Annotated in this window: 58 protein-coding genes and 1 pseudogene (2 of these 59 only partly in view); 34 read left to right on the forward strand and 25 right to left on the reverse strand. The window is 71.5% G+C overall.

The features are described 5' to 3' along the window. Both ACZ4M3_RS06075 and ACZ4M3_RS06080 read left to right on the forward strand, forming a co-directional pair. On the forward strand, positions 1-608 hold the final stretch of the coding sequence (locus ACZ4M3_RS06075; RefSeq protein ID WP_467730425.1) for a thioredoxin domain-containing protein. It extends 1,447 nt beyond the left edge of the window; 608 of the gene's 2,055 nt are visible here — the last part of the coding sequence; its start codon lies beyond the left edge, outside the window; its stop codon occupies positions 606-608. 11 nt (positions 609-619) lie between these two features. Beyond that, positions 620-1,180: pseudogene (locus ACZ4M3_RS06080) on the forward strand (GtrA family protein); the annotation flags it as partial. On the opposite strand, the gene trhA reads toward ACZ4M3_RS06080, so the two are convergent. Beyond that, positions 1,079-1,762: a PAQR family membrane homeostasis protein TrhA gene (gene trhA, locus ACZ4M3_RS06085; RefSeq protein WP_467730426.1), complete on the reverse strand. Its 684-nt coding sequence runs from the start codon at positions 1,760-1,762 to the stop codon at positions 1,079-1,081. The pseudogene ACZ4M3_RS06080 and the gene trhA overlap by 102 nt on opposite strands. 220 nt (positions 1,763-1,982) lie before the next feature. Between trhA and ACZ4M3_RS06090 the strand changes: the two genes are divergently transcribed. Further along, positions 1,983-3,821 (forward strand): phosphoenolpyruvate carboxykinase (GTP), encoded by a 1,839-nt coding sequence (locus ACZ4M3_RS06090; protein ID WP_467730427.1) that lies wholly within the window; start codon positions 1,983-1,985, stop codon positions 3,819-3,821. 19 nt (positions 3,822-3,840) lie between these two features. On the opposite strand, the gene ACZ4M3_RS06095 is transcribed toward ACZ4M3_RS06090, so the two are convergent. Genes ACZ4M3_RS06095 through ACZ4M3_RS06110 form a run of 4 tightly spaced genes read right to left on the reverse strand, consistent with a single transcriptional unit; the run spans position 3,841 to position 8,347 of the window. Next, complete coding sequence (locus tag ACZ4M3_RS06095) at positions 3,841-4,455, reverse strand: hypothetical protein (RefSeq protein ID WP_467730428.1); 615 nt, start codon at positions 4,453-4,455, stop codon at positions 3,841-3,843. Next, positions 4,442-6,055, reverse strand: coding sequence for a substrate-binding domain-containing protein (locus tag ACZ4M3_RS06100; protein ID WP_467730429.1), 1,614 nt, complete (start codon positions 6,053-6,055; stop codon positions 4,442-4,444). The genes ACZ4M3_RS06095 and ACZ4M3_RS06100 overlap by 14 nt, the downstream gene beginning before the upstream one ends. After that, positions 6,052-7,251, reverse strand: coding sequence for a toxic anion resistance protein (locus ACZ4M3_RS06105; RefSeq protein WP_467730430.1), 1,200 nt, complete (start codon positions 7,249-7,251; stop codon positions 6,052-6,054). The genes ACZ4M3_RS06100 and ACZ4M3_RS06105 overlap by 4 nt, the downstream gene beginning before the upstream one ends. A gap of 10 nt (positions 7,252-7,261) precedes the next feature. After that, positions 7,262-8,347, reverse strand: coding sequence for a hypothetical protein (locus ACZ4M3_RS06110; RefSeq protein ID WP_467730431.1), 1,086 nt, complete (start codon positions 8,345-8,347; stop codon positions 7,262-7,264). Between the two features lie 143 nt (positions 8,348-8,490). On the opposite strand from ACZ4M3_RS06110, the gene ACZ4M3_RS06115 reads away from it, so the two are divergent. Then, positions 8,491-8,916 carry a hypothetical protein gene (locus tag ACZ4M3_RS06115; protein WP_467730432.1) on the forward strand — a complete coding sequence of 142 codons (426 nt, stop codon included), beginning with the start codon at positions 8,491-8,493 and terminating at the stop codon, positions 8,914-8,916. A 48-nt stretch (positions 8,917-8,964) separates the two neighbouring features. Here ACZ4M3_RS06115 and ACZ4M3_RS06120 read toward each other — a convergent pair whose 3' ends face one another. The 8 genes from ACZ4M3_RS06120 to ACZ4M3_RS06155 all read right to left on the reverse strand — a co-directional run bounded on the left by ACZ4M3_RS06120 (position 8,965) and on the right by ACZ4M3_RS06155 (position 16,088). Then, positions 8,965-9,372, reverse strand: a complete 408-nt coding sequence (locus ACZ4M3_RS06120) for an SCO4983 family protein (protein ID WP_467730433.1) — start codon at positions 9,370-9,372, stop codon at positions 8,965-8,967. 114 nt (positions 9,373-9,486) lie between these two features. Further along, positions 9,487-10,698, reverse strand: a complete 1,212-nt coding sequence (locus ACZ4M3_RS06125; protein WP_467730434.1) for a pyridoxal phosphate-dependent aminotransferase — start codon at positions 10,696-10,698, stop codon at positions 9,487-9,489. A gap of 207 nt (positions 10,699-10,905) precedes the next feature. After that, positions 10,906-11,280: a DUF6083 domain-containing protein gene (locus tag ACZ4M3_RS06130; RefSeq protein WP_467730435.1), complete on the reverse strand. Its 375-nt coding sequence runs from the start codon at positions 11,278-11,280 to the stop codon at positions 10,906-10,908. Positions 11,281-11,353: 73 nt separating this feature from the next. After that, on the reverse strand, positions 11,354-11,815 hold the full coding sequence (locus ACZ4M3_RS06135) for a nitroreductase/quinone reductase family protein (protein WP_467730436.1): 462 nt from the start codon (positions 11,813-11,815) through the stop codon (positions 11,354-11,356). An 83-nt stretch (positions 11,816-11,898) separates the two neighbouring features. Next, positions 11,899-12,093, reverse strand: coding sequence for a hypothetical protein (locus ACZ4M3_RS06140; protein ID WP_467730437.1), 195 nt, complete (start codon positions 12,091-12,093; stop codon positions 11,899-11,901). A gap of 91 nt (positions 12,094-12,184) precedes the next feature. Beyond that, complete coding sequence (locus ACZ4M3_RS06145) at positions 12,185-13,195, reverse strand: YdcF family protein (protein ID WP_467730438.1); 1,011 nt, start codon at positions 13,193-13,195, stop codon at positions 12,185-12,187. A gap of 45 nt (positions 13,196-13,240) precedes the next feature. Next, positions 13,241-14,800, reverse strand: coding sequence for an N-acyl-D-amino-acid deacylase family protein (locus ACZ4M3_RS06150; RefSeq protein ID WP_467730439.1), 1,560 nt, complete (start codon positions 14,798-14,800; stop codon positions 13,241-13,243). Positions 14,801-14,807: 7 nt separating this feature from the next. Next, on the reverse strand, positions 14,808-16,088 hold the full coding sequence (locus ACZ4M3_RS06155; protein WP_467730440.1) for an amino acid deaminase: 1,281 nt from the start codon (positions 16,086-16,088) through the stop codon (positions 14,808-14,810). 138 nt (positions 16,089-16,226) lie between these two features. Between ACZ4M3_RS06155 and ACZ4M3_RS06160 the strand changes: the two genes are divergently transcribed. Beyond that, complete coding sequence (locus tag ACZ4M3_RS06160) at positions 16,227-16,991, forward strand: IclR family transcriptional regulator (protein ID WP_467730441.1); 765 nt, start codon at positions 16,227-16,229, stop codon at positions 16,989-16,991. Positions 16,992-17,005: 14 nt separating this feature from the next. Further along, on the forward strand, positions 17,006-17,416 hold the full coding sequence (locus tag ACZ4M3_RS06165) for a RidA family protein (protein WP_467730442.1): 411 nt from the start codon (positions 17,006-17,008) through the stop codon (positions 17,414-17,416). 61 nt (positions 17,417-17,477) lie between these two features. Here ACZ4M3_RS06165 and ACZ4M3_RS06170 read toward each other — a convergent pair whose 3' ends face one another. Next, positions 17,478-18,815, reverse strand: a complete 1,338-nt coding sequence (locus tag ACZ4M3_RS06170; protein WP_467730443.1) for a M14 family metallopeptidase — start codon at positions 18,813-18,815, stop codon at positions 17,478-17,480. A 140-nt stretch (positions 18,816-18,955) separates the two neighbouring features. Then, positions 18,956-20,650, reverse strand: coding sequence for a chitinase (locus ACZ4M3_RS06175; protein WP_467730444.1), 1,695 nt, complete (start codon positions 20,648-20,650; stop codon positions 18,956-18,958). A gap of 360 nt (positions 20,651-21,010) precedes the next feature. Between ACZ4M3_RS06175 and ACZ4M3_RS06180 the strand changes: the two genes are divergently transcribed. The 19 genes from ACZ4M3_RS06180 (at position 21,011) to ACZ4M3_RS06270 (ending at position 36,966) form a co-directional block, all read left to right on the forward strand. Next, positions 21,011-21,922 carry a hypothetical protein gene (locus ACZ4M3_RS06180; RefSeq protein ID WP_467730445.1) on the forward strand — a complete coding sequence of 304 codons (912 nt, stop codon included), beginning with the start codon at positions 21,011-21,013 and terminating at the stop codon, positions 21,920-21,922. 40 nt (positions 21,923-21,962) lie between these two features. Further along, positions 21,963-22,664: a Flp pilus assembly protein CpaB gene (gene cpaB, locus ACZ4M3_RS06185; RefSeq protein ID WP_467730446.1), complete on the forward strand. Its 702-nt coding sequence runs from the start codon at positions 21,963-21,965 to the stop codon at positions 22,662-22,664. 7 nt (positions 22,665-22,671) lie between these two features. Next, the gene (locus tag ACZ4M3_RS06190) at positions 22,672-23,934 is read left to right on the forward strand and encodes an AAA family ATPase (RefSeq protein WP_467730447.1); all 1,263 of its coding nucleotides are present in this window, start codon (positions 22,672-22,674) and stop codon (positions 23,932-23,934) included. Positions 23,935-23,938: 4 nt separating this feature from the next. Continuing rightward, a complete protein-coding gene (locus ACZ4M3_RS06195) occupies positions 23,939-24,322 on the forward strand; it encodes a TadE/TadG family type IV pilus assembly protein (RefSeq protein ID WP_467730448.1) in 384 nt (127 codons plus the stop codon). A 1-nt stretch (position 24,323) separates the two neighbouring features. Continuing rightward, complete coding sequence (locus ACZ4M3_RS06200) at positions 24,324-24,692, forward strand: TadE/TadG family type IV pilus assembly protein (RefSeq protein ID WP_467730814.1); 369 nt, start codon at positions 24,324-24,326, stop codon at positions 24,690-24,692. 2 nt (positions 24,693-24,694) lie between these two features. Further along, positions 24,695-26,122: a CpaF family protein gene (locus ACZ4M3_RS06205; RefSeq protein WP_467730449.1), complete on the forward strand. Its 1,428-nt coding sequence runs from the start codon at positions 24,695-24,697 to the stop codon at positions 26,120-26,122. Beyond that, the gene (locus ACZ4M3_RS06210; RefSeq protein WP_467730450.1) at positions 26,119-27,057 is read left to right on the forward strand and encodes a type II secretion system F family protein; all 939 of its coding nucleotides are present in this window, start codon (positions 26,119-26,121) and stop codon (positions 27,055-27,057) included. The genes ACZ4M3_RS06205 and ACZ4M3_RS06210 overlap by 4 nt, the downstream gene beginning before the upstream one ends. 13 nt (positions 27,058-27,070) lie before the next feature. Continuing rightward, a complete protein-coding gene (locus tag ACZ4M3_RS06215) occupies positions 27,071-27,961 on the forward strand; it encodes a DUF5936 domain-containing protein (RefSeq protein WP_467730815.1) in 891 nt (296 codons plus the stop codon). A 3-nt stretch (positions 27,962-27,964) separates the two neighbouring features. After that, entirely contained in the window at positions 27,965-29,176 is a 1,212-nt protein-coding gene (locus ACZ4M3_RS06220; RefSeq protein WP_467730451.1) for a sensor histidine kinase, read from the forward strand. Then, complete coding sequence (locus ACZ4M3_RS06225; RefSeq protein ID WP_467730452.1) at positions 29,176-29,862, forward strand: response regulator; 687 nt, start codon at positions 29,176-29,178, stop codon at positions 29,860-29,862. Before ACZ4M3_RS06220 ends, ACZ4M3_RS06225 begins: the two co-directional genes overlap by 1 nt. 110 nt (positions 29,863-29,972) lie before the next feature. Next, positions 29,973-30,173, forward strand: coding sequence for a hypothetical protein (locus ACZ4M3_RS06230; protein ID WP_467730453.1), 201 nt, complete (start codon positions 29,973-29,975; stop codon positions 30,171-30,173). Continuing rightward, a complete protein-coding gene (locus ACZ4M3_RS06235) occupies positions 30,170-30,796 on the forward strand; it encodes a pilus assembly protein TadG-related protein (protein WP_467730454.1) in 627 nt (208 codons plus the stop codon). Before ACZ4M3_RS06230 ends, ACZ4M3_RS06235 begins: the two co-directional genes overlap by 4 nt. Positions 30,797-30,868: 72 nt before the next feature. Continuing rightward, on the forward strand, positions 30,869-31,405 hold the full coding sequence (locus ACZ4M3_RS06240) for a hypothetical protein (RefSeq protein ID WP_467730816.1): 537 nt from the start codon (positions 30,869-30,871) through the stop codon (positions 31,403-31,405). A 4-nt stretch (positions 31,406-31,409) separates the two neighbouring features. Continuing rightward, complete coding sequence (locus tag ACZ4M3_RS06245; RefSeq protein WP_467730455.1) at positions 31,410-32,048, forward strand: OmpA family protein; 639 nt, start codon at positions 31,410-31,412, stop codon at positions 32,046-32,048. A gap of 651 nt (positions 32,049-32,699) precedes the next feature. Beyond that, entirely contained in the window at positions 32,700-32,999 is a 300-nt protein-coding gene (locus tag ACZ4M3_RS06250) for a hypothetical protein (protein ID WP_467730456.1), read from the forward strand. Positions 33,000-33,009: 10 nt separating this feature from the next. Continuing rightward, complete coding sequence (locus tag ACZ4M3_RS06255) at positions 33,010-34,842, forward strand: alpha/beta hydrolase (protein WP_467730457.1); 1,833 nt, start codon at positions 33,010-33,012, stop codon at positions 34,840-34,842. Between the two features lie 95 nt (positions 34,843-34,937). Beyond that, the gene (locus tag ACZ4M3_RS06260) at positions 34,938-35,747 is read left to right on the forward strand and encodes a hypothetical protein (RefSeq protein WP_467730458.1); all 810 of its coding nucleotides are present in this window, start codon (positions 34,938-34,940) and stop codon (positions 35,745-35,747) included. Between the two features lie 36 nt (positions 35,748-35,783). Beyond that, positions 35,784-35,993, forward strand: a complete 210-nt coding sequence (locus tag ACZ4M3_RS06265; protein ID WP_467730459.1) for a DUF1348 family protein — start codon at positions 35,784-35,786, stop codon at positions 35,991-35,993. Between the two features lie 145 nt (positions 35,994-36,138). Beyond that, positions 36,139-36,966: an alpha/beta fold hydrolase gene (locus ACZ4M3_RS06270; RefSeq protein ID WP_467730460.1), complete on the forward strand. Its 828-nt coding sequence runs from the start codon at positions 36,139-36,141 to the stop codon at positions 36,964-36,966. On the opposite strand, the gene ACZ4M3_RS06275 is transcribed toward ACZ4M3_RS06270, so the two are convergent. After that, the gene (locus ACZ4M3_RS06275; RefSeq protein WP_467730461.1) at positions 36,938-37,519 is read right to left on the reverse strand and encodes a TetR/AcrR family transcriptional regulator; all 582 of its coding nucleotides are present in this window, start codon (positions 37,517-37,519) and stop codon (positions 36,938-36,940) included. The genes ACZ4M3_RS06270 and ACZ4M3_RS06275 overlap by 29 nt on opposite strands. 131 nt (positions 37,520-37,650) lie before the next feature. Here ACZ4M3_RS06275 and ACZ4M3_RS06280 point away from each other — a divergent pair, with 131 nt between their 5' ends. Continuing rightward, positions 37,651-39,225, forward strand: coding sequence for an MDR family MFS transporter (locus ACZ4M3_RS06280; RefSeq protein ID WP_467730462.1), 1,575 nt, complete (start codon positions 37,651-37,653; stop codon positions 39,223-39,225). Between the two features lie 142 nt (positions 39,226-39,367). On the opposite strand, the gene ACZ4M3_RS06285 is transcribed toward ACZ4M3_RS06280, so the two are convergent. Further along, a complete protein-coding gene (locus tag ACZ4M3_RS06285) occupies positions 39,368-40,504 on the reverse strand; it encodes a serine hydrolase domain-containing protein (protein WP_467730463.1) in 1,137 nt (378 codons plus the stop codon). Positions 40,505-40,674: 170 nt separating this feature from the next. Between ACZ4M3_RS06285 and ACZ4M3_RS06290 the strand changes: the two genes are divergently transcribed. Next, the gene (locus tag ACZ4M3_RS06290) at positions 40,675-41,301 is read left to right on the forward strand and encodes a hypothetical protein (protein ID WP_467730464.1); all 627 of its coding nucleotides are present in this window, start codon (positions 40,675-40,677) and stop codon (positions 41,299-41,301) included. A gap of 266 nt (positions 41,302-41,567) precedes the next feature. Here ACZ4M3_RS06290 and ACZ4M3_RS06295 read toward each other — a convergent pair whose 3' ends face one another. The 3 genes from ACZ4M3_RS06295 to ACZ4M3_RS06305 all read right to left on the reverse strand — a co-directional run bounded on the left by ACZ4M3_RS06295 (position 41,568) and on the right by ACZ4M3_RS06305 (position 44,231). Further along, complete coding sequence (locus ACZ4M3_RS06295) at positions 41,568-42,839, reverse strand: extracellular solute-binding protein (protein WP_467730817.1); 1,272 nt, start codon at positions 42,837-42,839, stop codon at positions 41,568-41,570. A 292-nt stretch (positions 42,840-43,131) separates the two neighbouring features. Next, on the reverse strand, positions 43,132-43,749 hold the full coding sequence (locus ACZ4M3_RS06300) for an SMI1/KNR4 family protein (RefSeq protein ID WP_467730465.1): 618 nt from the start codon (positions 43,747-43,749) through the stop codon (positions 43,132-43,134). A gap of 59 nt (positions 43,750-43,808) precedes the next feature. Further along, entirely contained in the window at positions 43,809-44,231 is a 423-nt protein-coding gene (locus ACZ4M3_RS06305; protein ID WP_467730466.1) for a DUF192 domain-containing protein, read from the reverse strand. A 72-nt stretch (positions 44,232-44,303) separates the two neighbouring features. Between ACZ4M3_RS06305 and ACZ4M3_RS06310 the strand changes: the two genes are divergently transcribed. Further along, entirely contained in the window at positions 44,304-45,056 is a 753-nt protein-coding gene (locus ACZ4M3_RS06310; protein ID WP_467730467.1) for a prepilin peptidase, read from the forward strand. Between the two features lie 165 nt (positions 45,057-45,221). Here the strand turns inward: ACZ4M3_RS06310 and mgrA are convergent, their stop codons facing one another. Then, on the reverse strand, positions 45,222-46,259 hold the full coding sequence (gene mgrA, locus ACZ4M3_RS06315; protein WP_467730468.1) for an L-glyceraldehyde 3-phosphate reductase: 1,038 nt from the start codon (positions 46,257-46,259) through the stop codon (positions 45,222-45,224). A 128-nt stretch (positions 46,260-46,387) separates the two neighbouring features. Here mgrA and ACZ4M3_RS06320 point away from each other — a divergent pair, with 128 nt between their 5' ends. The 4 genes from ACZ4M3_RS06320 (at position 46,388) to ACZ4M3_RS06335 (ending at position 51,437) form a co-directional block, all read left to right on the forward strand. Further along, entirely contained in the window at positions 46,388-47,149 is a 762-nt protein-coding gene (locus ACZ4M3_RS06320) for an isoprenyl transferase (RefSeq protein WP_361129235.1), read from the forward strand. A 329-nt stretch (positions 47,150-47,478) separates the two neighbouring features. Continuing rightward, positions 47,479-48,795, forward strand: coding sequence for a PhoH family protein (locus ACZ4M3_RS06325; RefSeq protein ID WP_136216150.1), 1,317 nt, complete (start codon positions 47,479-47,481; stop codon positions 48,793-48,795). Positions 48,796-49,252: 457 nt separating this feature from the next. Next, complete coding sequence (locus ACZ4M3_RS06330) at positions 49,253-49,966, forward strand: aggregation-promoting factor C-terminal-like domain-containing protein (RefSeq protein WP_467730469.1); 714 nt, start codon at positions 49,253-49,255, stop codon at positions 49,964-49,966. Positions 49,967-50,096: 130 nt separating this feature from the next. Then, the gene (locus ACZ4M3_RS06335; protein WP_467730470.1) at positions 50,097-51,437 is read left to right on the forward strand and encodes an AI-2E family transporter; all 1,341 of its coding nucleotides are present in this window, start codon (positions 50,097-50,099) and stop codon (positions 51,435-51,437) included. Between the two features lie 59 nt (positions 51,438-51,496). Here the strand turns inward: ACZ4M3_RS06335 and ACZ4M3_RS06340 are convergent, their stop codons facing one another. Beyond that, positions 51,497-52,033: an alkyl hydroperoxide reductase gene (locus ACZ4M3_RS06340; RefSeq protein ID WP_467730471.1), complete on the reverse strand. Its 537-nt coding sequence runs from the start codon at positions 52,031-52,033 to the stop codon at positions 51,497-51,499. 3 nt (positions 52,034-52,036) lie between these two features. Continuing rightward, the gene (locus ACZ4M3_RS06345; RefSeq protein ID WP_467730472.1) at positions 52,037-52,591 is read right to left on the reverse strand and encodes a peroxiredoxin; all 555 of its coding nucleotides are present in this window, start codon (positions 52,589-52,591) and stop codon (positions 52,037-52,039) included. A gap of 136 nt (positions 52,592-52,727) precedes the next feature. On the opposite strand from ACZ4M3_RS06345, the gene ACZ4M3_RS06350 reads away from it, so the two are divergent. After that, the gene (locus ACZ4M3_RS06350) at positions 52,728-53,702 is read left to right on the forward strand and encodes a hydrogen peroxide-inducible genes activator (RefSeq protein WP_467730473.1); all 975 of its coding nucleotides are present in this window, start codon (positions 52,728-52,730) and stop codon (positions 53,700-53,702) included. Between the two features lie 46 nt (positions 53,703-53,748). Here the strand turns inward: ACZ4M3_RS06350 and ACZ4M3_RS06355 are convergent, their stop codons facing one another. Together ACZ4M3_RS06355 and ACZ4M3_RS06360 are read right to left on the reverse strand one after the other, a co-directional pair. Then, positions 53,749-54,027: a type II toxin-antitoxin system antitoxin gene (locus tag ACZ4M3_RS06355; protein ID WP_467730474.1), complete on the reverse strand. Its 279-nt coding sequence runs from the start codon at positions 54,025-54,027 to the stop codon at positions 53,749-53,751. Further along, a complete protein-coding gene (locus ACZ4M3_RS06360) occupies positions 54,024-54,956 on the reverse strand; it encodes an SPFH domain-containing protein (protein ID WP_467730475.1) in 933 nt (310 codons plus the stop codon). Before ACZ4M3_RS06360 ends, ACZ4M3_RS06355 begins: the two co-directional genes overlap by 4 nt. Positions 54,957-55,199: 243 nt before the next feature. On the opposite strand from ACZ4M3_RS06360, the gene ACZ4M3_RS06365 reads away from it, so the two are divergent. After that, a protein-coding gene (locus tag ACZ4M3_RS06365; protein ID WP_467730476.1) for a transglycosylase domain-containing protein crosses the window boundary here: on the forward strand, positions 55,200-55,359 show its start. It continues 2,120 nt past the right edge of the window; only the first 160 of its 2,280 coding nucleotides appear in the window; its start codon is at positions 55,200-55,202; the stop codon falls past the right edge of the window.

Below are 55,359 nucleotides of genomic sequence, written 5' to 3' on the forward strand. Positions count from 1 at the left end.
CGCTGGGCGCCGTCACCGGCGAGGGGGTCTGGCTGGAGTTCGCCGGGTTCCTCCTCGACCTGGTGCTGGACCGGTTCACCGCCGAGGACGGCTCCCTGTACGACACCGCGCACGACGCCGAGCAGCTGATCCGGCGGCCCCAGGACCCCACGGACACCGCGGCCCCCTCCGGCTGGACCGCCGCCGCCGGGGCGCTGCTGTCGTACGCCGCGCACACCGGGTCCGAGGCGCACCGCACGGCGGCCGAGCGGGCGCTGGGGGTGGTGCACGCCCTCGGGCCGCGCGTGCCGCGGTTCATCGGACACGGGCTCGCGGTCGCCGAGGCGCTGCTGGACGGGCCGCGCGAGGTGGCCGTCGTCGGGCACGCGCAGGACCCGGCGACGGCCGCGCTGCACCGCACGGCGCTGCTGGGCACCGCTCCGGGGGCGGTGGTGGCGGTGGGGCTGCCGCGCGGGGCGGACGGCAGTGGCGCCGAGTTCCCGCTCCTGGCCGACCGGGCGCTGGTCGAGGACCGGCCGACCGCGTACGTCTGCCGGCACTTCGTCTGCTCCCGGCCCACGACGGAACCGGCCGAGCTCGCGGAGCAGTTGGGCTCGGTCACCTCCTGAGCGGGCCGCCGACCGCCCGCGCGGTGCCGCGGCTGCGCGCGCGGCTGGCCGCGCTGCGCACCGCGGGCCCGCTCGTCCGCCTGACCGGCTTCGGGCTGGTCGGGCTGTCCGGCTTCGCCCCGAACCTCGCCGCGCTGTGGCTGCTCACCCGGGCCGGGGCGGACTACGTCGTGGCCGTGGTGCTCGCCAACCAGGCCGGGGTGGCGTGGAACTTCGTCCTCGTGGAGCTGCTGATCTTCCGCGACCGGCGTCGGCACCGCCACTGGGCGGACCGGCTCGGCCGCTTCGCCGTCCTCGCCAACGCCGACCTGCTGCTGCGGATCCCGCTGGTCGCGCTGTTCGTCGCCCGGCTCGGGCTGTCGGTGCTGCCCGCCACCGCCCTGGCGCTCGGCGCCACCTTCGTCCTGCGTTTCGTGGCGACGGAGACCCTCGTCTACCTGCCCCGCAGGCGGGCCGGGGGGCGGACCGGCTCAGTGCCGGTACGCGGCGAGGGAGATGCCGACGTAGTGGGCGACGAACGCCGCGAGGGTCAGCGAGTGGAAGACCTCGTGGAACCCGAAGAAGCGGGGTGAGGGGTTGGGGCGCTTCATCCCGTAGATGACGCCCCCGGCGCTGTAGAGCAGGCCGCCGGCGATCACGAGGACCAGGACCGTGATGCCGCCGGTCCGCAGGAAGTCGGGCAGGAAGAAGACGGCCGCCCAACCCATCGCTATGTAGCAGGGCGTGTACAGCCAGCGCGGTGCGCCGACCCAGAAGACGCGGAAGGCGATCCCGGCCGCGGCGGCGATCCAGACCGCCCACAGGAGCGTCCGTCCGGTGGAGTCGGGGAGGAGCAGCACCGTCAACGGGGTATAGGTGCCTGCGATGATCAGGAAAATGTTGGCGTGATCGAGCCGTCGCAGCACGGCCTCCCCCCGCGGCCCCCAGGTGCCGCGGTGGTAGACGGCGCTCACGCCGAAGAGCAGGCAGGCCGTCAGCACATAGACGCCGCAGGCGACTCGTGCCCTGGTGGAGTCGGTGAAGGCCATCAGCACGAGGCCGGCGACCACCACGGCGGGGAACATTCCGGTGTGCAGCCAGCCGCGCATGAGCGGTTTGAGCTCTGCGGGGACCTCGGGGACCGTTTCGGCCACGGCGGTGGCGTCAGAAGTCATACCGCACATGCTACCTACGGGTCCGTAGGTTTCCGTTGATGCGCTTTACGGAAGATTGACGCGAGTGGCGATGCTCACGTGAGAACCCCTCTGGACATATGCGCATACGCACCGGATGATCAGATGAGTGCGGTCGGCACCGGATGAGCGGAGCGCGAAGCGTCCGGGTCGCAGCCCCCACGGGGCATACACCAAACAAACCCCTCAACAAGGAGCAATCGTGGCGCGCGACAACGCGGCTCCCACCACTTCCGTCCCGACGAACCACACGGAGCTCATCACCTGGGTCGACGAGATCGCGGCCCTCACCGAGCCGGACCAGGTCGTCTGGTGCGACGGTTCCGAGGCCGAGTACGAGCGCCTGTGCGAGGAGCTCGTCGCCAAGGGCACGTTCAGGAAGCTCGACCCGGCCAAGCGCCCGAACTCGTACTACGCCGCCTCCGACCCCTCCGACGTCGCGCGCGTCGAGGACCGGACCTTCATCTGCTCCGAGAAGGAGGAGGACGCGGGCCCGACCAACCACTGGAAGGCCCCTTCCGAGATGAAGGAGCTGTTCGCGGGGGAGAAGGGGATCTTCCGCGGTTCCATGAAGGGCCGCACGATGTACGTCGTGCCCTTCTGCATGGGCCCCCTCGGCTCCGACCTCTCCGCGATCGGCGTCGAGATCACCGACTCCGCCTACGTCGCGGTCGCCATGCGCACCATGACCCGCATGGGCAAGGCCGTCCTGGACGAACTCGGCACCGACGGCTTCTTCGTCAAGGCCGTCCACACCCTCGGCGCTCCGCTCGCCGAGGGCGAGGCCGACGTCCCGTGGCCGTGCAACACCACCAAGTACATCTCGCACTTCCCGGAGACCCGCGAGATCTGGTCCTTCGGCTCCGGCTACGGCGGCAACGCCCTGCTCGGCAAGAAGTGCTACGCGCTGCGCATCGCCTCCGTCATGGCCCGCGACGAGGGCTGGCTCGCCGAGCACATGCTGATCCTCAAGCTCACCCCGCCGCAGGGTGAGGCCGAGGGCCCCAAGTACATCGCCGCCGCGTTCCCGAGCGCCTGCGGCAAGACGAACCTGGCCATGCTGGAGCCCACGATCCCCGGCTGGACGGTCGAGACCATCGGCGACGACATCGCCTGGATGCGGTTCGGTGAGGACGGCCGCCTCTACGCGATCAACCCCGAGGCCGGCTTCTTCGGCGTCGCGCCCGGCACCGGCGAGCACACCAACGCCAACGCCATGAAGACGATGTACGCGAACACCGTCTTCACCAACGTCGCGCTCACCCCGGACGGCTCCGACGTCTGGTGGGAGGGCATGACCGAAGAGGCGCCCGCGCACCTCATCGACTGGAAGGGCAACGACTGGACCCCCGAGTCGGGGACCCCGGCGGCCCACCCCAACGCCCGCTTCGCCGTTCCGGCCTCGCAGTGCCCGACGATCGCCCCCGAGTGGGAGGACCCCAAGGGCGTCCCGATCTCCGCGATCCTCTTCGGCGGCCGCCGCGCCTCCGCCGTCCCGCTGGTGACCGAGTCCTTCGACTGGAACCACGGCGTCTTCATCGGCTCGAACATCGCCTCCGAGAAGACCGCCGCCGCCGAGGGCAAGGTCGGCGAGCTGCGCCGCGACCCCTTCGCCATGCTGCCGTTCTGCGGGTACAACATGGGCGACTACATGGGCCACTGGATCGACGTCGCCAAGGACAAGGACCAGTCCAAGCTCCCGAAGATCTACTACGTGAACTGGTTCCGCAAGAACGACGCGGGCAAGTTCGTGTGGCCCGGGTTCGGCGAGAACAGCCGCGTCCTCAAGTGGGTCGTCGAGCGGCTCGAAGGCCGGGCCGAGGGCGTCGAGACCCCGATCGGCATCCTGCCGACCGCGGACTCCCTCGACACCGAGGGCCTCGACCTCCCGGCCGAGGACCTGGAGTTCCTGCTGACGGTCGACAAGGAGGTCTGGCGCGACGAGGCCGCCCTGGTCCCCGAGCACCTGAACACCTACGGCGACCACACGCCGAAGGAGCTGTGGGACCAGTACCACGCGCTCGTCGAGCGCCTGGGCTGATCCCGCCCTCCCTGCCCGGTCAGGACCGGCCCCGGTCCTCCAGGTAGGTGGTGTGCGTCTGCTGACGGCGGGCCTCCGCTTCCCGGAGGCCCGCCGTCACGCGTTCCGCCTCGTCGAGCAGGGCGGACAGCTGCCGCTCCAGGTGCCGCTCCGGCGACTCGCCGCCCGGGGTGAGCCGGTTCCACCAGCGGGTGCGGTGGTAGCTGTCCACGCATTCGGGGACGTCCAGCCGGATCGCCCGGGACAGCGCGTGCACCGCCTCCGGCTCCGTGGCCAGTACCTCCGCCACCCAGCCAGGATCCAGTAGCGCCTCGTACAGCTCCAGCAGTTCACTCAGCTTCCCCCCGGCCGCCGGTGGCAGCTCCACCTCCGCCACGTACTCCCGGAGCCGGGCGAAGTCCGCCCGCAAGGCCTCCAGTTCCTGCGCCGGCGGCGGGAAGGCGGGCAGCGAGACGCGCCGCGGCGGGGCCAGCAGCGCCCCCGCGCCGTACAGGGCCAGGACCACCAGCGGCCCGAAGCCCCCCGCCGACCCGGTCAGGGCCAGGCCCACGCCGGCCAGCCCGCACACGCAGCCCGCCAGGTTCTTCCCCGACTCCAGGTAGGCCAGCACCCGGCTCCCGCTACTGGTAGCCACGGATCTCCTCGAACGCGCCGTCCAGCGAGCCGTTGGTGCCGGTCGCGTCGAACAGCCGGCCGCCCGTCAGCTCGCTGATGTGGGTCAGTTCCTTGCGGTCGGAGTCGCCGAACAGCACCGCGAAGACGGGGGTGTGCTTCTGCCCGTCCGGCAGCCCGGCGTAGAAGGAGTCGAAGTCCTGCACCTTGTCCCCGCTCTGCCCGTCGGTCATCAGCACGATCGAGGTGAACGCGTCGGCGTTCCCCTTCCCCAGGTGCTGGTAGGCCGCCTTGAGGCTGCCGTACACGGCCGTGCCGCCCTCCGGTTCGAGCGCGTCCACGTCCTTGCGGATGGCGTCCAGGGCCGACCCCGGATCGCCGGGTTCCACGACGTGCGTGAGCACCTTCTTCACCTCGTCGGCGAAGGGCAGCAGCGTCACCTCCTCGCGGTCCCGGAACCGCCGGCCCGGCCCCGAACTGCCGGTGCCCGTCAGGTCCCTCAGCGCCGACTTCAGGCGTCCGATCCGGTTCTCGTCTTCCATGGAGCCCGAGGTGTCCAGGACGTACACCGTCCGCGAGGGCCGGCGCAGTTCGTTCTCGTACGAGGCCAGCAGCCCGTCGGCGACCGCCCGCGAGCCCGGGAAGGGCAGCTCGCGCCGCTTCTCCTCGCCCAGTCCGGCGGCCGGGGCCACCCCCGGGGTCACCGGGCGCCGGAACGTCTTCTCGGTGATCGCCTTCTGCGCGTCCACACCCCGCAGGTACTCCGTCAGGGCCCGGCCCGCGTCCCGCGCCCCGACCGGCGCCGAGGACAGCAGGGTCAGCGGGTAGTGCGCCGTGACCACCCCGTCGCGCGGGCGGATCACCGTGAGGGGCTCCTTCGCCCCGCTGTTCATCGACAGCAGCACCGACTCGTAGTTGACCAGCGCGTCGACGTCGCCGCGCCGCCCGTACGCCGTGGCCAGCCAGCCGGAGGAGCCGGAGGTCAGCTTCTGCCCGGTGAAGAACTCCTTCAGCTTCGGCCGGGCCGTCGCCACGTCCGCCTCCGTCAGCGCCGCCTGCGCGCCCGACAGCCCGGAGGCCACCGAGACCAGCGCGGAGAAACCGGAGTTGGAGCGCACCGGATCGGTCATCCCGTACGTCAGCTTCCCGGCGGCGACGGCCTCGTGGACCGCCGACCAGGTCACTTCCTCGGGCTTCCAGCCCAGCCGGGCCACCGCCTGCGGCTTGACCCCGATCGCGACGGGCGAGGACATCACCGGCGTCTCGCTGCTCAGCTTCCCGGCCACCTCGGGCCGCAGCCGCAGGTAGTCGTTGGAGGACAGCCAGATCGCGTCGAACTTCCCGTCCGCCTTGCCGGAGGCCACCTGCTCGGCCGCGTCCAGCGTGCCCGACCAGGTGAACTCGACGGTCACCCCGGTGGCCGCCTTCGCGGCCTTCAGCACCGGCTCCATGTCGGAGAGTTCGCTGGACGCCAGCACGCGCAGCGTGCCCGGCCGGTACGGCGAAGTGCCGGACTTCCCCGGAGCGGGGGCCGGGTCCTCGGAGGTACAGGCCGTCGCCGCCGCCAGGGTGGTCAGCGCGAGCGCCGCCCACAGCGCCCGGCGCAGCCGCGAGCCGCTCACTGGACCCCTCCTTCGAGGACCCCGGCGGTGCGGGTGCGCGCCAGGTACGCCGAGGCGCTCTGCAACTCGCCCGTCAGGGACTCCACCGTCGCCGCCATGGACTCCGTCGCCTCCACCTTGAAGGTGTCGATCGCGTCCAGCGTCGTGTAGATCTGCGCGAAGGCCGCGCGCAGCGTCTCCGCGCCCACGGCCGGGTCCGCCGCGATCCGCTGGATGTCCCCGCTCTGCGTGGCCAGCATCCCCGCGTTGCCCCGGATCAGGTCCTCGGTGGTGCCGCGCAGGCCGTCGACCTGTTCGGTGACCTTGCGCTGGTTCTCCAGTGCCGAGGCCAGCATCACCGCGATGCGCAGCGCCGACACCGTGGTGGTCGCCGCCCGGTCCACGCCCTTGATGAGCTCGTCGTTGTTGCGCCGCACCACGTCCATCGCCAGGTAGCCCTGCGCGCAGACGGCCAGCTGGGTGAGCAGGTCCTGGTGCTTCTGCCGTACGGGGAACAGCACGTCGGCCCGCATCGCGTCCGCCCGTGCGGGGTCGGCCGCCTCGGCCTCGGCGATGCGCTGCTGCACGGCCGCGTCCAGCGCCTCGGTGAGCACCGCGTACTCCTGGAGCTTGCCCATGGTCTCCCACAGGCGGGCCCGTTCGGTGTGCAGGGCCGCGTTGTCCCGGCGCAGCTCGTCCTGGCCGCCGCGCAGTGCGCCGACGATCCGGTGGAGGGTGGCCTGGGAGGTGGCGTACTTGGCCACGTGGTCGCGCAGCCGGTTGCCGCCGGGCAGCTTCGCGAGCAGCCCGCGCACCCCCTTGGCGGGCGTGTCCCGCGGGTCCAGGTCCTCCACGGTGCGCCGCAGTTCCACGAGCGAGCCGGCCACCCGGGACTGGGCGTCGCCGCCGCCGTCGGAGCCGAGGGAGCGCACGGCCCGCTCCAGCATCCGGTTGGACTGCTGGGCGGCGGTGCGGATGTCGGCGCTGCCGAGACGGCCGATCTCCTCGATGCGCTGCGCGAACTCGGGCGAGCGGGTGTCGGTCCCGGCGAGCGAGCCCACGTACTCATCGGCCCGGCGGGCCATCTCGGCGTGCACCTCGTCCCGCAGCGGTACCAGTCCGGCGGCCTGCTCGCGCCGGACGGGGGCGACGGGTTCGGGTGCGGTGAGGACGAGCGGGGCGCCCCCCGCGTCGTCCTCGGGCGGTGTCAGTGTCATACGGGTCCCCCTACTCGCCCTTGGCGCGCGCGGCCAGCGCCATCAGGATCTTCACGGTGGGTGCGCCGACCTGGCGGATGCCGGTCAGGCCCGGGTTGAGGTACGCGGCGTGCGGGGCGGTGGCGGCGGTGAACTCGGCCACCCCCTCCTGCGGGCGGAACCCGTGCCGGACGGCCAGGGCGCGCAGCTTCGGGTCGGTGGCCAGCAGCGAGCCGAGGTCCTTGGCCTTGTCGCTGATCGGCACGAAGGTGTGGGGGGAGTTGACGGTGGTGTCCGGGTAGAGCACCACCATGGAGTCGATTTCGGCGCCGCCCTGCTTCTGCAGCAGCAGCGAGGCGACCTGGGCCTCGTACACCAGGATCAGCGGTTCGCCGCTGCCGCTGACGAAGGCCCGGAACGGGTCGTCCGTGCTGGGTTCCAGGGCCCCTTGGACCGAGATCAGATTGCGCATCAGCGGCGCGGTCCGCTCGATCCCCGCGTCGTCGGCGACGACGCTCTGGTTGTTGGCGACGTTGGAGGTCGCGGCGAGGAACAGCGCGCCCGAGTTGGAGGTGGCGGGATCGGTGGTCTTGATGAACACCGTGCCCGTCAGTTCGGGGTAGGGGGCACTGCCCTGGAGCTGCTGCCAGGTGCGGTCCTCGGCGGCGGCCTTGAGGTAGGGGCCCATCAGGAGGGTGCCGGAGTTCTTGCCGGTCATCTTCGCCAGGCCGTTGTCGGCCAGCACCTTCGCGGCGCCCGGGCGGGCGAGTACGACGAGCGGCGAGAAGAACGGCCGGGCCGTCTGGGCTCCTTTCAGCCCTGCCGAGGTCTCGATCTCCTTGGCGGGTTCACTGCTGCTGGGGAAGGCGAAGTCGAACTCCTTGAGGGCGAGCTGGTTCATCGCCCAGGAGCCGGAGGTCTCCGTCTTGACGGTGTAGCCCTTGTCCGCGAGGGCCTTGACGACGTCGGGGTCACGGAAGAAGTCGGACTTCTCCGAGCCGATGACGCCGCGCACGGTCTTCGTTGCCGTGGTGTCCGGTCCGAGCCCCCCGACGACGACGGCGGCAACGCCGCCGATCAGGAGGACCGCCAGAGCGATTCCGAGGATGCGTCTCACGGATGCAGGCTGCTCGCGGAAACCCACATTCCGCGACGGGTTGGGTGAACGCCGGGTGGCCAAGCGGTCCCACTTCGAAATGCTGTGTGACACCGCGGGTGCTGGTGGGCCGGGCGGGCGCCGGGAAGGATCGGGCCATGGGCGTGAGCGCGTTGAAGTGGCAGGGCTGGCTGGTCGGCCTGGTGGTGGTGGCCGGGCTCCTGGTGTTCGCCCCGCTGGGCCTGTACGTGTGGGCCAGCGGCGGCGGGACCGGCGCGGTCCCACCCGAGCGGCCGGCGGTGCAGGACGTACGCGTCACCGGGTGCCGGGTCGAACCGGCGAGCCGACGGGTGGTGGCGACGGTCGAGGTGACGGGGCGCGCCACCGGCCGCGGGGCCTACGTCGTCACGGTCGAGTTCCGCGAGAGCGCGGACCCGGCGCCGGGCACCCGGGCGGCCCAGGCGCTGGTACGGATCCCGGGCGTGGCCCCGGGGGCGGTGGAACGCGGTGAAGCGGTCGGGCCGGTGTGGCCGGCCGCGCGGGTCCCGTGGTGCGGGGTGGCGGCGGCGCAGTTCACGCCGTCACCCTGAGGTGTGTGGCGCCCGGTCCGGAGCCTCCGCGGCCCCGGACCGGGGCCGTCAGTGGGCGCCGGCCCGGTCCTGGGACTCCAGGGCGGCGGCGTGGGCGTCCATGCGCTCGGCGGCGAGGATCGCGACGGTGGTGTCGGCCCGGGACGCGGCGACGAGCAGCGCCCGGCCGGCGAGGTCGTGGGCCCGGCGGTGCAGCTCGGCGGGGTCCTTCGACCGGTCGTGGGCCGACGGCTCGTGGGCCGCCCGGGCGGGGCGGGCCCCGCGCAGCCGGGCGACCTGGTCGGCGATGCGGGCGGCGGCGTCGCCGAGCCCGAGCTCGTCGGTGACGGCGAGGAGCGCCGCGAGGTGGCCGGCGAGCTGGATGTCCAGGGCTTCGCCACGGCTGCGGTGCGGGTAGTCGGTGCGGCCGCCGGGCATGCGGTGGACGACCGACTTGGTGCGGATCGGCTCGTACATGAGGAGGCCTCCTGCGGGGTCAGGAGACCATCCTACATTGGATCCGTTCTAAAGTTGTGCTCGATCCGGCGAGACTCAAGTCTCCGGCGAGTCCCCGGAGAGCCGGCAGCAGACCTAGAGCTGGCCGTAGCCGTCCAGGAAGTTCCCGATCCGGGTGACCGCGTCCGCCAGGTCCTTGGTGTTCGGCAGCGTGACGATCCGGAAGTGGTCGGGCTCCGGCCAGTTGAAGCCGGTGCCGTGCACCACCATGATCTTCTCGGCCCGCAGCAGGTCCAGGACCATCTGCCGGTCGTCCTTGATCTTGTGGACCGCCGGGTCCAGCTTCGGGAACAGGTACAGCGCTCCCTTGGGCTTCACGCAGCTGATGCCGGGGATCTGCGTCAGCAGGTCGTACGCCGTGTCGCGCTGCTCGCGCAGCCGCCCGCCGGGCAGCACCAGGTCGTTGATCGACTGGCGGCCCCCGAGCGCGGTGGCGACGGCGTGCTGCGACGGCATGTTGGCGCACAGCCGCATGTTCGCCAGGATCGTCAGGCCCTCGATGTACGAGGAGGCGTGCTTCTTGGGGCCGCAGACCGCCATCCAGCCGGCCCGGTACCCGGCGACGCGGTAGTTCTTGGAGAGCCCGTTGAAGGTGAGGGTCAGCACGTCCGGCGCGATCGCGGCGGTGTTCGTGTGGGTGGTCCCGTCGTACAGGATCCGGTCGTAGATCTCGTCCGAGCAGACGACCAGGTTGTGGCGGCGCGCGATGTCGGTCAGGCCACGCAGCATCTCGTCGTCGTAGACGGCGCCGGTCGGATTGTTCGGGTTGATGATCACGAGCGCGCGGGTGCGGTCGGTGATCTTGCGCTCGATGTCGGCCAGGTCCGGCATCCAGTCGGACTGCTCGTCGCACCGGTAGTGCACGGCGGTGCCGCCGGCCAGGCTGACCGAGGCCGTCCACAGCGGGTAGTCCGGCGCCGGGACCAGTACCTCGTCCCCGTCGTCCAGCAGCGCCTGCATGGACATCTGGATCAGCTCGGAGACGCCGTTGCCGAGGTAGACGTCCTCGACGTCCAGCTCGATGCCCTTGGTCTGGTAGTGCTGCATGACCGCGCGCCGCGCGGAGAGCAGCCCCTTCGCGTCCCCGTACCCGTGGGCGGTGCCCAGGTTGCGGAGCATGTCCTCGAGGATCTCCGGCGGGCACTCGAAGCCGAAGGCCGCGGGGTTGCCGGTGTTCAGCTTGAGGATGCGATGACCTGCCGCTTCGAGCCGCATCGCCTCTTCGAGGACGGGTCCGCGGATCTCGTAGCAGACGTTGGCGAGTTTCGTTGACTGGATCACCTGCATGACGGGAGCTTACGGTCCCGGCGGCGGTCGCGCCGCTTCATTCCCGCACCTTCCTGCGGGTCTGTTTGTCCTGTTTCGGGAGATGCGGAGGTCAAGGCCCGCACCCTCCTTGGAAACCGTGGCCCACCCCGTACTTCGCCCTGCGGAACGACTTTCTTTCCGGCCCCGCCGGCCGTCCCGGTGTTGCGCTCGTCACCCCCGCGGCGGCTACGAGCGGCCGCAGCGGGCCGCCGCGTGCTGCCAGAGGTGGCGCAGGTACGGGTGGCGGGGGGCGGGGCGGGCCGGGCAGATGTCGAAGTGCGTGACCCGGCAGTCGTCGGTGGGCGCGGCCGCGCCGAGGTGCACGGCCGTGCCGTCGGAGCCGATCCGGTAGCGGCCGGCCGGCGGGACCAGGTGGTACGGCACGCTCCCGGGCTGCATCAGGATCCACCGGCCGTGCCCCGTGCGGTGCCACAGCGCGGCACCGCCGCAGTCGCGGCACGTGGCGGGGCGGCCCGCGCGCCCGTCGGGCCCGCCGATCGCGGCCAGGGCGCCGGCCAGCACCTCGCCCACCGCGATCGGCGTACCGGGATCATCACGCAACGGGGTCCCACCTCCGAGCCGTTGGTAACACGGCACGGGTGCGCGCGACCGCCGTACGGGGGACCGGTCACCCTTACGGGTGATCGAACCGGTCCAGGATCACCAGCGGCACCCCGCCGGGCGCGGCGGCCGCCTGGTGGTCCTCGTACGCGGGCCAGAGCGCGGTCAGTGCCTCCCAGTAGGTCTCCCGCTCCACCGCGTCCGCCGTGCGGGCCAGCGCCTGGCAGGAGAGCGCGCCGACCTGGAGCCGTACCTCGGGGTGGGCGGTGAGGCGCGCGTACCACTGCGGGACCGGCGCGCCCGGGGCCCGGCCGGCGGCCACGACGAGGTGCCGGCCGCCGTCGCGGACGTAGATCAGCGGGGTGCGCACGGTGCGGCCGCGGGCGCGGTCGACCGTGGTCAGCAGGAGGGTCGGGACTCCGTGCCAGAGGTGGCCGTCGAGGCCCCCCGAGCCCACGTAGGCCCGTACGTGGTCCAGGGCGCGGCCCGGTCCCGGGTCGGTGGGGTGGTCCCAGTCGATGGTGACGGTCTGCATCACGGCGTCCTCCGGCTTCAGGCCCCCCGCGGCCTAACGACGCCCGGCGCCGGGTGGTTGCGCGTCCGGGACCTGCCCCGTACTTACGGCAGGTAGCGTTCGATGACCGAAGGACCCTCCCGCTCGATCATCTGCCGGGCCTTCTCGATCCGCTCCGGAGTCGGGTCGGCGCCCGTCGCCATGACGAGGTCCTCGGGGTCGTAAGGCCGCTCGCCGCCGGTCCACAGCTTGGACGGGCGGTCCGCGTGCTGGGGCTGCTGGTCCGATTCACGTTCCATCGCGTACCTCCTCGGGGGTGTCCCCGTTTCCCATCATCCTCCGGCGCCCGCGCCATGAACGCACGTCGGCAACCACGGATCCGCGCCGCCCTCAGTGCACCACCAGCGTCAGCACCACACCCAGCGCGAACAGGGACCCGCAGACGGCCAGGTTGACCCCCTTGTGCTCCATGAACACCGCCGCAAACTCGCGGATCGTCGCGCTCGGCCAGAAGTACGCGGCCGTCGGCGAACCCAGCACCTGCCCGTTGACCCCGGCCTTGCGGGCCATCATGGCCGCGCGGAAGGCGTGGAAGTTGTTGGTCACGACCACGCACCGGTAGCCCGGAGTGGCCTCGGACATGATCGCCGCGCTCAGGGAGAGGTTCTCCTCCGTCGTACGGGACCGGTCCTCCAGGCGGATGTGCTCGGCGGGGACCCCGTCCGCGATCAGCCAGTCCGCCATGGCCCGCGCCTCGGCGACCTTCTCGTCCGACCCCTTCCCGCCCGACGGCAGCAGCACCGGCGCCGCGCCGCCCCGGGCGCGCTGGGCCTCGTAGATCTGCCGGCCCTTGCGCAGCCGGGAGGCCAGCAGCGGCGGCACGCGGTCGCCGCCGACCAGGCCGGAGCCCAGCATGACCACGTAGTCGACGTCGCCGCGCACCTTGATCCGCCCGTAGAGGTAGGCGTAGGCGAGGAAGCAGAGGAAGAGGAACGAGACGTACGCGGCGATCATCACCACCATCGCGGTCATCCCGGCGAGCTTCCCCGAGCCGCTGAGCACGGTGACCAGGGCCAGCGCGAGCACCCCGAAGATCGCGAGCCCGGCCAGCATGGACAGCAGGTTGCCGAGGCTGCGGCCCTCCTTGCGCACCATCGTCACCCCGTTGGCGACCAGGAAGCAGGCCAGCGCCACCACCCCCACCGCCGGGAGCAGGAACACGGCGGCCACCAGGGCCACCGCGAGCCCCCGCGGCAGCTGCGCGATCCGCGACAGCAGCCCCAGCGCCAGGCTGATGAACGTGAGTCCCAGCAGGACGGCGTTCCGGAAGCGCCGGCGGTCCTCCCGCACACTCAGGCAGAAGAAGACGAACAGCGCCGCGGCCGGGGCAAAAGCGATCATGGCGGTCATCGTAGGCGCCGCACGTGAACCGGCCGCGGGCCGCCCTCAGGGGGTCCTGCGGACCGCCCGCCCCGCCAGGACGTCCGTCCTGCGGCCGTCGCGCATCACGAAGCGACCGTCGATCAGCACGTGCGGGATACCGGTCGGCAGCGCCCGGGGGTTCTCGTACGTCGACCCGGCGGCGACCGTGTCCGCGTCGAAGAGCACCAGGTCGGCGCGGTAGCCGGGGCGGACCAGCCCCCGGTCGGGCAGCCGCAGCCGGGCCGCCGGGCGGCCCGCGAGGTGCGCCACGCACTCCTCCAGGGACAGGACGCCCAGCTCGCGCACGTACCGGCCGAGGTAGTGCGGGAACGTCCCGTACGCCCTCGGGTGGGGCTTCGCGCCCTGGAGGATGCCGTCGGAGCCGCCGGTGTGCGCGGGGTGGCGCATGATCGCCCGGACGTTCTCCTCGTGACCCACGTGCTGGATGACCGCGGGCCGCAGCCGGTCGCCGAGCAGCAGCCGCCGCGCCTCGTCCCAGCCGCGCAGGCGGGTGCCGACGTAGCCGCCGAAGGCGGGGTCCCCGACGCCGGACACCTCGATCGTCGACCAGTCCACCGGCACCCCGTGGCAGCCGTCGGAGCCTTCGGCCTCCAGCGCGTACCGGATCCGCTCGGCCTCGCGGTCGTCGCGCAGCCGGGCCAGCACGGCCTCGGGGCCGCCCGCGCCCGCCCAGCTCGGCAGCAGGGCGGCGAGCGTGGTGCACCCGGGGGTGTACGGGTAGCTGTCCAGGGTGAGGTCGGCGCCCTCGGCCAGCGCCCGGTCGAGGAGGGCGAGGAGTTCCCCCGCCCGGCCGCGGTTCTCGGCGAAGTTCATGGTCGCGTGCGCGAGGTGCAGGGCGCAGCCCGCCGCGCGGGTCAGGGCGATCACCTCGGCGTACGCGGCCAGGGCGCCGCGCCCGTACGAGCGGTGGTGCGGGCAGTAGTAGCCGCCGTACCGCGCCACCACCCGGCACAGCTCGGTCAGTTCGGCGTCCCCGGCGTACATGCCGGGGGTGTAGGTGAGCCCGGAGGACATTCCGACGGCGCCCTCGGCCAGGCCGTCCGCGACGAGCGTGCGCATCCGGTCGAGCTCGGCGGGGGTGGCCGGGCGGTCGTCCCAGCCCACCGCGTACGCGCGCACGGTGCCCTGCGGGACGAGGTAGGCGGCGTTGACCGCGATGCCGGTGGAGTCGAGCCGGTCCAGGTACCCGCCGACGGTGCGCCAGCCGAAGTCGGCGTCGTCCCCGGGGCCGTTCCAGCCCGCGATCGCGGCCCGGACCCCGGCGAGGGTGCGGTCGTCGGCGGGCGCGTAGGAAAGGCCGTCCTGGCCGAGGACCTCCAGGGTCACGCCCTGGGCCGCCTTCGCGCTGTGGTCGGGATCGCGCAGCAGGGCCAGGTCGCTGTGGGCGTGCATGTCCACGAAGCCGGGGGCCAGCACCAGGCCGTGCGCGTCCAGGGTGCGCCGGCCGCCCGTCCGGATCCGGCCGATCGCCTCGATCCGGCCCTCGTGGACCGCTACGTCCGCGGTGTACGAGGGGCCGCCCGTGCCGTCCACGACCCGGGCGCCCCGGACCACCAGGTCCACCGCGGACCTAGAAGAAGGTGCGGACGTAGTCGCCGACCGTGCCGTCCGCCTCCACCACCGGGATCAGCGGCCACTTCTCGAAGATGGTGCAGGGGTGGGACATGCCCAGCGCCACCCAGTCGCCCACCTGGAGGTCGTCGGCCGAGTCGGTCTCCAGCCAGGCGTGCTGGTCGGACAGCTTGACCACCTTGATGCCGGTGGCGGGCCGCTCGGCGCCGTCGAGCGGGTCGCGCACCAGCTCCGCCTCGGGCAGCCCGAGGTCGTACGCGATGTCGCGCTTGCCGGCGTTGACGAACGCCTGGGTGGGGGAGGGGCGGGAGACGACCTGCGTCCAGAGCCGGAACGCCGGGCGCAGCGCACCCTCTTCGGGAAGGCGGTTGAAGGGCGTCAGCCGGGTGTACCAGCCGTGGTCGTGGGAGACGTACGCGCCCGAGCGCAGCAGCCGCAGCGCCGGCCGGGACAGCTCCGGAAGCTCCGCGAACACATCGGCGACGGCGTCGAACCAGGAGGAGCCGCCCGCGCTCACGACGATCTCCGCCACGTCCGGGGAGAACCGGCCCGCCTTGTCGAACTCGACGGCGAGCCCGGTGAGCCGGCGCAGGTACGCGTGTACGGACTCGGGGTCCGCCCCGGGCACCTCGGCCTCGTACCCGGCGACGCCGACCAGGCGCAGGGTGTCGCTCTGCGCGACGGCGTCGGCGACGGCCCGGCAGTCGTCCTCGGTACGGGCGCCCGTACGGGCCCCTTCCCCGGCGCCGAGTTCCACGACGACGTCGACGGTGGCGCCCCGGCCCGCCAGGGCGCGGTCCATGAGCCGGACGCCGCGCACGGAGTCGACGTAGCAGACGAAACGGAACGCGGGGTCGGCGGCGAGTTCGGTGGCCACCCAGTGCAGGGCGGCGGGGTCGACGAGCTCGTTGGCGAGGAAGATCCGCTGGATGCCGAACGCGCGGTAGACGCGGGCCTGGTGCGGTACGGCGGCGGTGATGCCCCAGGCGCCGTGCTCCAGTTGGCGCCGGAACAGCTGGGGGGCCATGCAGGTCTTGCCGTGCGGCGCGAAGGACAGCCCGTGGCGCCGGGCGTACGTCTCCAGGGCGGCCAGGTTGTGGGCGAGCGCGTCCGCGTCGAGGGTGAGGACGGGGGTGGTGAAGCCGCCCGCGAACAGGTCGCGGCGCTCGGCCGCGAGCTGGCCGACGGTCAGCGCGGAGCGTTCCGCATCCGGCGGGAGGCCCTTGAAGCGGTGGTCCACCGGTTCGTCGGCGAGCCGTCGGACTGCGTCGCTGCCCATGCGGATTCCTCTCGCGTTGCGCTGTGCGCAACGTTCGTTGCAGATGGTGCCCGTTGCTGTCTAACATCCCCGGAGACGACGGGTCAACGGGGGCCGGTTCCCCGGGCCCCGTCGCGACGGCGCGCGAAGGGACGGGGCGTGAGCCAGTCGGTGGAGCGGGCGCTGCGCATCCTGCCCGCCCTGGCCAAGGGCCCGGCCGGGCTCGGCGCGGTGGCGGACGCGCTCGGCGTGCACAAGAGCACCGCCCTGCGCCTGCTGCGCACCCTGCGCGCCCACGGGTTCGTCTACCGCCAGCCCGACGGCCGCTACCGGCTCGGCGCGGCGCTGTTCGCCCTCGCCGCCGAAGCCGTGGAGCACCTCGACGTCCGCGAGGTCGCCCGCCCGCACCTGGCGGAGCTGAACCGGCTCACCGGCCACACCGTGCACATGGCCGTCCACCAGGACGGCGAGGTCGTGTACGTGGACAAGGTCGACAGCCGCTACCCGGTCCGGATGCACTCCCGGATCGGCCGGCCCGTCCCGCTCACCGTGGCCGCCGTCGCGAAGGTGCTGCTGGCCGACCTCCCGCAGGGCGAACGGGAAGCCCTCGCGGCGCGGCTCGACTACCCCCGCCACACCGCCCGCTCCACACCCGGCGCGGCGGCCTTCCTGCGCGAGCTGGCCCTCGTACGGGACCAGGGCTGGGCCGCCGACCTGGGCGGCCACGAGGAGTCCCTGAACTGCGTCGGCGCGCCCGTGCGCGGGCCGGACGGGCGGGCCGTCGCCGCGCTGTCCCTCTCCGCGCCCGACCGCGCGGCCGCCGCCGACGAGCTGCTCGCACTGCTGCCGCTGGTCCGCCGTACCGCCGAGACCATCGGCCGGGAGTACTCCGCTTCCGCCGACGAACCCCGAGACGACTGCTGACAGGAAGGCGCCCCATGACCGAGAAGACCGCCATCACGCCCGCGACCCACAACGCCCCGCCCGCGAAGTTCTCGCACGGCGTGCGCAAGGGGAACGTCCTCCAGGTCGCGGGCCAGGTCGGCTACCTGCCGTACGTGGAGGGGCAGTCGGCCACCCTGGCCGGGCCGTCGCTGCGCGAGCAGACGCTGCGGACGCTGGAGAACGTCCGCGCCGTGCTGGAAGCGGGCGGCGCGACCTGGGACGACGCGGTGATGATCCGCGTGTACCTGACCGACACCGGCCACTTCGCCGAGATGAACGAGGTCTACAACACGTACTTCGAGGAGCAGGGCCTCAAGGAGGCCCCGGCCGCCCGCACCACGGTCTACGTGGGCCTGCCCGCCGGCCTGCTCGTCGAGATCGACGCGCTGGCCGTCCTCGGGTAGGCCCGAACGGGGCGCCCCCCTGGCGGTGGGGCGCCCCCCGGCCCGTCCGGCCGGCCGTCGGTCAGACGCAGTACTGCGCGGCCTTGCCGATCGACCGGTACATGCAGTCCGCGTTCTCCAGCAGTTGGAGGACGGCTTCCCGGTTGCGCGCCGTCTCGCGGTCGATCACCTCGTCGGGCGGGTAGAAGCCGCCCCCGCCGCCGGTGTCGCTCGGGTACATCTCGAAGGTGTAGGCGAAGATCTTCTGGTTGCCCCACAGCCAGTCGTCGATCGTCCCGTCCGTGATGTACAGGTCGCTCGACTGCTCCGCCGTGTAGCCGTTGCTGGCCGCCATGCCGGTGCCGATCTTCTTGTAGGCGGCGAGGTCGTCGGCGGTCATCCCGGGGGCCGTGTCGTTGTACGTCCACCCGAACGGCCACATGACCAGTTCGCTGTACGTGTGGAAGTCGATGGCGGCCTTGATCTGCTGCTTGCCGCCCACCACGCGGCTGCGGACGAAGTCAGCGACGACCTTCACCTCGGGCGCCGACTCGCCGGCGGAGCCGCGGTAGGTCTCGGAGCTCTTGCTGCCGCTGGAGCCGCCGCAGCAGCCCCACTTGTAGTCCCAGTTCCGGTTCAGGTCCGTGCCGACGTAGGAGGAGCCGGAGTTGGGCTGCCGGTTCTTGCGCCACGAGCGGTAGGAGCCGGAGGCGATGTCGTACTCGCCGCCGTCGGGGTTGAGGTCCGGGACGATCCAGATCTCCCGGCTGTTGACCAGGTTGGTGACGCGGGCGTCGGAGCCGTACTTGGAGCCCAGCTCCTTGATCAGGTACAGGGCCATTTCCACGGTCAGGTGTTCACGGGCGTGCTGGTGGTGGGTGAACAGCACCTCGGGCTCGGCCTCGTCGGTCCCGACGTTGTCGCTGATCTTGACCGCGATGATGTCCCGGCCCTGGTACGACTTCCCGATGACCTGCTTGCTCATGATCGCCGGGTACTGGGCGATGCGCTGGTCGATCTCGGTCGTCGCCTCGGCGTAGTTGTGGTAGTTCGAGTCGGCGGACGGGAAGTCGCTCACTCCCGTGGCCACGCTGCCCAGCGAGCGTTGCGGCGGCCCGGGCAGCGGGGTGACCTGGTAGCCGAGCGCCCGCACGCTCCTGGCCTGGGCCGGGTCCGCGCTGACGACGACGGAGCGGGCGTCCACCTCGTCGATCGATACGCCGGTGCGCAGCAGGGCGGTGCGTTCGGCGGGCGTGGCCGGGCCCTTGACCTCGTACTGGGCGACGGACTCGTCCTGGGTGGCGGTCGAGGGGGCGGGTGGCGGGGCGGCCGTCGCGCTCATCCCGTAGGCGGGTGCGCCGAGGGCCAGGGCCAGGAGGGCCGCCGTGACGGCGGCCCTCCGACGGTTGTGGAGCCGCATGCGTTCTCCTGGGTGGGAGTGTGGGGGTAGCCGTGCGGACGCGCACAGCGTGCTCTCATGGCATGTCCGGGTCAAGAAACCGAAACCGGCCAAAAGCGGTCGGGCCGGTCGGTCCGGTCGGTCACCCCCACACGTACCGCCTACGGGAGCGCGTGCACCTTCGGACCCACCGTGTCGGACCAAGCGCTACCCGCCTTGGCGTCCCAGTTGGTCGACCAGGTCATCGCGCCGCGCAGCCCGGGGTAGGTCTTCGACGGCTTGAAGGAGCCGCAGTTCGTACCGCGCGCCAGACAGTCCAGGGCGTTGTTCACGACGGCCGGTGAGACGTAGCCGCTGCCCGCGCCGCTGGGTGAGGCCGGGACGCCGAGGCCCACCTGCGAGGGATCGAGCCCGCCCTCCAGTTGGATGCAGGCGAGGGCCGTCAGGAAGTCCACCGTCCCCTGGGAGTAGACCTTGCCGTCGCACCCGTTCATCGAGCCGCTGTTGTAGTACTGCATGTTGACGACGGTCAGGATGTCCTTGACGTTCAGCGCCGTCTTGAAATAGCCGCCGGCCGTCGACTGCATGTCGATCGTCTGCGGCGCCATGGTCAGGACGAACGAGGACCCGGCCTTGGCGGACAGGGAGCGCAGCGCCTGCGTCATGTAGGTCGGGTTGAGGCCGTTCTCCAGGTCGATGTCGATGCCGCTGAACCCGTACTCCTGCATCAGCGCGTACGCCGAGTTCGCCAGGTTGGCGGCGGAGGCGGAGTCGTTGACCGAGATGGTGCCCTTCTCGCCGCCGATGGACAGGACCACCGACTTCCCGGCCGCCTTCTTCGCGGCGATGTCCGCCTTGAACTGGGCCGTCGTGTACCCGCCCAGGCCGGCCGAGTCCAGGGTGAAGGAGATGGCGCCGGGCGTGGTCGTGGCGTCGGCGAAGGAGACGGCGATGATGTCGTACTGCGCGGAGACGTCCGAGATCTTCTGGACGGTCGCGCCGTTGTTGAAGTTCTGCCAGTAGCCCGTCAGGGCGTGCTTGGGCACCGACGGGTTCGGGTTCGGGTTGCCGCCGCCGGTGGTGGTGCCGGTCACCGCCGCGGACCTCGGGCCCTCGCCCGCCGCGTTGTACGCGCTCACCTGGAGTGCGTACGAGGTGCCGGCCGCGAGCCCGGTGAGCTGGACGGGTGGCGCGGAGACGGTACGGACGCGGACGCCGTCCTGATACACGTAATAGCCGCTCGCCCCGCTGACCGCGTTCCACGAGAGGGTGAGGGCGTTGCTGCTCTGACCGGAAACGGCGGCCCCCGAGGGCGCGCCGGGGACGCCCGGACCCGGATCGGTGCCGCCGCCCCCGTCCGGGCCGAAGACGCTGAACTCGTCCACGACGTAGGCCGGCTGGCCGTACCAGCCGTGCGTCCAGACGGTGACCTGGGTGGTGTTCGGCCCGGTGGAGAAGGTGGTGGAGAGCTTCTGCCAGCCGCCGCCCGAGCCGGGGGTCCAGGTGGAGACGTCCTGGGTGCCCGTGCCGGTCGCGCCGAGGTACACGTACGAGCCCTGCACCTGCGCGCTGAGCGTGTACGTGGAATTCGGCTTGACCGTGACGGTCTGGGAGCACTGGGCGTTGTCCTGGCCGGCCGGGGTGGCCCTGAGGGCGCCGGAGCCGGAGAAGACGGGGGAGGAGACGGCGGCGCCGCTGCCGCCCGTGCAGGACCAGTTGGCCAGGCCGGACTCGAAGCCACCGTTGCGGGCGACATTGACGTCGGCGGCCTGTGCCGTACCGGCGGTGAGGGCGGTCAGGGCGCCGGCGGCGAGCGTGGCGGCCAGGGGCAGGGCGAGGGAGCGTATGCGGTTCACGAAGGCTCCGGTGGGGGGAGAAGGGGATGTGAACGGGGTGACGGGGGCATGTGGGGGACCCCCGGAGCCAAGTTGGTCCAGACCAATCCCGGTGTCAAGGGTCTGGGCAATGTGGCCTGAAATCAATGCAGTTCACCAGGGAACCCGGTCCCTGTTGTCCCGGTTTCCGGCCACCTGCGACATGTGCTCGCGGCACGGGAATCACCAAGGCCCTGCCCCACCGAGGACGACGCGGATATGGTGCTGAGGCAGGGGGGAAGTGCGCTGCTCGCGAGCGGTCGCGCTGTCCGTCCGCGGAGGTGGAAGCCGCGTGACGGACCGGCGAAGACCGCGGTGTACGGGGTGAACAGGGGGATTCGCGTGCCGACCGCCATTGCTGTCACCAGCGCCGATCTGGTGCTGCCCGCCCCCGACCGGCACACCCCCGGCGCCGCCGTGCTGCGGCCGCCCGGGCAGCTCGACCTCGAAGGCGCGCTCGCCGAGACCACCGCCCTGCTGGAGGCCCACGGCCACCTCGTGGTCGTCGTACCGGCCTGGCTGCCGGCCGCCGCGGTCCGGCGGCTGCACACCGTACGGGCCATCCTGGAGACCGACCGGATAGCGCTGGTCGAAGTCGGCCTGCCGCCGCTGGGGGCCGCCCTGCTGGTGCGCCAGCTGCGCCAGCTCAGCGTCTGCGAGTTCAGCCCCGGGGTCATCGCCTCGGCCGCCCGGCTGCTGTCCCACTACATCTACTCGGGCGCCCTGCTGGGCAGCGTCGCCAAGCTGGACCGGGTGCCGGTCGGGCTCAAGGCGCACGCCCGCTCCTGGTCACCGGGCGCCCAGTTCGCCGTACTCGCCCACCCGACGCCCCACCTGGCCAGGCTGTCGCCCGGGGCCTCCTCCGGCGCGCACGCGGGCGGCGCCGCCGTACTGCCGCCCGGCCCCGGCTTCGCCACGCACCTCACCTTCGCCCGCGGCCAGCTCGCCTCCGACTGGGTGGCGGCCGAACTGGCGCCGGCCTGGCAGGTCGGCGGCGTCATGGAGAACCCGCTGCCCGCCGACTCGGCCGCCTGGTGGGCCACCCCCAAACTCGTCGAGTTCGCCGCGGCCATCCCGGACCCGTCCGTGCTCTACCAGCTCGTCGCCTCGGTCCGCCGCGAGGAGTGCCGCTGGTGCGGCATGGAGCTCATCGGCGACCGCTGCGGCTTCTGCTCGGCCCCGCTGACCGCGCCGCCACCGGCGCCGCCGCCCGCCGCCGGGCAGCGTGCCGCACCGCCCGGAACCCGACTCTGACCGGCCCGAACGAACGAAGAACGGCGAGGTAGTACGGCCCATGAACTCACGCCAGCGACGCGGCGTCATCTTGCTGCTCCTGTCGGTCCTGTGCGCGCTCGCGGCGTTCGCCGGGGTCCTCGTGGTGATCGGCGACGTCAACTCCAAGGTCGGGTCCGAGGTCGTCGCGTACCGCGTCAAGGGGGACATCGCCCCCTACACCGCCCTCGGGCCGGGCCAGTTCGAGGAGGTCAAGGTCCCGAAGCGGTGGCTGTCCGAGACCGCCGTGACCGACCTCGGCGCACTGCGGGGCAAGATCGCCCTCACCACGCTCAAGAAGGGCTCCCTCCTCCAGGAGGACATGTTCGTCGACAAGCCCCAGCTCCAGCCGGGCGAGCAGGAGATCGCGATCATGATCGACGCCGCGACCGGGGTGGCAGGGAAGATCACCTCCGGCGCCAAGGTCAACATCATCGCCACCTTCAAGGGCGCCAAGGACACCGATCCGTCCCGCTCGGTGATCATCGTCGCCAACGCCCGCGTCCTGAACGTCGGCAAGCTCACCCCGCTCGACAAGGACAGCGACAAGAAGGGCCCCGCCGAGGCGGTCCCGATCACCTTCGCCCTGAGCACCAAGGACACCCAGCGCGTCGCGTACGCCGAGTCGTTCGCGGAGCACGTACGGCTGGCCCTGGTGGCCCCCGGCACCGAGTCGGCCCCCGCCCCGGGCGACCGCACGTACACCCTCGACGGGGACAAGTGAGGCCCGGATGACCACCCGAATCCTCCCCGCGGCCGGTGACCCGGACGCCGCCCGCCTGATCGCCACCCTGCTGGACCGGCTCCCGGCCGCGGAACCGGCCGGGCCCGTCCCCGACTCCACCACCCTGCTGGACACCCTGGCGCGGCTCGCCGCCGAGTCCGTCGACGAACTGCCCGAGGTCGTCCTCGTCCACGAGCGGATCGGCCCGCTGCCCGCCCTGGAACTCATCCGCGAGGTCGCCCTCCGCTTCCCGGCGGTGGGCGTGGTCCTGCTGTCGTCGGACGCCGGACCCGCGCTGTTCTCCGCCGCCATGGACTCCGGCGCGCGCGGCCTGATCGGACTCCCGCTCTCCTACGAGGAACTCGCCGCCCGGGTCCAGGCCGCCGCCCAGTGGTCCGCGGGCGTACGCCGCCACCTGGGCCGCGGCCCGGAGACCCCGGCGGGCCCCGGCGGCCGGGTGGTGACCGTCGCCGGGGCCAAGGGCGGCGTCGGGACCACCTTCACGGCGGTGCAGTTCGCCCTGGCCGCGGCCGCCTCGGGGCGCCGGACGGCACTGGTGGACCTGGACCTCCAGGCCGGGGACGTGGGCTCGTACCTCGACGTGCAGTTCCGCCGCTCCATCGCCGACCTCGCCGGGATCCAGGACATCTCCCCCCGGGTCCTCCAGGACGCCGTGTACGACGACCGCACCGGGCTGGCGCTGCTGCTGGCCCCGGCCGACGGCGAGCGGGGCGAGGAGGTCGACGAACGCGCCGCCCGGCTGGTCATCGCCGCCCTGCGGGCCCGCTACGAGCTGGTCGTCATCGACTGCGGGACCCAGGTCACCGGGGCCAACGCGGCCGCCGTGGAACTGGCCGAGGCGGCGGTCCTGGTCACCACCCCCGACGTGGTCGCGGTGCGGGCCGCCAAGCGCCTGGTCCGGATGTGGGAGCGGCTCCAGGTCCGCAAGGCCGAGGACACCGTGATGGTCGTCAACCGCTGGAGCCGGCACACCGAGATCCAGCCCGCCCTGATCGAGAAGATCACCCGGACCCGGGTCGCCCGCACCACCGTCCCGGCCGCCTTCAAGGAACTCCAGGCGGTGGTGGACGCGGGCCGGGTGCAGGACCTCGACAACCGCTCGACGGTCAAGCAGGCCCTGTGGAAGCTGGCCGGGGAACTCGGGCTGCTGACCGCCCCCGCCACCGCCGCCGAGCCCGCCTCCGCCGAACTGGCCGTACGGGCCGCAGCCGGACCACTGGCCCGGCTGCGCCGGGGTCGGGAGGGGTGACGGCGTGCCCGCGCGGAGCCGGGGCGGCGCCCCGGGGGACCGGGGCCAGGTGGCCGTCGAGTTCGTCGGCATGGTGCCGCTGATCCTGCTGCTCGTCGCGGCGGTGTGGGAGTGCGTCCTGATCGGGTACGCGTTCTCCCTGGCGGGCAACGCGGCGGACGAGGCGGCGCGGGCCGGGGCGGTGCACGGCGCCGCCGCGTGCGACACGGCGGCGCACCGGCACGTCGGGGACGCCTGGACCATGTCGGTGTCCTGCGGGAACGCGGGGGACATCTACAAGGCGACCGTCAGTCTCAACGTCCCCGTGCTGTTCCCCGGGCTCGACATCGGCGTACCCATCACGGGCGAAGGCGGCTCGTCACAGGAGCAGGAGAGGGCGGGTGAGTGAGATGAGCGGGACCCGGCGCGGTGACCTGGACCGGGGCCAAGTGGCCCTGGAGTACATCGGCTTCATCCCCATCCTGCTCTTCGTCGCGCTCTGCGGCATCCAGCTCGGCTGGGCCGGGTACGTCCACCAGCAGGCGCAGACGGCCGCGCGCACGGCGGCCCGGGTGGAGGCCCGCAAACCCGGGGCGGGGGAGGCGGCGGGCCACGCGGCCATCCGCTCCGGACTCGCGGCCGACATCACGGTGGCCTCGGGCGCCGACGCCGTCACCGCCAACGTCTCCATCCCGGTCAAGTCCATCATCCCCGGGCTCTCGCTCGACCCCGCCACCGCCAGCGCCGTCATGCCCAACGACGACCCGAAGGGACCCTGACGATGAGCCTGCGTTCCCGGGTCAACACCCCTGACGAGCGCCACAACCCGCGCGAGGACGGCCGGCTGGTCTCCTCCTACCGCGCGAAGCTGCTGGAGGAGATCGACCTCGCCGAGATGTCCGCGCTCGCGCCCGCCGAGCGCCGGGCCCGGCTGGAGCGCGTACTCGGCCACATCATCAGCCGCGAGGGCCCCGTCCTCTCCACCGTCGAACGCGCCCAGCTGATCCGCCGCGTCGTGGACGAAGCGCTCGGCCTCGGCGTCCTCGAACCGCTCCTCGAAGACCCGTCGATCTCCGAGATCATGGTCAACGGGCCGGACCAGATCTTCGTCGAGCGCGCCGGACGCGTCGAACGGCTGCCGCTGCGCTTCGCCTCGCACGAGCAGCTCATGCAGACCATCGAGCGCATCGTCTCCACCGTCAACCGCCGCGTGGACGAGGCCAACCCGATGGTGGACGCCCGGCTGCCCAGCGGGGAGCGCGTCAACGTCATCATCCCGCCGCTCTCCCTCACCGGCGCCACCCTCACCATCCGCCGCTTCCCGCGGGCGTTCACCCTGCACGAGATGATCGGCCTCGGTTCGCTGGACGAGCAGATGCTGCTGCTCCTGTCGGGCCTGGTGCAGGCCAAGATGAACGTGATCGTCTCCGGCGCCACCGGCACCGGCAAGACCACCCTCCTCAACGCCCTCTCCGGCCTGATCCCCGAGGGCGAGCGGATCATCACCATCGAGGACTCGGCCGAACTCCAGCTCCAGCAGGCGCACGTCATCCGGCTCGAATCCCGCCCCGCGAACGTCGAGGGCAGCGGCCGGATCACCATCCGCGACCTCGTACGCAACTCCCTGCGCATGCGCCCCGACCGCATCATCGTCGGCGAGGTCCGCGGCGGCGAGACCCTCGACATGCTCCAGGCGATGTCGACCGGCCACGACGGCTCCCTGGCCACCGTCCACGCCAACAGCTCCGAGGACGCCCTGATGCGCCTGCAGACCCTGGCGTCGATGTCCGAGGTGGAGATCCCGTTCGAGGCGCTCCAGGACCAGATCAACAGCGCGGTGAACGTCGTCGTACAGCTCACCCGGTTCGGCGACGGCTCGCGCCGCATCACCGAGATCTCCATCCTCGACTCGCACGGCCGCGAACCCTTCCGGATCATCACCGTCTGCCGGTTCGTGGCCCGGCCGATGGGCGCGGACGCCCGTGTGCACGGCCACTTCGAGTACTACCCGCTGCCGCGCACGATCGCCGACCGGCTCTACATGAACAACCAGCCGGTACCGCAGGCCTTCGGCGTCGCCCTGTCCGACGACCAGCTCGCCGCCCGGACCACCGGGGGACCCGGGTTCCCCGGAGCCCCCGGAGCCCCTTGGGCGACCGGTTCCCCCGGCGGCCCCGGGGCCCCCTGGACCACTCGGAACGTCCTGTGAACCCACTGATCCTCCTCACCCTCGGCGCGACGCTGCTCGCCTGCCTGCTCGTGGTCCTCGGCGTGCACGCGTACGCCACGGGCCGCGCCCAGCGCGCCGCCCTCATCGAACGCCTCTCCGCGAGCGGCGCCCCGGAGCCCCTGGGCCGCCGGCGCCGCTTCCGCGGGGTCGACCGCCGGCTGCGCCGCACCCGGCTGGGCCGCCGGATCGAGGTGAAGCTGGCGACCACCGGCCTGGACCTCACCCCGGGCGAGTTCTTCGTCTACATGCTGATGTCCGTCGCCGGGGTCTGGCTCGTCTCGGCGTCCCTGCTGGCCCCCTTCTTCGGCCCGGTGGCGGGCCTGATCGGGCTGTGGGCCGGCAACGCCTTCCTCAACTGGCAGCGCACGCGCCGCACGGAGCGCTTCATCAACCAGCTCCCCGAGCTGGCCCGCATCCTGGCCAACGCCACCCAGGCCGGCCTGGCGCTGCGTACGGCCATCGGCATGGCGGCGGAGGAACTGGAGGCCCCGGCGGGCGAGGAACTCGGCCGCGTCGCCGACCGCCTCGCCGTCGGCCACTCCATCGAGGAGTCCTTGGGCGAGCTGACCGAACGCCTGCCCTCGCGCGAACTCGTCGTCCTCGTCTCCACCCTGGTCCTGTCCGCCCGCGCGGGCGGCGCGCTCGTGGGCAGCCTGCGCAACCTCACCGTGACGCTGGAACAGCGCAAGGAGACGCGCAGGGAGATCCGTACGCAGCTCTCGCAGGTGACGGTGACGGCGTACCTGGTGCCCGCCATCGGACTCGGCTCGCTGCTGCTCGTGGACACGATGATGCCCGGCGCCCTGGACCGCATGACCGGCGCCTTCATCGGGCAGACGGCCGTCATCATCGCGCTCGGCCTCTTCACCCTGGGGTTCATCCTCATCCGCCGGCTGTCGAAGATCGACGTGTGAGGGGGACCGCGTGATCACACTCCTGCTCGCCGCGGCCCTCGGGCTGTCGGTCTTCGGCGCGCTGTACGGGGTCCGCCTCTACCGCGCCGACGTCAAACTGCCCAGCGACCTCGCCCTCGCCCTGGAGGTCGGCGCCACCCGCACCACGGCCGTCGGCTCGCTCGTCGACCGCCTCGGCATCCGCTGGGCCCCGCTCGTGCTGCGCGTGATGGGCCAGGACCGGGTGGCCCGCAAACGCCGCCAGATCGACATGGCGGGCAACCCCGCCGGTCTGACCATCGACCGGTACGCGGCCCGGCGCGCGGTCTACGGGTTCCTCGGCGCGCTGGGCGCGGTCGCGATGCTGCTCAACGGGCAGTTGGTGGCCGCCCTGCTCATGGTGGCCTTCGGCCTGTTCTGGATCGAGGCCGGCCTCTGGTCGGCGATCCGGGTGCGCCGGGACCACATCGAGCGGACCCTGCCGGACTTCCTCGACGTGCTGGCGGTCGTCGTCAGCGCCGGGCTCGGCTTCCGGCAGGCGCTGGAGCGGGTCGCGGGCAAGTACGAGGGCCCCTGGTCGGACGAGATCCGGATCACGCTGCAGCAGATGGACATGGGCGTCAGCCGCCGCCAGGCCTTCGACGAGCTGCGCCGGCGCAACGACTCCGAGCAGGTGGCGCAGTTCGTCACCGCGCTCCAGCAGGGCGAGGAGCTGGGCTCCCCGATCGTGGAGACGCTGATCGCCATTGCCGAGGACATGCGCCGCACGGACGCGCAGAACGCCCGCCGCCGGGCCGCCCGGGCCGTCCCCAAAGCCACCTTCACGGTCACCATGTTCATGCTGCCGGGCACCCTGATCCTGCTCGTCTGCGGATTCGTCTACGGGGCGGACATCGACTTCTCCGCCCTGTTCGGGAGCGGGTGAGCCATGGCCGCCACCCTGCCGTTCCCCGCGGCCGCGCCCCGGGAGCCGGTTCGCTCGGAGGCACTGCCGTCCCTCACCCTCCGGGTGAACGCCCTCCGGGCCCTGTGCCGACAGGTCTTCGCCCTCCGGATGGTGCTGATCACCCTCGGCGCGCCGTTCGCCCTCGGCCGTACCGCGCCCGGCGCCCCCGGGTACCTGGTGGGCGGGGCGGTCCTGCTCACGTTCATGCTGTCGTACGTCCTGTTCCGCGACTGGGGGCGGTTCGGCCCGCTGCTGCTGCGCCACCGCTGGCTGCTCGCGGTGGACATGGCGTGCAGCGCGCTGCTCCTGATCACCGCCACGCCCGACTCCCCGCTCGGTCCGGTCGCGCTGTGCACGCCGCTGCTGGCCGGGCTGGTCTACGGGTGGCGCGGCTCGGCGCTCTACGCGGCCCTCCAGGCGGCCCTGGTGGTCGCGGCCGCGGGCGGCCCGATCCTGGCGGGGCTGTGCCTGCTCGCGGGAGCCGCGGGCGCCTCACTGCGCGACCTGCTCTTCCGGTTCGGGGCGGCGAGCCGGGCCCTGACGGAGACCCGGGCGCGGCTGGCGGTGGCCGAGGCGGTACGGGCCGAACGGGAGCGGCTGGCCCGCGAGATGCACGACTCGGTGTCGAAGACCCTGCACGGCCTGGCCCTGTCCGCCGAGGCACTCTCCCGGACCGGCACCGACCCGGAGGCGACCCGCCGCCAGGCACGGGCGGTGGCCGAGGCGGCCCGCCGGGCGGCGGCCGAGTCCCGGGCCCTGCTCACGGACCTGCGCCGGGACCTGGACACTTCGGGGGTCTCGCTGCCGGCGGAGCTGCGGGCGCTGACGGACACCGAACCGCGCGTCGCACTCCGTACGACAGGGGTGTTGCCCCTGCTCCCCTCGGCGGTCGCGACACACCTCCTGGCGGTGGTCTCGGAAGCCCTGGAAAATGCCCGTCGGCACGCGTCGGCGGCGTCGGTCGAGGTCGAGGCCGCCGGCTCCGGGCCCCAGTTGGTGCTCACGGTGGAGGACGACGGTTGCGGCCTGCCGCCGGGCGGCCTCGACGTGACGGCCCTCGCGGAATCGGGCCACTTCGGCGTGCTCGGCATGCGGGAGCGCGCGGCGGCGATCGGCGCCGGCCTCGACATCGGCCCGCGCCCGTCCGGCCCGGGCACCCGGGTCCGCCTCGAACTCCCCCTCGGGAGCCCGTGATGCCCCCACTGCGGATCCTGATCGCCGACGACAACCCGGTCGTCCGCGCGGGCCTGGCCGCCCTGCTGGCGACCGCCGGGGACCTGGAGGTCACCGCCCAGGCGGCGGACGGCCGCGAGGCGTTGAACCTGACCCGCCTGCACCGGCCCGACGTCATCCTGCTCGACGTCCGCATGCCGGGCGTCGACGGCATCTCCGCCCTGCCGCACCTGGTCCGGCTGGCGCCGGTGCTGATGCTGACGTACAGCACGGAGGCGGAGGTGGTCCGCGAGGCCCTGCTCCTGGGCGCGGGCGGCTACCTGGTCCACGGCGAATTCACCCCGGACCACCTGATCCGGGCCGTCCACGACACCCACGCGGGCCGCGCCCACTTCACCCCGACGGCGGCCGATGCCCTTCTCGCGGAGCTCCGCGCCTCTTCGCAAACGCAACCGGCTGTGGCACAGTCTTCTCAGCGACTGGTCAACCACGTCGCCTACGGCCTGAGTTCGCGGGAGGAGGAGGTCATGGACCTGATCGCGTCCGGGATGAACAACCAGCAGATCGCGGCGGCCTGCTTCATCAGCGAGAAGACGGTCAAGAACCACATCAACCGCATCTTCGCGAAGCTTCGGACCACCACCCGCAGCGAGGCGATAGCCCACTGGCTGGGCACGGCCCGTCCAGGAGTGACCGGCCATGGGTAGACGTACTGCGCAATGGGTCCGTAATTGGGCCCCGGGACCCTTGGTCACCACCCGTGACTCCCCGTACATTCCGCCCATCACCAGCGCCACCCGACCGGGAGGGACCCCCCATGCCACACCACACCCTGGCAAGGCTGCGGAAGCGCTACGGGAACAAGACCACGACCGACCGCGGCCAGACGGCCTTCGAGTACCTGGGGATCATCCTGGTGGTCGTGGTCATCATCGGCGCCATCATCGGCACGGGTATCGGCCAGGCCATCACCACCAAGATCACGGCCGCCGTTGCGAGCATCACGGCAGGGAAGTGACGCGGCGCCGGTTCGGCGGTGACCGAGGTCAGGCGTTCCCTCTCTATGCGGTAGTCGTGGTGGGTGTGCTCTTCGCCGTTCTGGCGTACTTCACCATCAGCAAGGCGGGCATCGTGCGGAGCAGTGCGCAGGGAGCCGCCGACGCCGCCGCCCTCGCAGCGGCGCGGGACGCCCGGGACCATCTCGTACCCGGCGTGGATCTGGCCACGCTTTCACCCGAGGACTGGGAACAGGTCCTGCAAGGCAATCGTTTTGACGGCGGGTCGGGCCCGTGCGGGGCGGCGACGGACTTCGCCGCGAGGAACGATGCGACAGTGTCGTGCAGCCGCTCGGGCCTCCGGTTCACAGCCCGCACCAAGACGAACGGGACGCTGGGGGATTCGGTCGTCCCTGGGGTGAGTGGGACGCAAGGCATGGCCGTCGCCACGGCGGAGATAGTCCCCCGCTGCCGGATCAAGTCGGCAGAGCCGGACGGGGGTGGCGGCTCGGCGCCCACGCCCCCGCCACCCGGCCGGCTCGAGTTCGGGTGCGACAAGGGCGCCGTGGTCGTCTATGACCCAGCCCGACCGGGCTCGTGGCGCTCATTGGCCGCGGCCTTGTTCGACCTACGCCTGATCGCCTGACGACCGAGAGACAAGGAAGCTGTGTACATGAGTGTTCGGCGCTCGACCCATCGGAAGGCGGCTGTGGGCATGGTGGCGGCCTTGGCCCTGGCCCTGACGGGGTGCGGCGGCGACGGCAAGTCCGATAAGCCTGCCGGACCGGCCGCTGTCAAGCCGCCGGGCAACGCAGGGGCGTCCCCGTCCGGCGCGGCGAAGACCGAGGCCCCTCCGGCGAGCCAGATCCTCGCCACGGTGAACGGTGAGGGAGGCATGGTGCTCACGATCAGCAAGGCGGGCCGGGACGCCGGTGGATTCCTGACGATCGAAGGTCAGCTGAAGAACACGGGTGGCACCCCGTACGTGAACACCGCCCCCTGGCGTGGGAACGAACTCAACGCCAGCGGCGTATCCGTTGCAGGCGTGACGCTGGTCGACAAGGCCGGCAAGAAGCGGTATTACGTGCTGCGAGACACGGACGGCCGGTGCCTGTGCACTACGGGGCTGAACATCATCGACGCCGGCCAGACGGTCCCCTTCTTCGCCCAGTTCCCCGCACCCCCCGCCGCCACCACCGAAGTGGACTTCAGTCTGCCCACCTTCGCCACGGCCACCGTCAAAATCTCCGGGTGACCCCATGAGCCAACGCCACCGCGTCTCCGCCGCAACCGCCGTCGTCGGCCTCGTCATCGCCGGCGCCCACATCCTCGGCGCGACCACCGCCTACGCCGACGACGTCAAGCCGTCCGTGCCGCCCGGGACCGAGCCTTCCGCCGCCGCGCCCGTCGCCATCGACTCCAACGCGCCCGGGCTCAAGATCCCGCAGGGCGGGACCCTGGCCCCCGTCAAGGTGCTCGACATCGCCGAAGTCGTCGAAGACCTCGGAGGCGAGCAGCGGCGGCAGGAGACCAATCAGACCGTCATGATGGCCCTCCAGGCCGAGGTGCTGTTCCCCGAGGACAGCGCCGTCTTCAACGCCCAGGCGGCCGCCCGGATCCAGGCCATCGCGCAGGAGATCAACCAGCAGAAGGCCACCCGCGTCCGCGTCTTCGGGTTCACCGACGACCAGGGCAGCTACGAGCACGGCAAGGAACTGTCCAAGCAGCGCGCCGACGCCGTGCAGGCCGAGCTCGCCAAGACTGTGACCAGCCCCGGGGTCATCTTCGACGTGCGCGGGTACAGCGAGGACTACCCGATCGCCGACAACGGCACCGAAGAGGGCCGCAAGAAGAACCGCCGGGTCGAGGTCACCTTCCCGCGCAGCTCCGGCGGCTGAAGCAGGTAGTCCGCCTTGCTGGCCCAGATGCCACGGATCAAGGTCACGAGCGATGACGTGGATGAGATCACGGTCATTGGTGGAGTGGGCGGGTGCTGGTCCATCCAGTGCGTGTGCGCGTCGTACTTGACCAGCCGGGCCCCGCGCGCGTGCACTCCGGGCCGAAGGCTGAGCCGAGCTGAAGGGTGTCCGACTGTGGCACGGGCCGTGCGCGTAGCCCGACGGCGCGGCCTGCCCCCGGGGCTCCCGGCCGGGGGACGGGCGGTCTGCGGGTCTTCCGTGAGCCAGCACTGAGGGTCCTTGAAGTCGTCCAGTACGTCCGGCGGCGCGCGCCACTCCCGCCTTGAATCTCGGCCCCCGCCGGCGTCGCGTGCACCGTTCTCAACCGCGCGCCGCCCACCCTCCTTTGTCCGTTCGGCCGCCCAGCGGTGGCCCGGCCTGCACGACCGCCAAATGAGCATCCGTACTCATGTCCCGTTGTTCGATCCACCGTACGGTGTGCGGTGTCCGTGTGGCGCGTGACGTGTGACGTGTGATCTGGGGGGACGCATGGGGCTCAGTCCCGAGTGGGAGAAGTTGTTCGGCTCTTCACCTCGAATGACATTGGCTTCGGCAGCCGCTCCGGGTGACGGAGGCGGGAAGGACCTCGATGTGAGTGAGGGCCCGTGGACGAGCGCCTCGGGCGTGTCCTCGGAGCTGACCATCTCTGCCAACACCGCCCTGACCCGGCTGGACAGCGCGCACGAGGGCGTCATCCCGACCCTCGAAGGCTTTTTGCTGCCCGCGATCCTCGGGGAGGTTCGCACGTCGTGGAAGGGCCGGCTTGAGGACGTCCGGAACGAGTGCACGCGGCTGGAGGGGTCGCTGAAGTCGGTGGGCAAGGAGTTCGGCGAGGTCAACCACCGGGTCAAGAGCGGGTTCGACAGCCTTCACCCCGACAAGGGTCGGTGAGCGCCCCGTGATGACCTGGCAGCACTTGAAGGATCTCAAGCCAAGCGAGTACGAGGAGGCGGCGGACGGCTGGGGTGATGTCAGCAGCCGTGCCTACGCGGCCAAGGAGCGCGTCGAGAACGAGATGCTCGCGAAGCTGCGCGACACCCAACAGGCGCAGACCGCGGACGCCGCCCTGGGCGACCTCACCCGGCTGGCCCGCAACTTCCAGTACATCCACGCCGAATGCGGCCTCATCCGCACAGCCCTGAACGGCTTCGCCGCTGAGGTGGCCGCCCCGCAGAGCCAGCTTAAGGCCGCACTCGAAGACGCCGAGAACCTCGGCTTCACCATCCACCAGGACGGCTCGGTCTCCTACCCGGTCGGTACCCCGCCCACTCCGTACCTGAAGCCTCCCGAGGGGGGCACGGCCACACCGCGCACCGGGGTCGCCCTGCTTCCGGGGGCGGCCGACGGCCTGGTGATCAACCCGAACAAGGGCAAGGCCGAGGGGATCGCGGAACGCATCGCGTCGGCCTGCCGCGCGGCGGCCGAGATCGACTCCCGCTATCGCACCGCTCTCTCGGAGCTCAAGGCCGAGCGCGGCCTGCGGGTCGACGACGCCGTCTGGGCGGACGCGGCGCGGGACCTCCAGCACGCGCGCGACGCCGCCGGCAAGTACTTCAAGGATTCGGACATACCGCACGGCAAGTCCCCCGCGGAGAACGCCGCCTGGTGGAACCACCTCAGCCAGGAGCAGCGGGACGAGTACGTCTCGCTCTACCCCTCCAGCGTCGGCGCCCTGGACGGCATACCGTCGGAGATCCGCGACACCGCGAACCGCGTCGTCCTGGCCGAAACGCACGGCACGACCCAGGCCGAGCTGGACGCCTGGCGCGGAAAGGAGCCGCCCCGGTACGAGAAGTACATCAGCCCGATCACCGGCCGCGAGGTCAAGGGCGCGCAGATCGAGTCCAAGGCGTGGAAGGAGTGGGACGAGAAGCGCAAGGCCATGGAGGGCCGGCTGAACGGGATGCAGAAGATCCAGGACCGCCTCACCGGGTCCGAGACCGACCACCGCCCGGAGGGCTATCTCCTGGGCTTCGACAACAGCAAGCTCGGCAAGGCCATCGTCTCCATCGGCAACCCGGACACCGCCGACAACGTGGTGACGTACGTGCCGGGAACCGGGGCGAACCTCTCGGGCATCGGTGGAGACCTGATCCGGGCCGAGGACCTCCAGAAGGCTGCGACGCGCACCGGCAATGGGCAGCAAACTGCTTCGATTGTCTGGCTCGGCTACGACGCCCCTCAGGACATCCTCACGGACGCGACGAGCGACAGCTACGCCAACGCCGCGAAGGAGCCGCTGAGCCGGTTCCTCACCGGGGTTGACACCGCCCATACCGGCGGACCGGTGAACTCCACGGTCCTCGGCCACAGTTACGGGACGCTGGTCGCAGGCAAGGCGCTGGCCGGGCACCCCGACCTGCCCGTGGACAACGTCATCTTCGTGGGCAGCCCGGGCGTGGGCGTGGAGCACGCGAAGGATCTGGGCGTTGCGTCGGATCACGTGTGGTCGGCCACGGCCGAAAACGATCTCATCAACCTCGCCCCGTCACCCAACGCCGTCGCCAGCGGGCTGCTCGGACCTCTATGGCTGCCGGGCGCCGCCGAGTTGCTGGACGACCACTCCGTCCTCTATGGAACGGACCCCACCACGGACGACTTCGGCGGACGGACGTTCGAGGTGGCGCCGGGCAAGGCGCCCGGCTCGGACGGCCCCATGCCTGCCCACTCGCAGTATTGGGAGGGCAAGTCCCTTGACCACATGGCAGGCATAGTGACAGGACAGGGAAAGTGATCTTGCTCAGAAGGATGTCGGCCGCGATGGCGGGGCTCGGGCTGGCCTTGTCGCTGTCCGCGTGTGGGGTTGTGGGAGGGCAGGAGAAGGTGACCATGGACGAGAAGCAGGCAGTCAGTCGGGCGGAGGAATTGGTCCAGCAGGCTTTGGGCGCCATGTCGCCGAAGCCCAACCTGAAGCGGGACGGTCGCTACGGCGCCGACGCATGCCTGGCGGACTCCGGCGCCAGCGATAGGCGGCAGGTGCAGATCAGCTACCGTTTCGAAGGGGTTCCGGGTTCCGCCGGGCGACAGCTCGTGCGCCAGGCCAGGGACGCGTGGGTGGCCTTGGGCTACAAGTTCCAGAGCGCGGAGTCCGACGGGGACTGGTCGGACCCTGCCACGAGTGTGCACATGCGCACCGAGCCGGACGACTACTGGATGACACTCGGCAACAGCGTGACGGACAAGACCACTGGTGACGGTGTCGCTTACATCACCGTCACCTCGCCGTGCTACTACCCGACCGCCACGCAGAGCGCCTCCCCGTCCGCGCAGTCCCTGACCGCCGACGATGCCTCACAGCAGCGTGTTCTGGCCTACTCAAGCCGGATCTACGAGGCCCTGCGCGTCCCTCACGACGCTGCAAGCGGTGAGGGTCTGCGTACGGTCGAGAACGAAGGGGCCACCTACCTGCACCACGCCTGGGCAACGGAACCCCTCGCCGGGGATCGGGCAGACCGGGCCATCAGGCGGGCGCGGGCGTACCTCGACGACTCCGGCTGGCGTACGCGTACCGTACCCGGTGGCCTGGTAGCAATGCACTTGTCCGATGAAACCGTTGCCCAGCTCGCCGCCGGCCCAGACGGCCGCCTGCGCGTCGGTGTCACCGGTCCTGCGGTCCGGCTTCTCCGGGCCGATGCCTGACCGGCCTGTCGGCCCCCTGCCGGCCCACTCGCAGGAGTGATCGTTCCTTCCTGCTCCTCGAAAGGCGACTTCCTTCTTCTGCCCCTCCTGGTCGACAAGTGGGCCCGCGAACTCGACTACCGCCCCCGCAAGGAACTCTGGGCGTACACCGGCAACCGCACCTCCGTCCGCTTCGACTACGAGTGGCCCGACACCACCGGCCAGTGGTGGCGCAGCCACGGCAACGAGCAGTGGGTTGTCCGCTGACGACGGCCTGATGCGTCGGCGCGAGGCCGGCGTCAACGACGTCCGCATCTCCGCCGAGGAGCGCCGCCTGGGCTAACCGGCACGTGTGAGGGGACATCACCTGAGGTATGTGTCCCCGCGGACCTACCGGAGGAGGAGGCTCGGCATGCCACAGGCTCGCGTGAACGGGGTGGAACTCTTCTACGAGGTCACGGGCGAGGGCGAGCCCCTCGTACTGGTCCACGGATCCTGGGTCGACCACCACAGCTGGGACGCGGTCGCCCCGCGCCTCGCCGAGTCGTACCGGGTCGTGGTCTACGATCGCCGCGGCCACAGCCGCAGCGAGCGCCCGCCGGGCCAGGGGACCCGCAGGCAGGACGAGGACGACCTCGCCGCGCTCATCGAGGCCCTGGACCTCGGCCCGGCCCACGTCGCGGGCAACTCCTTCGGTGGCTCCATCGCCCTCGGCCTCGCCACCCGCCGCCCCGAACTGTTCCGCACTCTCGCGGCCCACGAGCCCCCGCTGCTGGGCCTCGTCGAGGGCGATCAGGAAGCGGAGGCCGCCCGCCTGCGCCTGGACGCCGTCTTCGCGGACATCCGCGGCGGTGACCACGAGGCCGCGGCCCGGAGCTTCGTGGAAGAGGTGGTCTCCGGGCCGGGGGAGTGGGGCAGGGTGCCGGAGCCGGTCCGCGAGACGTTCGTCGCCAACGCCCCCACCTTCCTGGACGAGCAGTCCGATCCGTCCTGGGCCATGATCGACCTCCCCCGCCTCGCGGCCACCTACACCGGCCCCGCGCTGCTGACCACGGGGGGCGAGGGCATGCCCTGGTTCGCCGTGATCGTCGCCAAGCTCGCCAAAGCGCTGCGCCAGGCGCAGGTCGCCACCCTGGAGGGTGCCGGACACGTCCCGCAGCGCACGCACCCGGACGCGTACGTGGAGACCCTCACCGGGTTCCTGCGGGCGGCTACTGCTGGTGGTGGTGCGCCTGGGTGATGAGGTCCGTGGCGACTTCCAGGGCCGCCTTACGGGTCTCCTCGGGGTCGCCCTCCACGTGCTGGAGGAACATCATCCCGGCATGCAGGGTGAACAGCGCGCTGATGCAGCGCACTTGGTCGGCAAGCGGGGCGTCCTCGGCCCGGAGCAGCTCCACCAGGGCGAAGAGCCGCTTCTTCATCGTGTCGCCGATGCTGAGCTCCCGCACCGTCGCCTGGTTCTCCTGCATGAACCGGTACAGCGAGACCCCGGACGCCATAGCCTCGCTGTAGCGGCGCAGCACTTCGCGCTTGGTCTCCAGCGTGCGCGGCTCGCCCTCGGCCCAGCCGATCAGGTCGTCGATGGGCTGGGTCAGGTCCTGGAAGACGCTGATGATGATGTCTTCCTTGGTCTTGAAGTGGTAGTACAGCGCCGCCTTCGTGACCTCCAGCCGCTCCGCGATCTCGCGCAGCGACGTCTTCTCGTACCCCTGCTCGGCGAAGAGCTCCAGCGCGACGTCCTGGATGCGCTGACGCGTGTTCCCACGCCGCTGGTGCGGACTGCTGCTGGACATGACTCTCCCCAAAGAACTTACTTGACGCCCGGCTAGTGACGCGTCTACCTTCACCAGTGTAGTGAACTAGCCGGGCGGCAAGTAAGTGGCCGGGTGCGGAAAGTGCCAGGGGAGTGGACAGCATGGTGGAGATGACTGAAAAGACGGAGAACTCCGGGGAGGTGAAGCCCCGCAGCGTCCGCGTCGTGCTCATGGCACTCATGATCGCGATGCTGCTCGCCATGCTCGACAACATGATCATCGGTACGGCGATGCCGACGATCGTGGGTGAGCTCGGCGGGCTGGAGCACCTGTCCTGGGTGGTCACGGCGTACACGCTGGCCACCGCGGCCTCCACCCCCATCTGGGGCAAGGTCGGCGACATGTACGGCCGCAAGGGTTCGTTCCTCACCTCCATCGTGATCTTCCTGATCGGTTCCGCCCTGAGCGGCATGGCCCAGGACATGGGCCAGCTGATCGGTTTCCGCGCGATCCAGGGCCTGGGCGCCGGCGGTCTGATGGTCGGCGTGATGGCGATCATCGGCGACCTGATCCCGCCCCGCGAGCGCGGCAAGTACCAGGGCATGATGGCCGGCGTGATGGCCCTCGCGATGATCGGCGGCCCGCTGGTCGGCGGCACCATCACCGACCACATGGGCTGGCGCTGGTCCTTCTACATCAACCTTCCGCTCGGCGCCGTGGCGCTGGCGATGGTCACGGCGGTTCTGCACCTGCCGAAGAAGAAGGCCCAGGGGAAGATCGATTACCTCGGCGCGGCCCTGCTGACCATCGCCATCACCTCCACCGTGCTGGTCACCACCTGGGGCGGGACCGAGTACGCGTGGGGCTCCGGTGAGATCATCGGCCTGATCGTCCTCGGCGTCGTGGCGATCGCCGCGTTCCTGTTCGCCGAGACCAAGGCCGCCGAGCCCGTCATGCCGCTGCACATCTTCCGCAGCCGCAACTTCACCCTCATGTCGGTGATCGGCTTCCTCGTCGGCTTCGCGATGTTCGGCGGCGTGCTCTACCTGCCGCTGTTCCAGCAGGCCGTGCAGGGCGCCTCCGCCACCAACTCCGGTCTGCTGCTCCTGCCGATGCTGCTCTCGATGATGGTCGTCTCGCTGATCGCGGGCCGGATCACCACCAGCACCGGCAAGTACAAGGTGTTCCCGATCGTCGGCGGCGCCCTCATGGTCGTCGGGCTGTTCCTGCTCGCGACGATGGACACCGGCACCACCCGACTGGTCTCCGGTCTGTACATGGCCGTCCTCGGCGCCGGCCTCGGCTTCCTGATGCAGATCACCATGCTGGTCGCGCAGAACAGCGTGGACATGAAGGACATGGGCGTCGCCTCGTCCTCCGCCACCCTCTTCCGTACGCTCGGCGGTTCCTTCGGCGTGGCGCTGATGGGTTCCCTGTTCACCTCGCAGGTCACCGAGACCATGACCGACCGGCTCGGCCCGGCCGCCGCCGCCAAGTCGGGCTCGGCGCAGCTCGACGCGGCGAGCCTGGCCAAGCTGCCCGAGGCGGTGCGCGACGCCTACCAGCACGCGGTCGCCGCCGGTACGCACTCGGCCTTCCTGCTCGGCGCGGCCATCGCCGTACTGGGCTTCCTGGCGGCCTGGTTCGTCAAGGAGGTCCCGCTCCGGGGCGCCGGACCGGCCCCGGCCGGCGGCGCCGAGGGCGGCAAGCCCGTGCCGGTTCCGCAGGATTCCATCGTCCACTGAGTGCACTGAGTGCACTGAGTCCACCGAGTCCCTGAGACCGGTGGTCGCGGCCCGGCCCCGGGGATCATCGGATCCCCGGGGCCGGGCCTTTGCCGTGCTCAACGGGCCCCGGCGGCGCGTTCACCCCGCAGAGCCGTCGCCGTCAGGAGGCCGCCCGGGCCACCTTGAGCACCGCCGCCGTCAGCGGGAAGTTCTCCGGGGCGGTGCCGCCCGGGAAGCCGAAGCGGCGGCGCGTGTAGCCGTACGCGATGCCGGTCACCGGGTCGGCGAAGCCGTTCGCCCCCGCCGCCCCGCAGTGGCCGAACGCCTCCGGGCCCACCGCCGGCTGGCGTTCGAAGCCCAGCCCGAAGTGGTCCGCCTCCGGGGTCACCAGGTCCTCGCCGGGAGTGTGCGGCTTCGCGAACTCCGCCGCCGTCTCCGGCTCCAGCAGCGCGGGCCGGCCGTCGACCTCGCCGATGGCCGCCGCGTACAGCCCCGCGATGGCGGCCGCCGTGCCGACTCCGCCCGCGGACGCCGGACCCTGCGCCTTCACCAGCGGGTGGTTGCCGTACGCGACGAGGTCCATCGGCGGATCGGCGTGCCAGTTGAACGCGATGGGCATCAGCTCGGGCCCCGGGCCGGCCGCCGCCTGGATCTCCAGCTGCGCGGGCGTCGGCAGCGGCTCCAGGACCGGCTTCCAGCGGTCCTCCGCCCACGCCGGCAGGCCCAGGTACAGGTCCAGTCCGTACGGCGCGCGCACCCGCTCCTCGTAGACCTCCTGGATCGACCGGCCCGTGGTCCGCCGTACCACCTCACCGGTCAGGGCACCGATGACGAACGCGTGGTACCCGTACGCCGTCCCCGGCTCCCAGTACGGTTTCGCGGCCGCCAGCCGCGCCGCGACGAGCGCGTCGTCGGCCAGCTCCTCGACCGTGAACCCCTCCGGCGTGTTGATCAGCCCGGCCCGGTGCGAGAGCAGCTCCCGGACGGTCAGCCGCTCCTTGCCGTGCCCGGTGAACTCCGGCCAGTACGCGACGACCGGCCGGTCCAGCTCCAGCACCCCGTCCTGCACGAGCAGCGCCACCACCAGGTGGGCCGCGCCCTTGGTGATCGAGTAGACGGAGGACAGGGTCTCGCCGTCGGTGTCCTCGCCCGCCCACAGGTCCACCACCGGGCGCCCGTGGTGACGTACCGCCAACTGTGCCTCCGGCGAGTGCGGCTGCGCCGCCACCACCGCCTCGAACTCGGCCCGTACCGTCTCCCAGCCCGCCGCGACGGTGCCGTTCACCTGCACGCCCATTCCATCCCCCTGTGCTCCGTACGTCGAACACCCGGCCCAACTGGCGCTGATCAGCTGGTATTCCCGGCGCTCCGCGGATGTGTCAGCTCCGCGCAGGGCCCCGGCTCCCTTACGGGTGAACGCGCCCGCGGTGTCGTTCCGGCCCGCCGCGAGCTCCCGTTGGACGGGGCATGAACCGCACCCGCACCGCCGCCCTCGCCCTCGCCGCCGCCCTGGCGGCCCTCGCCCCGGCCCTCGGTCAGTCCGCCGCCACCGCGGCCCAGGGCACCTTCCTCCAGGACCCGGGAGGCGACGAGAAGGCGATGAAGTCGATGTGGACGAAGGACGACATGCACAAGGTGGAAGCCCAGTTCCGCCTCTACCCGAACATCCAGTACAAGACGGTCACCCGGACCGAATCGAAGGGCGGCCAGCAGTGGGAGCGTGAGGTCCCCGACCTCAAGACGATGGCCTGGCTGCCCTCGTACGAGTTCGCGTGGTCGGTCGCCGACTCCCAGCTCGTCAAGAAGGCGGTGACGACGAAGGACGGCAAGCACCCGATCGTCGTGCACGCCGTGCTGCGCACCGCCGGCCGGGCGACGGCGGGCGAGGTGGACCAGGAGCTGACGGGCCGGCCGGCGACGGGCCGGGTCAAGGTCCCGGGCGGGAAGCGGATCGCCTGCGACACCGGGGTCTACACGGTGGAGTGGTCGCTCACCCGGTCCGGATACGGGACGCTCCGCGGCACCCTGCGCTGGGACTCCAGCTGCGAGCAGTACCGTACGGCGTTCTCGGACGACAACGGGCGGATCAAGTAGGCCGGGCGGATCACGGGGGGAAGGCCGGCCGTCCGCGCACCTTGTGGGTGGTCGCCGGACGGCTGGGCCGCGGCCTTGGATCAAGGGCCGTGGGGATCATGATGCCGCAAGGGGTGGGTGCGGCGTGCGGGGAACGTCCCTCTCTTCAGGAGGCGTTCACTCGCGGAGGCGGTGCCGCGTGGCCGGGTGCCTGCCGGTCGGCGAGGGCTGAGCGCTGAGGGCTGGCGCGCTGAGATCTCGGGGTCCGGGGGCGTCGGCCGGGCCGCTCAGTGCTTCTTGCCGGCCGCGGCCGCCTTGGCGGCGATGTCCTCCAGGACGCTCTTCGCGTCACCCGTCGGTTCCACCGCACGGCCGATGTTGCGCTTGATGGTGTCGCTGACCGTCAGCCAGGACGGGTCGTTCACCGGGTAGAGCTGGGCCCCGCGCAGGGCGGTGAGGAACTGCTCGTCGTTCTTGTCGATGCCGCCGCCGGACGGGCTGCGGGAGGCGCTGACGGTCGCGGGCAGCAGGTGGTAGCGGCTCGCGAAGTCCGACAGGTACTTGTCCTGGTAGACGAAGTCCAGGAACTTGCCGATCTCCGCACCCTTGCCGTTCTGCTTGAACGCCATCATCCAGTCCGCCACGCCGACGGTCGGCGGGGTCTCGCCGGCCCCCAGCGTGTCCGAGACCGGCATCGGGACGGTGCCGACGCTGATGCCCTTGGCGCGTGCCTCGTAGGCGAGCGACGGGTAGCCGTTGACCATGCCGACCTCGCCGCGCAGGAACGCGGCGAAGGCGTCGGCGCGGTTCAGCTGCGACGGGGCGACCGGTCCGGTCAGGCCGGGGGTGACCAGGTTGTCCTTGACCCACTTGAAGGTCGCGATGTTCTGGTCCGACGCGAGGCTGTAGTTGCCGCTGCTGTCGGCGTAACCGCCGCCGTTGCTCAGCTCCCAGATCAAGGCCTCGGCGTGTGCCTCCTCCGGCCCCAGGGGCAGGGCGTACGGGACCTTCACGCCCTTGTCCTTGAGCGCCTTGGCGTCGGCCTTGAGGTCGTTCCACGTCTTGGGAGCGGCGATTCCGGCCTGCTTGAACAGGCCCTCGTTGTAGAAGAGGAGGCGGCTGCTCGCCACGAAGGGCAGCCCGTAGAGGGTGTTGCCGACCGACCCGGCCTCGGTGAGGGGCTGGAGGAAGTTCGCCTCGGCGGTGACGGCGAGGAGTTCGTCGGCGGAATAGAGCTTCCCCTGTGCTGCGAAGTCCGAGTAGGAGCCCATGAGCGCCATGTCCGGCGCGTTGCCGGCCTTGACCATCCGGGAGACCTCGCGGTCGATGTCGGCCCAGGGCAGCAGCTGCACCTCGACCTTGACGTCGGGATTGGCGGTGGTGAAGTCGTGCGTCACCTTGTCCCAGTAGGCCTTGGAACTCGTCGCGGAACTGTCGCCGTATTCCGCGGCGACGAGGCGGAGCGTGCCCCTGTCAGCTGCGCCTCCGTCGGAACTTCCGCATCCTGCGAGAGGTATCAGTAGACCGATCACGGCCGCACCGGCGGCCGGGCCGAACATTCTTCGTCGCACGGGTGGATTCCCCTGAATATTTCGTGTTTCCCGGTGTTACTTATGAGTTACTCCGGGCCGAGGTGTCCTTCCATGGCCCGTTGGCCGGAATTCTCTCCTGACGGCAGGGCGCTTGGTCCCATTGGGGCGGCAGTTGTGTTCAATGCTCCAACTGGCCTTATTCCCTATGGTGTTTTCCGATATGTGATCGACAATTCCGACGCGCGTAGACATGCCGAAACGCCCGTTTCCGGCCAGGAAACGGGCGGGGGAAGAGCTGGCGAGAAAAAAGGGGGAAGGGTCAGTCGGCGAACTCGCCCGCATACGGGTCGGGCTCGCCCGTCTCGGGGTTGCGGCCCTCCTGCCAACGGCGCTGCGCCTTGCGCCAGTGCACGAAGCTGAGGTGGCCGCCGTCCCAGAACGTGATGCTGACGGGACTCACGTCGAACTCGTCCGAGCAGAGCCGGTAGAGGAATTCGGCCATGCCGTACGGGTAGAGGGCGAACGGGTCCGCGGTGTGCCGCCCGACGACGAGGACCGGCCACCGGTCCGGGTCGGGGTCGTCGGTGAGCCAGCACAGGATGTCGGAGCCGCCGGTGACCCCCCAGGCGATGATCGACTCCGGGTCCACGTCGAAGGCGGCCCGGCCGCCCCCGGCCTCCCACGCCTGGCGGGCGTTCTCGGTCTCCTCGGTCATCTCGGCCGGGGCCCACTGCAGTCCGGGCTTCGGGAGCGGCAGCAGGATGCCGGCCTCGCCGTTGATGGAGCCGGAGCCGTAACGACCCATGAACGCGATGAAATCGGCCGGGAACCGGGTGCCCCAGGCCGCCTCCGCGGCGGGCCAGTCGATGTCCTCGTCGGCGCCGTGCGTCGCCGGCATGATCTGCTCCAGCGCCTTGACCGCAACGTTCTCCGTCATGCCGCTCCCCTGCCACCCCAGCTCAACCGCCCCAACCTACCCCCGGGGCGGCGCGGCGCCTAGCTGCCGTCTCGTCCTCCGGGCCCGACGTCCAGCCGGGTCCCGGGGCGCAGGTCCCAGGCCGCCATCGCACCGGCCGCGGCCTCCAGGACGTGCCGGGCGCGCAGGCGGGGCAGGCCGAGGCGGCCGGGGCGCATCGTGGTCACGGCGATGACGGTGAGGTCGCGGTCCAGGTGGGCCACGTCGATGGGGAAGCGCATCCGGAAGGTGTGCACGGAGGCCGCCGGGGTCAGCAGCAGCGCCCCGGTCACCCCGTCCCGGCCGAGCAGCCCGCGGGTGCGGGCCCGGTACGAGGCGGCGATCTCCAGCGGGACCTCCAGCGCGACCCCCGGGACCTCCGGGCGGACCCCGGGCGTGGCCCGCGCCGGTGCGGGGATCCTGAGGGTGGCCCTGCCGTCCGTCCAGTGCCGCCTGATCGCCATGCCCGCCAGGGTAGGGCCCGATGGGCCCCCGGGCCCATGCCCGCGCCGCCCGCCGGGGCCTACGGTCTGCGGATGGGCCTGGCCGTGATCATCGTTGCCGCCGTCTACGGCGTGAGCTGTGGACTGCTGCTCCTGCCGCGCGCCGCCTACCGGCTGTCGGTGGACCCGGAGCGGCCCTGGCGGGACCGCTGCCCCGAGGGCCACCCGCTGCCCGGCTGGCTCGGCCCGGCCCGCTGCCCGGGCGGCCCCCGCGGCGGACCGTCACCCGCGCGGCCGCATCCGTACGGGCCCTCCTCCGCCCGCACCGCGACCCTGACCGGCGCCGTCTGCGCCGCCCTCGCCGCGGCCGGCGGTCCCCGGCCCGAGGCGGCCGTCTTCGTGGCGCTCGCGCCCGTCCCGGTCCTGCTCGCCCTGGTGGACCTCGCCGTGCACCGGCTGCCCGACCCGCTGACCCTGCCGCTCGCCGCGCTCACCGCCGCGCTGCTCGGCGGCGCGGCCCTGCTGCCCGGCGCCGCCGGCTCCTGGCGGCTCGCGCTGCTCGGCGGGGTCGCGCTCGGGGCCGGGTACCTCGTGCTGTTCCTGGTCAACCCGGCCGGGATGGGGTTCGGCGACGTCAAGCTGGCGCTCTCGCTGGGCGTCGCTCTTGGGTGGTACGGGTGGGGGGTATGGATCGCCGGCGCGTTCCTGGGCTTCGCGTACGGCGCCGGATACGGGCTCGCCCTTGTGCTGCGGGGCCGCGGCGGGCTCAAGGCGGCCTTCCCGTTCGGCCCCTTCATGGCGGCCGGCGCCCTCACCGGACTGCTGCTGGGCGGCTTCGGAGCGTAATCGTTTCGCGCCGATGCACGCAGGACGCTTTACGAAGGGTTATGGTGGAACCCCCCCCTCGGGCCGGTCCGTATCCCCCCCACGGACCGGCCCGTTTTTCTTTTCCCTCCACCCCCGCGGGCACCGCCGCAAAAGCGCAGGTCAGTGCCGCGGGTGTGGCGGACGTCAGCCCCGCTGGGCCCAGATGTTGGTCCCGGGAGTCGAGACGGCGTAGGAATCGATCTCTTCCAGCTCCTCCCGGGTCAGCGGCGGACCGGCCAGCGCGGCCACGTTCTCCTCCAGCTGCGCCACGCTCGACGCGCCGATCAGCGCCGAGGTCATGCGGCTGTCGCGGAGCACCCAGTTCAGCGCCAGCTGCGCCAGCGACTGCCCGCGCCGGGCGGCGATGTCGTTCAGGCCGTTCAGCCGCCGCACCACGTCGTCCGACAGCAGGTCCGGGTCCAGGGACTTCCCCTGGGTGGCCCGCGAGCCCTCCGGGATGCCCTTGAGGTACTTGCCCGTCAGCAGCCCCTGCGCGAGCGGCACGAAGGAGATGCAGCCCATGCCGGCTTCCTCCAGGACGTCCAGCAGGCCGTCGTCCTCCGTCCAGCGGTTGATCATGGAGTACGAGGGCTGGTGGATGAGGGGACGCACCCCCATGCCGGTGAGGATCCGCGCCGCCTCGGCCGTCTGCTCGGCCGTGTACGAGGACACGCCCACGTAGAGCGCCTTCCCCTGCTGGACCGCGGACGCGAGGGCGCCCATGGTCTCCTCCAGCGGGGTCTCCGGGTCGAACCGGTGCGAGTAGAAGATGTCGACGTAGTCGACGCCCATCCGCCTGAGCGAGGCGTCGAGCGAGCCGAGCAGGTACTTGCGGCTGCCCCATTCGCCGTACGGGCCTTCGTGCATCAGGTAGCCGGCCTTGGTGGAGAGCACCAGTTCCTCGCGGTGGGCCGCGAAGTCCTGCGCGAACACCTTGCCGAAGTTCAGCTCGGCCGAGCCGGGCGGCGGGCCGTAGTTGTTGGCGAGGTCGAAGTGGGTCACGCCGAGGTCGAAGGCGCGGCGCAGGATGGCGCGCTGCGAGGCCAGCGACTTGTCGTCGCCGAAGTTGTGCCACAGGCCGAGGGAGACGGCGGGGAGTTTGAGGCCGCTGCGGCCCGTGCGGCGGTACTCCATGGAGTCGTAGCGCGAGGGCTCTGCCCGATAGGGATTGGTATCAGTCACGTTGTCCTCCCTATCACGGACCTGTGACCGGCCGAGTTGGGTACCCGATCCCGCCGCGCAGTAATGTGGCGGCTCGGGGGTAGGGACCGCAATCCGCACGGGGGATCGCACGGAGGGGCTGGAAGATCGTGAAGCTGCGCGACCTGGTGTACAGGCTCTACGCACGCCGGGTGGAAGGCCGCCTCGACCACGACGCGTCGCCCAAGCACATCGGCGTGATCCTGGACGGGAACAGGCGCTGGGCGAAGGCGTCCGGAGGCACGACGGAACAGGGCCACCAGGCCGGGGCCGACAAGATCTCGGAGATGCTGGGCTGGTGCACCGAGACGGACGTCGAGGTCGTCACCCTGTGGATGCTGTCCACGGACAACCTGGACCGGCCGGAGGTCGAGCTCCGTCCGCTGCTCAACATCATCGAGAACACCGTGCGGGGCCTCGCCGCGGACGGCCGCTGGCGGGTCCATCACGTCGGCAACCTGGACATCCTCCCCGCCGGGACCCAGACCGTGCTCAAGGAGGCCGAGCAGGCCACGCACGACGTCGACGGGATACTCGTCAACGTCGCGGTCGGCTACGGCGGCCGGCAGGAGATCGCCGACGCGGTCCGCTCGCTGCTGCTGGAGCACGCCGAGAAGGGCACCTCGTTCGAGGAGCTCGCCGAGGTCCTCGACATCGACCACATCGCGGAACACCTCTACACGCGCGGCCAGCCCGACCCGGACCTCGTCATCCGCACCAGCGGCGAGCAGCGGCTGTCCGGTTTCATGCTGTGGCAGAGCGCGCATTCGGAGTACTACTTCTGCGAGGTCTTCTGGCCGGCCTTCCGCAAGGTCGACTTCCTGCGGGCCCTGCGCGACTACGCCGCGCGCCACCGCCGGTACGGCACCTGAGCGCACCGGACCTGACGCCCCCTCGGCCCCTCCCGGGGGCCGCCCCCTCCCGTCGCGAAGCCTTCACCAGCGCTTCACCGAGCGTCCGTCATATGCCATGGCATGGGCGCGCCGGTTCGAGGGCATACCCCTAGCAGGTCGACGCCCGATCCACGGGTGTCGAATCTCAGCGGACGGCATGGGGCCGTCCGCCCGGGAGGCCCTTTGCACCAGGACGCGCGTGCGGTTCGCACGGACGACGTGGAGGGCCGGAAATCGGCCCGCGCATGGGTGCCGATGACCGGTCCGGTCTTCATGGCCCGACCTCTTCCGAGGGGGTACGTCCTTCCGTGGTGACCAGCACAAAGCGCCGCCTGCCCGACAGGCGGACCTACGTCCTCGACACCAGCGTCCTGCTGGCAGACCCCAACGCGGTCTCCCGCTTCGAAGAGCACGAGGTCGTGCTCCCGATCGTGGTGATCACCGAGCTGGAGGCCAAGAGGCACCATCCCGAACTCGGCTACTTCGCGCGCCAGGCCCTGCGCCTGCTCGACGACTTCCGGGTCCGCTACGGTCGCCTCGACGCCCCCATCCCGCTGGGCGATCTGGGCGGAACCCTGCGCGTCGAACTCAACCACTCCGACCCCGGCGTCCTGCCCGCGGGATTCAGGCTGGGGGACAACGACTCCCGGATCCTGGCCGTCGCCCGCAACCTCCAGGCCGAGGGCTACGACGTCACGGTGGTCTCGAAGGACCTGCCGCTGCGCATCAAGGCCTCCTCCGTGGGGCTGCTCGCCGAGGAGTACCGCGCCGAGCTCGCGATCACCGACAGCGGCTGGACCGGCATGAGCGAGCTCGCGCTCTCCGGGGAACAGGTCGACCTGCTCTTCTCGGAGGAGCGGCTCTACGTGCCGGAGGCGGCCGAACTTCCCGTGCACACCGGGCTCGTCCTCCAGTCGGAGCGCGGCAAGGCGCTCGGCCGGGTCACCGCGGACGGCAACGTGCGTCTCGTCCGCGGCGACCGCGAGGCCTTCGGGCTGCACGGCCGCAGCGCCGAGCAGCGCATCGCGCTGGACCTGCTGCTCGATCCCGAGATCGGGATCCTCTCGATGGGCGGCCGGGCCGGCACCGGCAAGTCGGCGCTGGCGCTGTGCGCGGGCCTCGAAGCGGTGCTGGAGCGCAGGCAGCACCAGAAGGTGATGGTCTTCCGGCCGCTGTACGCCGTGGGCGGGCAGGAGCTCGGCTACCTGCCGGGCACCGAGGCCGAGAAGATGAGCCCCTGGGCGCAGGCGGTCTTCGACACCCTCTCCTCCGTCGCCGGGCGCGAGGTGATCGAGGAAGTGCTGAACCGCGGGATGCTGGAGGTCCTGCCGCTCACGCACATCCGGGGCCGTTCGCTGCACGACGCCTTCGTGATCGTGGACGAGGCCCAGTCGCTGGAGCGCAACGTCCTGCTGACCGTGCTGTCCCGGATCGGCGCCAACTCGCGGGTCGTCCTGACCCACGACGTGGCCCAGCGGGACAACTTGCGGGTCGGCCGGTACGACGGCGTGGTCGCCGTCGTTGAGAAGCTCAAGGGACATCCGCTGTTCGCCCACGTCACGCTGACTCGTTCCGAGCGCTCCCCGATCGCCGCGCTCGTCACCGAGATGCTGGAGACGCTGTGACGGGGGCCCGCCGACCCTGACGGCCATAAGGGGCAGAAACCCCATACGGGGAAGATGAGTTGGCGCCGCCCGGTAAAGGCCCAGAAGCCTAGCCGGGCGGCGTCGCGCTGCACAGGTCTTCGCTGAAATCAGCGGCCTTCCGGCAGGTGTGACCTTTCCCACGCAACGTGGAATTGCCCCGCGGCGTCGCGGTCCGGCAGAGTCTGCTTTCCGTCAGGCCCCGCATACGGCACTCTCCTCCGGACTCCGTCCGGGGGTACCCCGTACCTCTCACGAGGTACGCGCAGCACCACAACTCCAGAGCCGGTCGCCGTATGCCGCCCGAGCTAGTCGGCAGCCCCCGCCAGGGAGTTGCCCCGGGCCCGCGCCTCCAGTGACCGCGGATTCATGGAGGCCAGTGTCGAGGGGCACTATTGCGACCGCGCGGTCACTGCGGACGCTGCTGGAAGGACACCGTGTGAGCCGGATCTCGGTCCGGGGGTTCGCAGTGGCTTCGGCCACCGCGGTCACCACCGTCGGCGCAGTCGTTGGCGTTGCGGCGGGCGACGCCTCCTCGAACGATCTCGAAACGACCGCCGCCGGGGCGACTCTCCTCACTGACATCCCGGTCGGCGACCAGGCGCAGGTCCAGAGCGCGTCCCTGACGCAGCAGGCCGACGCCATCGCCCACGCCGCCGACGCCGACGCCCAGCGCTCGGCCGAGGAAGCGGCGCGCATCCAGGCGGCGCAGGACGCCAAGGCGAAGAAGACGGACGCCGAGGCCGCCGCGGCCAAGAAGAAGGCCGACGAGGAAGCGGCGAAGAAGAAGCACGAAGAGGAAGACGTCGCCAGCCGCTCCGCGACGCGCAGCGCCGACGACTTCGCCGTCCAGGGCTCCTACACGGTCGCCCAGGTCAAGGACATCGCCCGGCAGATCGTGCCGGCGGGCCAGTTCCAGTGCTTCTCCAACATCATCAACGAGGAATCGACCTGGAACTACCGGGCCGTGAACTCCTCCTCGGGCGCCTACGGCCTGGTCCAGGCCCTGCCCGGCTCCAAGATGGCCTCGGCCGGCGCCGACTGGCGCACCAACCCGGCCACGCAGATCCAGTGGGGCCTGGGCTACATGAACGACCGGTACGGCAGCCCGTGCAGTGCCTGGAGCTTCCACCAGGCCAACGGCTGGTACTAGGTCTCCACGTCGTCCCGGGAAAGCAGTCCCGGCGGTCAACCTCGGGGAGCCCCGCACCGTCCTACGGTGCGGGGCTCCCCGCGTGTACGGTCGGGCGAGTGCGTCCGCGGGCGGGGGGAAAGGGAAAGACATGACGAAGAGGGCAGGCTGGCTCGGCCGGCTCGGCAGAGGGCTCAGCCAGATCGGTGCGCGCCTCGACGAACGGCGGGCCGAGGTCGAGGCGGAGACCGCCGTCGACGTGCCTGTTCCCGTTCCGGCCTCGGCCCCGGTACCCGTCGACGGGCCGGTGCCCGCCGTCGCGGGCGGCGATCCCGGCTGGCGCGAGCGGCCCGACCCGGTGACGGTCATCCCGTGGGGCATGCGGGTCGCCGCGGAGGCCAGTTGGCGGCTGCTGCTCGTGGCCGGGATGCTCTGGGTGCTGATGAGGGTGATCAGCGAGGTCCGCCTCGTCGTCCTCGCCTTCTCCGCCGCCCTGCTGGTCACCGCACTGCTCCAGCCGTTCGTCGTACGGCTGCGGCGGCTCGGGCTGCCGCGCGGGCTGGCCACGGCCGTGACCGCGATCCTCGGCTTCGTGGTGATCGGACTGGTCGGCTGGTTCGTGGTCTGGCAGGTCATGGAGAACCTCGACACGCTCTCCGACCGGGTGCGCGAGGGCATCGACGAGCTCAAACTCTGGGCGCTGGACAGTCCGTTCCACGTCACCGAGAAGCAGATCAACGACATCGCCAAGAACCTCACCGACACCATCGGCACCAACACCGAGCAGATCACCTCGGCCGGTCTACAGGGCGTGACGGTCCTGGTCGAGGTGCTGACCGGCATCCTGCTGTCGATGTTCTCGACGCTCTTCCTGCTCTACGACGGCAAGCGGATCTGGACCTGGGTGCTCGGCCTGGTCCCGCGCGCGGCCCGGCCCGGGGTGGCCGGCGCCGGTCCGCGCGCCTGGCGCACGCTGACCGCCTACGTCCGGGGCACCGTGCTCGTGGCCCTGATCGACGCCGTGTTCATCGGCCTCGGCCTGTACTTCCTCGACGTCACGATGGCGGTGCCGCTCGCCGTCTTCATCTTCCTGTTCGCCTTCATCCCGCTCGTCGGCGCGGTGGTGTCCGGCGCCCTGGCGGTGGTGGTGGCGCTGGTGACCCAGGGGCCGTTCATCGCGCTGATGGTCCTGCTGGTGGTGCTGGCGGTGCAGCAGATCGAGGGGCACGTGCTCCAGCCGTTCATCCTGGGCCGGGCCGTACGGGTGCACCCGCTCGCGGTGGTGCTGGCGGTGGCGGCCGGCGGGATGGTCGCCGGCATCGGCGGTGCGGTGGTCGCCGTGCCGCTGGTGGCCGTCACCAACACCGTGGTGGTGTACCTGCGGGCGTACTCCCGCGACCAGCAGCGCGCCGGGGCCGCCGCGACGGGCCCCGGTCCGCACGGCGCCACGGCCCTGCCGCGCGCCGAGCGGGCCGAGGGCGAGAACGCGTGAGCCCCCGCGGCCGGTGACGGCTGCGGGGGCCCCGGGTCCCGTACGCGTACGAGGGAGCGCTACTCGGCGGCGAGGGCGGCCTCGGCGTCGAGGGTGACGGCGACGGCCTGGATCACCGAGGCGATCTTGAAGGCCTCCTGGACCGTCTCGCGGCCGACACCGGCCTTGCGCAGCACCTGCTCGTGCGAGTCGAGGCACTGGCCGCAGCCGTTGATCGCGGAGACCGCGAGCGACCACAGCTCGAAGTCGATCTTCTCCACGCCCGGGTTGCCGATCACGTTCATCCGCAGGCCCGCGCGGAGCGTGCCGTACTCGGGGTCGGACAGCAGGTGGCGGGTGCGGTAGAAGACGTTGTTCATCGCCATGACCGCGGCCGCCGACTTGGCGGCGGTGTACGCCTCCGGCGACAGGGCGGCCTTCGCCTCCGGCTCCAGCTCACGCAGGACGCGCGCGGAGCGGGCGGCGATCGCGCAGGCCAGGACCGTGCCCCACAGCTGCTGCTGCGGGAGGTCGCTGTTGCCGATGACCGAACCGAGGTTCAGCTTCAGGTCCTTGGCGAAGTCCGGAACGGCGGCCTTGAGGGAGTCGAGGGACATCGCTCACTCACCGGCCAGCAGCGCGCCGGCGTCCAGGGTGCCCTCGCCCTTGTTCCAGTTGCAGGGGCACAGCTCGTCGGTCTGCAGGGCGTCGAGGACCCGCAGGACCTCCTTGGGGTTACGGCCCACGGAACCGGCGGTCACCATCGTGAACTGGATCTCGTTGTTCTGGTCGATGATGAAGACGGCGCGCTGTGCGAAGCCGTCCTCGCCCTGCACGCCACAGGCCCGCATGAGCTCGTGCTTGGAGTCGGCCAGCATCGGGAAGGGCAGGTCACGCAGGTCGGCGTGGTCCTTGCGCCAGGCGTGGTGGACGAACTCGGAGTCGCCGGAGACGCCGAGGACCTGGGCGTCGCGGTCCTGGAACTCCTCGTTGAGCTTGCCGAAGGCGGCGATCTCGGTGGGGCAGACGAAGGTGAAGTCCTTCGGCCAGAAGAACACCACGCGCCACTTGCCCTCGTAGGTCTTGTGGTCGATCTGCGCGAACTCGCTGCCGGCCTCGAGCGAGACGCAGGCGGTCAGGTCGTAGGTGGGGAACTTGTCACCGACAGTGAGCACGTGCTCTCCTTGCAGACATGGAAATTTCCCTTTTTGGGGGTTTTCCAAGGGGGTTGGACGGATCTCACATGCTGGCACAGCTGCATTGATTACGGAAATAGCTACTCTTGTGGCTGGTGATCGGAGGTACCTATCAGTGGCTACGGGTAATAGGGGAGTGAAGCTCGGCCCCAAGAACGGGTCGGCCCGGCAGGCGACGCTCGCGCAGCTGCGCGCCTTCGCGGCGGTCGCCGAGCACCTGCACTTCCGGGACGCCGCCGCGGCGATCGGGATGAGCCAGCCGGCCCTGTCGGGGGCCGTCTCCGCCCTGGAAGAGGCCCTCGGCGTGCAGCTGCTGGAGCGCACCACCCGCAAGGTGCTGCTCTCCCCGGCGGGCGAGCGGATCGCCGTCCGGGCGCGGGCCGTACTCGACGCCATGGGCGGGCTGCTGGAGGAGGCCGACGCGGTGCGCGCGCCCTTCACCGGCGTGCTGCGGCTCGGCGTGATCCCCACCGTGGCCCCGTACCTGCTGCCGACCGTGCTCGGGCTGTTCCACCGCCGCTACCCCGGGATGGACCTCCAGGTGCACGAGGAGCAGACGGCCTCGCTGCTGGAGGGGCTGGCCGCCGGGCGGCTCGACCTGTTGCTGCTCGCGGTGCCGCTGGGTGTCCCCGGCGTCACCGAACTGCCGCTCTTCGACGAGGACTTCGTCCTGCTCGCCCCCCGGGAGCACCCCCTCGCGGGGCGCCGGGACATCCCGCGCGAGGAACTGCGGGAGCTACAGCTCCTACTGCTCGACGAGGGCCACTGCCTGCGGGACCAGGCCCTCGACATCTGCCGGGAGGCGGGGCGCGCGGCCGGGGCGGACGTCACCACCACCGCCGCCGGGCTCTCCACGCTCGTGCAACTGGTCGCGGGCGGCCTCGGGGTGACGCTGCTCCCCCGTACGGCGCTGCGCCTGGAGACCGCGCGCAACGAGCACCTGGCCACCGGGTACTTCGCCGAACCGGCCCCCTCGCGGCGGATCGCCCTGGCCATGCGGACCGGGACGGCCCGGCAGGAGGAGTTCACGGCCATCGCCGCCTCGCTGCGCGAAGCCGTCCGCCCGCTCCCGGTGTGGCTGACCGACTAGGGGGGTGTCCGACGGATCATGGCCAGCCCGGCCTCGGGGCCCCGGCTCAGGGCTCCGGAGTGGTGCGCGGCCGGCCGCGGGGCGGGATCGGGCCGACGCCGCCCGGCAGCCGGCCGGATTCCGACAGGGCCCGCCGGAGCAGGAACTCGATCTGGGCGTTGGCGCTGCGCAGCTCCTCGCCCGCCCAGCGCGCCAGCGCCTCGTACACCTGCGGGTTTAGCCGCAGCAGCACCTGCTTGCGCCCCTGGCGCCCCGCACGCGCGCCCCGCTCCGGCTCCTCGGCCGGGCCGGGTCCGGAGCGGGGCGCGCCGCCGGCGGAACTCACTGGTAGAGGGTGCCGGTGTTGAGGACGGGCTGGGCCGCGCGGTCGCCGCAGAGCACCACCATCAGGTTCGAGACCATGGAGGCCTTGCGCTCCGGGTCCAGGTCCACGATCTCCTCCTCCGCCAGGCGGGTCAGGGCCAGCTCCACCATGCCCACCGCACCCTCGACGATCTGCTTGCGGGCCGCCACCACGGCCCCCGCCTGCTGGCGCTGGAGCATCGCGGAGGCGATCTCCGGAGCGTACGCGAGATGCGTGAAGCGGGACTCGATGATGTCCACGCCCGCCGCCTCGACGCGGGTCGAGAGCTCCGCCGCCAGCTTCCGGGTGATCTCCTCGGCATTGCCGCGCAGCGACAGGCCGCCCTCTTCGTGGGCGTCGTAGGGGTACTCGATGGCGATGTGCCGCACGGCCGTCTCGGTCTGAGTCTCGACGAACTCGGTGAAGTCCTCGACTTCGAAGACCGCGCGGGCCGTGTCCGCCACCCGCCACACCACGACCGCCGCCAGCTCGATCGGGTTGCCGTAGGCGTCGTTGACCTTCAGCACGTTCGTCTCGTGGTTGCGGACCCGGGTGGAGATCCGCTCGCGGGAGGTCAGCGGGTTGACCCAGCGCAGGCCCTCGGTGCGGATCGTCCCGCGGTAGCGGCCGAAGAGCTGTACGACGCGCGCCTGGCCGGGGGCGACCGTGTTGAGGCCGCTCATCGCGAAGACGGCCGCGATGTCCAGCAGGACGCCCGCCACGATCAGCGCCACCTTGAGGGCGTCGACCCCGGCCATCGAGCCGAGGACCACCAGGCCGGTCCCCGCCACGAGGCCCGCCAGGCCGAGCAGCAGGGCGGGTCCGCCGCCGATGCTGTGCGCGGTGAACTCCCGTATCCCGCTGGGGGATACGGGGAACGCGCCGGATTCCGTCGCCGATGCAGCGGTCATGATTGTGCCCCCGTTTGTCGGTGATGCCCGGCCGTGGTCGGCCGAAGCTTCTAGCGAAGTGATATCACTTTTTCGCTCCGCCGCAACCCTTCCGGCCCCAAGCGCGTCGGTTCCAGTGATGTGGGTGCTGATTCTCACGTCCGAAATGACCCGGTTTGATCGGGGTTAGCCAACCTTTGTCACAGCCTGCGGTGTTAGTTTTCTGAGCTGACGTCGGGGGGGTAATCGAGCGGAGCGGGAGCGATGGGCCGAGCAGAAGCGCGACGGGCGCAGCAGCAGCGCGGTGCGCAGAAAGCGCCGAGCGGGCGCTCAGACGGACGCGCGGGCAAGGCGGCCGGCAAACGCAGCGGCATACGCCGCTTCTTCACCTGGAAGAAGGTCCTCGGCGCGTTCTTCGGGACGG

Source organism: Streptomyces sp. NPDC026522 (assembly GCF_055567555.1).

What these genes read in the sequence shown, in the direction of transcription:
- ACZ4M3_RS06280 (WP_467730462.1), top strand. Translation starts at nt 37,651, where the DNA reads ATGACTGAAAAGACGGAGAACTCCGGGGAGGTGAAGCCCCGCAGCGTC.
- ACZ4M3_RS06260 (WP_467730458.1), top strand. Translation starts at nt 34,938, where the DNA reads ATGGACGAGAAGCAGGCAGTCAGTCGGGCGGAGGAATTGGTCCAGCAG.
- ACZ4M3_RS06300 (WP_467730465.1), bottom strand. Translation starts at nt 43,749, where the DNA reads ATGACGGAGAACGTTGCGGTCAAGGCGCTGGAGCAGATCATGCCGGCG.
- ACZ4M3_RS06155 (WP_467730440.1), bottom strand. Translation starts at nt 16,088, where the DNA reads ATGGGCAGCGACGCAGTCCGACGGCTCGCCGACGAACCGGTGGACCAC.
- ACZ4M3_RS06290 (WP_467730464.1), top strand. Translation starts at nt 40,675, where the DNA reads ATGAACCGCACCCGCACCGCCGCCCTCGCCCTCGCCGCCGCCCTGGCG.
- ACZ4M3_RS06200 (WP_467730814.1), top strand. Translation starts at nt 24,324, where the DNA reads ATGAGCGGGACCCGGCGCGGTGACCTGGACCGGGGCCAAGTGGCCCTG.
- trhA (WP_467730426.1), bottom strand. Translation starts at nt 1,762, where the DNA reads ATGACTTCTGACGCCACCGCCGTGGCCGAAACGGTCCCCGAGGTCCCC.
- ACZ4M3_RS06305 (WP_467730466.1), bottom strand. Translation starts at nt 44,231, where the DNA reads ATGGCGATCAGGCGGCACTGGACGGACGGCAGGGCCACCCTCAGGATC.
- ACZ4M3_RS06340 (WP_467730471.1), bottom strand. Translation starts at nt 52,033, where the DNA reads ATGTCCCTCGACTCCCTCAAGGCCGCCGTTCCGGACTTCGCCAAGGAC.
- ACZ4M3_RS06360 (WP_467730475.1), bottom strand. Translation starts at nt 54,956, where the DNA reads ATGACCGCTGCATCGGCGACGGAATCCGGCGCGTTCCCCGTATCCCCC.
- ACZ4M3_RS06285 (WP_467730463.1), bottom strand. Translation starts at nt 40,504, where the DNA reads ATGGGCGTGCAGGTGAACGGCACCGTCGCGGCGGGCTGGGAGACGGTA.
- cpaB (WP_467730446.1), top strand. Translation starts at nt 21,963, where the DNA reads ATGAACTCACGCCAGCGACGCGGCGTCATCTTGCTGCTCCTGTCGGTC.
- ACZ4M3_RS06120 (WP_467730433.1), bottom strand. Translation starts at nt 9,372, where the DNA reads ATGTACGAGCCGATCCGCACCAAGTCGGTCGTCCACCGCATGCCCGGC.
- ACZ4M3_RS06105 (WP_467730430.1), bottom strand. Translation starts at nt 7,251, where the DNA reads ATGACACTGACACCGCCCGAGGACGACGCGGGGGGCGCCCCGCTCGTC.
- ACZ4M3_RS06125 (WP_467730434.1), bottom strand. Translation starts at nt 10,698, where the DNA reads ATGCAGGTGATCCAGTCAACGAAACTCGCCAACGTCTGCTACGAGATC.
- ACZ4M3_RS06165 (WP_467730442.1), top strand. Translation starts at nt 17,006, where the DNA reads ATGACCGAGAAGACCGCCATCACGCCCGCGACCCACAACGCCCCGCCC.
- ACZ4M3_RS06230 (WP_467730453.1), top strand. Translation starts at nt 29,973, where the DNA reads ATGCCACACCACACCCTGGCAAGGCTGCGGAAGCGCTACGGGAACAAG.
- ACZ4M3_RS06310 (WP_467730467.1), top strand. Translation starts at nt 44,304, where the DNA reads ATGGGCCTGGCCGTGATCATCGTTGCCGCCGTCTACGGCGTGAGCTGT.
- ACZ4M3_RS06275 (WP_467730461.1), bottom strand. Translation starts at nt 37,519, where the DNA reads ATGTCCAGCAGCAGTCCGCACCAGCGGCGTGGGAACACGCGTCAGCGC.
- ACZ4M3_RS06270 (WP_467730460.1), top strand. Translation starts at nt 36,139, where the DNA reads ATGCCACAGGCTCGCGTGAACGGGGTGGAACTCTTCTACGAGGTCACG.
- ACZ4M3_RS06295 (WP_467730817.1), bottom strand. Translation starts at nt 42,839, where the DNA reads ATGTTCGGCCCGGCCGCCGGTGCGGCCGTGATCGGTCTACTGATACCT.
- ACZ4M3_RS06170 (WP_467730443.1), bottom strand. Translation starts at nt 18,815, where the DNA reads ATGCGGCTCCACAACCGTCGGAGGGCCGCCGTCACGGCGGCCCTCCTG.
- ACZ4M3_RS06225 (WP_467730452.1), top strand. Translation starts at nt 29,176, where the DNA reads ATGCCCCCACTGCGGATCCTGATCGCCGACGACAACCCGGTCGTCCGC.
- ACZ4M3_RS06135 (WP_467730436.1), bottom strand. Translation starts at nt 11,815, where the DNA reads ATGCAGACCGTCACCATCGACTGGGACCACCCCACCGACCCGGGACCG.
- ACZ4M3_RS06205 (WP_467730449.1), top strand. Translation starts at nt 24,695, where the DNA reads ATGAGCCTGCGTTCCCGGGTCAACACCCCTGACGAGCGCCACAACCCG.
- ACZ4M3_RS06335 (WP_467730470.1), top strand. Translation starts at nt 50,097, where the DNA reads ATGACGAAGAGGGCAGGCTGGCTCGGCCGGCTCGGCAGAGGGCTCAGC.
- ACZ4M3_RS06190 (WP_467730447.1), top strand. Translation starts at nt 22,672, where the DNA reads ATGACCACCCGAATCCTCCCCGCGGCCGGTGACCCGGACGCCGCCCGC.
- ACZ4M3_RS06145 (WP_467730438.1), bottom strand. Translation starts at nt 13,195, where the DNA reads ATGATCGCTTTTGCCCCGGCCGCGGCGCTGTTCGTCTTCTTCTGCCTG.
- ACZ4M3_RS06140 (WP_467730437.1), bottom strand. Translation starts at nt 12,093, where the DNA reads ATGGAACGTGAATCGGACCAGCAGCCCCAGCACGCGGACCGCCCGTCC.
- ACZ4M3_RS06255 (WP_467730457.1), top strand. Translation starts at nt 33,010, where the DNA reads ATGACCTGGCAGCACTTGAAGGATCTCAAGCCAAGCGAGTACGAGGAG.
- ACZ4M3_RS06220 (WP_467730451.1), top strand. Translation starts at nt 27,965, where the DNA reads ATGGCCGCCACCCTGCCGTTCCCCGCGGCCGCGCCCCGGGAGCCGGTT.
- ACZ4M3_RS06245 (WP_467730455.1), top strand. Translation starts at nt 31,410, where the DNA reads ATGAGCCAACGCCACCGCGTCTCCGCCGCAACCGCCGTCGTCGGCCTC.